Source organism: Caulobacter segnis (genome assembly GCF_031454995.1).
Classification (GTDB): domain Bacteria; phylum Pseudomonadota; class Alphaproteobacteria; order Caulobacterales; family Caulobacteraceae; genus Caulobacter; species Caulobacter segnis_E.
The window spans coordinates 284,098-341,768 of the sequence record NZ_JAVDRV010000002.1; the positions used below are offsets into that span (position 1 = coordinate 284,098).

Genomic DNA, 57,671 nt, shown 5'->3' on the forward strand with positions numbered 1-57,671 from the left:
AGCTGAACGTAGAGACTTCCGAACCCGGAAGACAAGGCGGGCGCCTTCCGGAGCGCGAGTCACGTGCTATGGTCGAGTCGAAGTGAGGCGGCGCAACCGTTCGCGACGCCTGCGAGACAGGTGGTTTGAACCATGTCGGAGGCGCCGCGCGCGCCCGGCGCCCCGTCAGGGCGGCGTCGGCGGTCGCCGGAGGAGTCGTCGTGTTACGCGGCGCTCGATCTTGGCACCAACAACTGCCGCCTTCTGGTGGCCACGCCTTCGCCGCGCGGGTTCCGCGTCGTCGAGGCCTATTCCCGCATTGTTCGATTGGGCGAGGGTCTTTCGCAAAGCGGCCGGCTATCCGATGCGGCGATGGACCGGTCTCTGGCGGCCTTGAAGGTGTGCGCCGAGAAGATCCGACGCCGCAAGGCTGTACGGGTCAAGGCGGTGGCCACCCAGGCTTGCCGGGGCGCGACCAATGGTCCCGACTTCGTCCGTCGCGTCCATGAAGAGACGGGACTCAAGCTGCAGATCATCAGCCCGCGGGAGGAAGCCCAACTCTCCGTCGCCGGCTGCATGAGCCTGTTCGATCGCGAGCAGGACGCGGCCCTGGTTGTCGATGTCGGCGGCGGCTCGACCGAGTTGTCGTGGGTGGATCTGAAGGGCGGCGGTCTCGACGCGAGGCCTCGCCAGTTCGCCGCTTGGAAGCTGCCGATCAAGGCGTGGCTGTCGATCCCTGTCGGCGTGGTCACGCTGGCCGAGCGCTTCCCCGAAGGCGAGGTCGCCACGGAGGCTTGGTTCCGGGCCATGGTCGACGACGTCAAGGCGCGGATCGAGGGCTTCCCCCACGCCGAGCCCATGCGCGGGATCTTCGCGGAAGGGCGGGCGCATCTGATCGGCACCTCTGGAGCGATCACCAGTCTGGCGGGCTTGCACATGGGCCTGCCGCGCTATGATCGCAATGTCGTCGATGGCCTTTGGATGCGGCGCGACGATTGCGACGCGGCGGCCGCGCGCCTTTTGTCGCTGACGTCCAGCGAGCGGGCGCAAGAGCCATGCATCGGCGCCGATCGGGCGGATTTGGTGTTGGCCGGCGCGGCGATCCTGCAGGCGGTGCAGGAGCTTTGGCCATGTTCGCGCGTGCGTGTGGCCGACCGAGGGCTTAGAGAGGGGCTTCTGATGTCCCTGATGTCCGACCAGCAGAAGCGCCCGCGCCGGCGTCGTCGCGGTGGGGCGTCCAAGAAGCCGGTGTCCGCATGAGCGAAGATCCTCCCCGCCGCCGCATGGTGAAGCCCCCCACGGGCGGCTCCGAAGGCGGGCGCGGCAAGCCGGCGCGCCTGAAGACCGCCTATGGCCGCACGCCCAGCCAGCAGGCCTGGCTAGAGCGGCAGATCAACGACCCGTTCTCGGCCAAGGCGCGGGCGCTCGGCTATCGCAGCCGGGCCGCGTTCAAGATCAGCGAGATCGACGACAAGTTTCACTTCTTCCGCAAGGGCGCGAAGGTCATCGACCTGGGCTGCGCGCCAGGCGGCTGGCTTCAGATCGCGGTGGAGCGCGGGGTGACGAACCTCGCCGGGATCGACCTGTTGCCGGTCGACCCGGTGGCGCCGGCGCACATCCTGGAGATGGACTTCACGGCCGACGGCGCGCCCGAGAAGCTGATGGAGATTCTGGGCGGCGAGCCGGATCTCGTCATGTCGGACATGGCGCCCAACACCGTGGGCCATCGCGAGACCGACCACCTGCGGATCGTCGGCTTGATCGAGATCGCCGCCGAGTTCGCCGTGGACGTGCTGAAACCCGGCGGCGCTTTCGTCGCCAAGGCCTTCCAGGGCGGCGAGACCGCCGACGTCATCGCCAAGCTCAAGCGACACTTCACCAAGGTGCAGCACTTCAAGCCCAAGGCCAGCCGACAGGACAGCTCGGAGGTCTTTCTCGTCGCGACGGGGTTCAAGGGACGGTGAGCGACCAGGGGGGCGTCATCGGGGGGTTGGTCGCCAGGCCGTTCAGGAATCTGGCGATCTCGGTCGCGTTCGTGCTGTTGGTCGCCGCGAGCGCGATCGTCGCCTACATGGTGGACGGCTGGTCGTTCGACGACGCGCTCTACATGGTCACCTTGACCATCTTCACGGTGGGCTACGGCGAAGTCCGACCGATCGACACCGACTACTTGCACGGCGTCACCATGGCCACGATGGTGTTCGGGTGCACCGGGGTCATCATCGTCACCGGCTCGCTGGTGCAGGCGCTCACCCAATCTCAACTCGAACAGTTCTTTGGAAAGCGCGTGGAACGCGACATCGACCGGCTGGATAGCCACATCATCATCTGCGGCTTTGGCCGCATCGGGCTCATGCTGGCCGCTGAGCTGGCTTCCGTGGGCGAGACCTTCGTCATCGTCGAGCGCGACGAGGCGCGCTGCCAGGAGGCGAGGGACCTGGGCTATCTCTGCCGCCACGCCGACGCCACCGACGAGGACGTGCTGCGTACCCTGCATGTCGAACGCGCCAAGGTGCTGGCCACCGTGCTGCCCGACGACGCCGCCAACGTCTTCATCACCCTGTCGGCGCGCAGTCTCAACGCCAAGCTCGAGATCATCGCCCGGGGCGAGCGACCGACCACGGAGCGCAAGCTGATGCAGGCCGGCGCCGACCGCGTGGTGATGCCGGCCCACATCGGCGCCGAGCGCATCGCGGAGATGATCCTCTATCCCCGGCTCGCCCACTTCCTGCGTGGGGAGGAGCCCAAGGGCGATGGCACGGACGAGGGTCTGGCCAAGCTTGGTCTTGATTTGCGGGTCATTACCGCGCCCCCGAACCTTGGCGCCCGCAAGGCCACGATAGGGGAGCTCGAGCGGCGAGGCGGCGGCGTGCTGGTCGTTCGGATCGAGCGCGCCGACGGCGCGGTGATCGAAAGCCCATCTCCGAGCGAAGTCATCAGGACGGGCGATGCGCTGGCGGTGGTGTCAAAATCCCGTCACTCGAACCTGACGGGCCTAGCGGACTGACGCCGGGGTTGTCCGCTCTGGGTGACGCATCCTCAAGTCGCTGAATTTTCTTGGAAATTTGTGTTTCTGATTTCTCGTCCCGCGCCGGTGTCCGGCGCGGCCTTGGCGGATTCCATCCGCGCCCACGAGAGACCTGCCATGTCCAAGACCCTCAGTCTCGCTTTCGCGCTCGCCGTCGCCCTGTCGAGCGCCAGCGCCGCCTATGCCGCCGCGCCTTGCCGCGACGCCAAGGGCAAGTTCATCAAGTGTCCGGCCGCCGCGGCGCCCGCTAAGCCGACCAAGTGCAAGGACGCCAAGGGCAAGTTCGCCAAGTGCGGGACCCCGGGCGCCAAGCCAGTCTAGGCGGAGAAGGCGGCGTCGGCCGTCGCGGCCGCCGTCGCTCTTTGACGGCCCAGAAAAATTCATCTCCATTTCGCGCCGACTCCGGGTCGACAACCGTCGGCCTCACGGCTATATCCGCGCCGCAAAATGGAGACTCCGATGGAGATTCGCGAAGGGCTCACCTTCGACGACGTTTTGCTCGAACCCGGCCCGTCCGACGTCATGCCCACCCAGGTGACGACAGAGACCCGGTTCACGCGTGAAATCAGTCTGAACATACCGCTCGTGTCCGCCGCCATGGACACGGTCACCGAAAGCCGCCTCGCCATCGCCATGGCGCAAGCCGGTGGTCTGGGCATCCTGCACCGCAACCTCACCAACGAGGAGCAGGCCGACCAGGTCCGCGAGGTCAAGCGCTACGAAAGCGGCATGGTCATCAATCCGCTGACCATCCATCCCGACACCACCCTGGCCGAAATCCGCGAGATCAAGGCCCGCCGTAAGATCTCGGGTTTCCCGGTGGTCGAGCGCGGCTCGGGCAAGCTGGTCGGCATCCTGACCAACCGCGACATGCGCTTCGAAGGTGATGACAAGGTCCCGGCCTCCGCGCTGATGACCCGCGAGAACCTGATCACGGTGGGCGAGGGGATCGATCACCGCGAGGCGCGCGAGCTGCTTCGCAAGCACAAGATCGAACGCCTGATCGTCGTCGACGAGGCCTATCGCGCCGTCGGCCTGATCACGGTGAAGGACATCGAGAAGGCCCAGGCTCATCCCCTGGCCGCCAAGGACGACAAGGGCCGCCTGCTGGTTGGCGCGGCCTCGACCGTCGGCGACGCCGGCTTCGAGCGCTCCATGGGCCTGGTGGACGCCGGCGTCGACGTCGTCGTCATCGACACCGCCCACGGCCACTCCAGCCAGGTCGCTCAAGCCGTTTCGCGTCTGAAGCGCGAAGCCAACCGCGTCCAGATCGTCGCTGGCAACATCGCCACCTACGATGCCGCCCGCGCGCTAATCGACGCCGGCGCCGACGCGGTGAAGGTCGGCATCGGTCCGGGCTCGATCTGCACCACCCGCATCGTCGCGGGCGTGGGCGTGCCGCAACTGACCGCGATCATGGAAGCCGTGCGCGCGGGCCGCGAGGCCGGCGTGCCGATCATCGCCGACGGCGGCATCAAGTACTCGGGCGACCTGGCCAAGGCCATCGCCGCCGGGGCCTCGACCGCCATGATGGGTTCGATGTTCGCCGGCACCGAAGAGGCGCCGGGCGAGGTGTTCCTGTACCAAGGCCGCTCGTACAAGAGCTATCGCGGCATGGGCTCGGTGGGCGCCATGGCCCGCGGCTCGGCCGACCGCTACTTCCAAAAGGAAGTGACCGACAGCTTCAAGCTGGTGCCGGAAGGCATCGAGGGCCAGACCCCGTTCAAGGGGCCGATCTCGCCGGTGCTGCACCAACTGGTCGGCGGTCTTCGGGCGGCCATGGGCTATGTCGGCGCGCCGACCATTCCCGAGCTGCAGAAGCGCGCCAAGTTCGTCCGGATCACGGGCGCGGGCCTGCGTGAAAGCCACGTCCACGACGTGATGATCACGCGCGAGGCGCCGAACTACCCGAGCGCGGTCTAGCCGATGCGGATGGCGTTCGAACTTCAGATGCTGGGCGTGGCGGTCCTGATCGGCCTCGTCCACCTGCTGGCGGCGGCCCTCGCGGGCGTATCGCAGCGGGGTCTGAAGTGGAGCGCCGGTCCGCGCGACGAGCCTGTTCCGGTCAGCGGCCTGGCCGCGCGGCTGGAGCGGGCCTTCGCCAACTACCGCGAGAGCTTCCCGTTCTTCGCCGCCGCCGTGCTGGTCGCCTATCTGGGCGGCCGGTTCGGGACGCTGACCTTGGTGGGCTCTGGCCTCTATGTCGGCGGCCGCATCGCGTTCCTGCCGCTCTACGCGCTGGGTGTGCCGTGGGTGCGCAGCGTGGCCTGGGTGGTGTCTTTCACGGGGATCATCCTGACCCTCTTGGCCCTGGTCGTCTGATGCGGGACGGAGGACGGGTTTCAGCGGCGATCGAGGTTCTCACCGAGATCGAGACGCGGCATTTTCCGGTGAAGATGGCGCTCAAGCGATGGGGCGAGACGGCCCGCTACGCCGGTTCCAAGGATCGCGCCTTCGTCTCCGGCCTCGTGCTGGACGCCCTGCGTCGTAAGCGGTCGCTGGGCTGGATGATGGGCGACGCCAGCCCGCGCGGCGTCGTGCTGGGCGTACTGGCCTTCACCTGGGCTTGGACGCCCGAGCGGATCGCCGAAGCAGCGGCCGAGGAACATGGCTTCGGCGTCCTGACCGACGCCGAGCGCGAGCGTCTGGCCAGCCCGATCGCGTTGGACAACGCGCCCGCCCCGGTCGTCGGCGACTATCCCGATTGGCTAGAAGAGCGGCTGATCCGCACCTTGGGCGCCGACCAGGCCGTCGAGATGCGGGCGCTGTCCGAGCGCGCGCCGGTAGACCTGCGGGTCAATACGCTGAAGACCGACGCCGAGCGCGCCGCCAAGGCCTTGGCGCCCATCCACGCCGCGCCGGCGGGCATCCTGCCCAACGCCTTCCGTATCCCAGCCCCGGCCGCCGCCGATCGCACGCCGTCGGTCGAGGCCGTGCCGGCCTTCTCCAAGGGCTGGTTCGAGGTCCAGGACCTGGGCTCGCAGATCGCCGCCGCCGTGGCGGGCGAGGTCAAAGGCAAGCAGGTGCTGGACTTTTGCGCCGGCGGCGGCGGCAAGACGCTCGCGCTCGCCGCCGCCATGGGCAACAGCGGCCAGATCTTCGCTCACGACGCCGACGCCCGCCGCCTGGCCGACACGATCCGTCGGGGCCAGAGGGCAGGGGTCCGCAACCTGCAGATCCGCTCGCCGATCGAGGCCACGCCCCTGAAGGGGCTGGAAGGCAAGATCGACGTCGTCTTCGTCGATGCGCCCTGTACCGGCGCGGGCACCTGGCGCCGCCACCCGGACGCCAAGTGGCGCCTGTCGCCCGACCAGCTGGCCAAGCGCCAGATCGAGCAGGACAGCGTGCTGGAGGACGCCGCGACCTTCGTGAAAGCCGGCGGTCGGATGGTCTACGTGACCTGCTCGCTGCTGACCGACGAGAACGAGGACCGCGTCGCCGGCTTCCTTGAGCGCCACCCCGAATTCACCGTCAAGCCGATCGCCCTGGCCGGCGTCGAGCGGCACGTGACCCCCGAAGGCTATCTGCGCCTCACCCCTTACCGCGCCGGGACGGACGGCTTCTTCGCCGCCGTGCTGGAGCGATCCACCTACACGCCCTGATTTGACCTCTAGACCGCTGGAGACCCGCCGATGACCACCGAACCGAACCACCAGCGCGTCCTGATCGTCGACTTCGGCAGCCAGGTGACCCAACTGATCGCCCGCCGCGTGCGCGAGGCCGGCGTCTATTGCGAGATCCATCCGTTCGACAAGGCCGAAGCCGTCGTCGACGAATACAAGCCCAGCGCTATCATCCTGTCGGGCGGCCCGGCCAGCGTGCTCGAGGCCGACAGCCCCCGCATCGGCCGCAAGCTGTTCGACCTGGGCCTGCCGCTGCTGGCCATCTGCTACGGCCAGCAACTGCTGTGCGACGTGCTGGGCGGCAAGGTCGAGGGCGGCCACGCCGGCGAGTTCGGCCGCGCCGAGCTGACCGTCGGCAAGGATAGCCCGATGTTCGAGGGTCTGGCCGGCGTCGGCGGCGTCGAGACGGTCTGGATGAGCCATGGCGACCGCGTCACCGCGATCCCCGAAGGCTTCGAGGTCATCGCCACCTCGACCGGCGCGCCGTTCGCGGCCATCGCCAACGACGCCAAGAAGATCTACGCCCTGCAGTTCCACCCCGAGGTGTACCACACCGTCAACGGGGCCAAGATGTACCGGAACTTCCTGTTCAACATCGCCGGTCTGAAGGGCGACTGGACCATGGCGGCCTTCCGTCAGGAGATGGTCCAGAAGATCCGCGACCAGGTCGGCTCGGGCAAGGTGATCTGCGGCCTGTCGGGCGGCGTCGACAGCTCGGTGGCCGCCGTTCTGATCCACGAGGCGATCGGCGACCAACTGACCTGCGTGTTCGTCGACACCGGCCTGCTGCGCAAGAACGAGGCCGAGCAGGTCGTGACCCTGTTCCGCGACCACTACAACATCCCGCTGGTCCATGTGGACGCGGGCGAGCTGTTCCTGGGCGAGCTGGCCGGCGTGAGCGATCCGGAGACCAAGCGCAAGACGATCGGCCGCCTGTTCATCGACGTGTTCGACAAGGAAGCCGCCAAGATCGACGGCGCGCAGTTCCTGGCCCAGGGCACGCTCTATCCCGACGTGGTCGAAAGCGTCTCGGCCCGCGGCGGCCCCTCGGCGGTGATCAAGAGCCACCACAATGTCGGCGGCCTGCCGGACTACATGAAGCTGAAGCTGGTCGAGCCGCTGCGCGAACTCTTCAAGGACGAGGTCCGCGCCCTGGGCGTCGAGCTGGGCCTGGCCCCGGCCTTTGTCGGCCGTCACCCGTTCCCCGGCCCGGGCCTAGCCATCCGCATCCCCGGCGAGATCACGCCCGAGAAGGTCAAGGTCCTGCAGGAAGCCGACGCCATCTATCTGGAAGAGATCCGCAACGCCGGCCTCTATGACCAGATCTGGCAGGCCTTCGCCGTGCTGCTCCCCGTGAAAACAGTGGGCGTGATGGGCGACGCCCGCACCTACGAGAACGTCTTGGCCCTGCGCGCGGTGACCTCGACCGACGGCATGACCGCCGACTTCTTCGAATTCCCCTGGCCGGTGCTCGGCAAGACCGCCACGCGGATCATCAACGAGGTCCGAGGCGTCAACCGCGTCGTCTACGACGTGACCAGCAAACCGCCCGGCACGATCGAATGGGAGTAGTGGTAATATAACACCGCATCCGCCGGATCTGCATCCGGCGGTTCACGCTCGGCGTAGCGGCTCCGGCGTGTGCCTTCTCGGAGCCCCGTGACCTGTCGGGATTTCCGGTTGCGGCGCTCTGTGTAAAGCCGCTCCTAGCAGCTTCGTACTGTGGCGTGGAAGGTAGTGATTGGCGGGTTCGCCGGCGGCGAGGACCGCTGGAAGATCGAGAGAGCCGTTTTATGCGACGCGCGCCGCAAGTCAGGCCGAGGGTCTGTCGAGGCCACGCGCCCGAGGGCGACACTGAAAGCTCTCGGCGCGGTCGGGCGGTCCGACGCCATCGTAGAGAGCGACCGCGGGATAAGGGCATAACGGGCGGCTGAAACCGCCGCCATCCGCGCCGCCGGCCGGGCGCTGGGCTGTCAGTCTGTCGGGCGGAACATCCTGTTCCACCCACGCCTCGATGCGGGTTTGCAGGTCGATCGGCGAGGGCCCCAAGCCGCCCTGGCAGTGCTCGACGCCCGGCGCGATGAAGAGGCGGTAGAAATCCCGGACGTTATGGCCTCGTCGCGATTGGTCGGTGGCGGCGCGCGTGTAGTAGGCTATCGAGTCTTCGAACGGCACGACGGGATCGGCCGCACCATGCCATTGGATCAGCTTGCCGCCGCGGCGGCGGAAGGCCTCGATGTCGGGATCGACGGCGTCGATCGTCGCGGACAATCGCTTCAGAACTTTGGCGGCCTCGCGATCAAAGTCGAAGTCTCGCCAGTCCCAGGCGTCTCCAAAGCCGGCCCAATACCGCCAGAAGTCGGACCGTGCGGGCTCATGCGGCTTCGCCGGGTCGGCCCAATACAGGTTCCAGCCGCCCATGCCTCCGGCGGAGGCCTCGCTGCCGCGCGGCCAGCCAACGTACAGGCGTTCGCCGGTGCGCGGATTACTCGCCCCAGCGTACATCCGCCGTAGGGCGGTGACCTGGTCTGGCGTCAGGCACGAGGGGCGATCTTCATCGGCGCAGGCCAGCGCCGTCGGATCGAAGTCGCAGCTCAGGGGGGCGTTGAGGTAAGGGTCCGTTGGTAGGCCGCCGACGTCGGGATCTCCGTTGCGGCGGCGACAGGCGGCAAGCGCCGCGTCGCGGACCATCGGCAACTTGCTGGCCGTCAGGATCAGGCGAGGGGCGGCGTCGCGGGTGTGGTTCCGCGCGAACTGCCACAGAAAGCCGATGTTCAGGCGGGTGCGGTTGGCGCCGGGCGCGCCGGCGACCACCCCGTCGAAATCGCCGGGATGGCGCTGTACCTCCATCAGGGCCTGATGCCCGCCGGTCGAACACCCCTGAAAATAGGAATAGGCGGCGGGGCGGCCGTAATAGGCGGCGGTGATCGCCTTGGCGTCGACGATGGCGCGGTGGACAGCGTGCTGGGCCCAGTCGGCGATGGCCTGAGGCCGGTCGCGGGCAAAGTCGGGTCCGTCGCCGGCGTGGCCCGTGTCGGTGGCGGCCACGACATAGCCCGCCGCGACGTACGCCCGCATCTGGCTTCGGGGCAGGGCTGAGGCGTAGCCGCCGTTGCCCAGCATCACGATGCGGCCGTTCCAGGCGGCGCGGGGCGTCCAGACCTCGAAGCCGATGCGCGAGCCTCGTCGGGGCTCTGTCAGGCCGAGGATGCGGCAGGCGACCGGATCATTCGGCTCGGACGCCGTCGCCTGAAGCGTCGTGCGGCTCAGTCGCGGTGGCGTGAACCCCTCGCATGGGGCGGCGGCGGCCGGCGCGGCGGTGAATGCGGCGACCGCCAGACCCCCCACGCCCGCCAGAAGTCCCAAGCCGCGCATCACCTGTTCCTCGCTCGCCGGTGGCGATTGAACCAGTCGGCGGACGGTCGAACCATTCGAAAAAGCTGATGATCCGATAGCCCCGCTGAATAGGTCGCGCGACGATCGCTGTTCCAAGTGGGGCGACGCCTTGCTGGTAGCGTTGTCGATACGGGGATGGCGGCGTTCCTCACTGTATGCCCGCAAATTGTTCTTGACTCGAAGCTTTCTCGAGAGAAGGTTTCTGATAACGTTGTCATTAATTCGCCGTCCATCCGTCAGGATGGCTGGCTTTAAATGTTAGCGTTGTCATTTCGCTTCGTCGAAGTGACCGCCGAGGGCTCGCTAGAAGTCCCGGCGAAGAGGGAGTGAGAAAGTCCAGGAGCTTTCCACGCCAATCGAGACCGCGTCGGACCCCTCTGGGGTCCGCGACAGCGGCCGCGCGCCTCCGTGTCGGCCGAGGGGTGAGAAACATAAGAAAGGGGAGTGGAATGCTGTTCTTCTCAGATCAAGGGAGCGCCATGCGGCGCTTGATCGCGGGCGCTTCCGTGCTGGCGATCGGTTTGGCGATCGCGGGCCGGGCTAACGCCCAGACCGCGCAGGCCAAGGACAACAACGATAGCACCGTGGAAGAAGTGGTCGTCGTCGCCACCGGCACCAACATCGCCGGCGTGAAGGCCGTCGGCAGCGAGACGGTCACCATGACCGCCGACGACATCAAGGCCACCGGCCTGACCGACATCCACCAGGTGCTGAAATTGATCCCGCAGATTCAGAGCACGCCGAACGCGGGGGGCGCGGGCCAGAACTATCGCGAGGGTGGCACCACCGGCTACGGCGGCAACTCCACCCAGGGTACGGCCGTGAACATCCGCGGCATCGGCTACGGCGCCACGCTGACCCTGGTCGACGGGCGTCGGATCGCGCCTAGCGGGGCGTCGGACGCCTATACCGAAGCGATTCAGGTGCCCATCGCGGCGCTGGAGCGGGTCGATGTCATCGCCGACGGCGCCTCGGCCATCTATGGCGCCGACGCGGTCAGCGGCGTGATCAACTATGTGCTGCGCAAGAACTTCGACGGCGCCGAGGCCACCGCCCGCGCCACCACCCACCGGTTCTCGACCGAGGTCGGCGGCTCCTTCACGATCGGCCGCCAGTGGGACAACGGCCTGGGCCACGGCAACGTCATCCTGACCGCCGACGTGATGCACCGCACGCGCGGCAAGCGCTCGGAAAGCCCGTACCTGATGCAGGACCTGCGCCGCTTCGGCGGCGAGGACAATCGCCAGCTGAACGGGGCGATCTCATCGGGCGGCGTCGGCAACCTGGTGGTCAGCCAGAACGGCGCGGGCGGCACGACCTACACCTATTACGGCCTGCCGAGCAACGCGGGCGCGAACCCGACGGCCGCCCAGCTGACCGGCACGACGCTGGTCGATACGGCCTACTACAATGACTACTTGCCGGACGTGAAGCGCCGCCAGTTGGCCCTGTTCTTCAACCAGGACCTCAATGCGTGGCTGTCGATGTACTACGAGGGCTTCTACACTCATCGGAAGACCTCGACCTATCAGTACGACCCCAACACCGGCAGCAGCATCAATGTCTGCGCCGGCACGCCGTACTACGTGTCTGGCGTTCCGGGTACGCCTGGGTCAGCGTCGACGACGTGCCCTGGCGGCGGCCAGACCTTCGATCTCAACTTCTATCGCTATATCGGCCTGACCGAGACGACCAATCCCGACAAGGCCTTCACCCAGACCCTGGGTCTGTCGGCGATCCTGCCGGCCGGCTGGAAGGGCGAGGTCTACTACACCAACGGCGCGGACCGGACCTGCGGCATCTGCAACATCGGCCGCAACGTCAATCTCGACGCCGTCGCCGCGCAGGTGAACGCCGGCACGCTGAACCCCTTCAGCACGGCGGGCCTGAGCGCGTCACGGATCGCCAGCTTCACCGGCTCTAACGTCCAGTACAGCCGCAACGTCATGGACGACGCGGTCATCAAGTTCAACGGTCCGCTGTTCCGCCTACCGGGGGGCGCGGTGCGGGCGGCCGTCGGCGGCGAGTACTCGCGTCAGCACGAGACCCTGACCAACGGGGCCAACCGCGGCGCGACCAACGTCTTCGGCATCGACAACGTCTCGGACGAGCTGCGCAAGGTGAAGTCGCTGTTCGCCGAGATCTATGTGCCGATCGTCGGCTCTGGCAACGCCCTGCCGCTTGTCCAGGCCCTGGCCGTGGACGTGGCCGCCCGCTACGACGACTACTCGGACTTCGGCGACACCACCAACCCCAAGATCGGCCTGACCTGGACCGTCAACGACGCTCTCTCGTTCCGGGGCTCGGCGGGCACGTCGTTCCGCGCGCCGACCCTGACGGACAAGAGCCCGGTGGTGTTCTCGGCCGAGCTGGTGGGCGTGCCGACGGCCAATAACTCCGGCGATAGCAGCATTGGCGTTCTGTTCCCCGGGTTCACCAGCGCCCTGGTCGCGCTGGGCAACAACGCCGACTTGCGGCCCGAGACCGCCGACACCCTGTCGTTGGGCTTCGACTTCACGCCGCCGTCCTTGCGCGGCCTGAAGGTCTCGGCGACCTACTACAAGATCGACTACAAGAACCAGATCTCAAGCCCGAACCGCGATCTATACCTGGCCAGCGCCGCCAATCGCGCCGCGTTCGCCAAGTACATCACGCCGATCCGCAACCCGGCGAACTGCGTGCCGGGCGACACCTCGACCTACGATCCCGTGCTGCGTGACTATCTGGCCGGCCGGATCGCCGACTACGTCGTTCCGATCGTGGGCACCTACTGCCAGGTCAACGTGATCCTCGACGCGCGCAAGACCAACCTGGCCTCCACGGTCCAGGACGGCTTCGACGTGCAAGTCAGCTATCTGTTCGACACCGCCGCCGGCCGGTGGAACCTCGGCGGGTCGCTCACCAAGATCCTGAACAACAAGGTCAAGGCGTCGCCCAACGTGGCCGAGCTGGAGCGTCTGGACGAGCTGTACTACCCGATCAGCCTGCGCGGACGGGCCAACCTGGGCTGGAGCAAGGGCCCGTGGAGCGCCAACCTGTTCGTCAACTACACCGGCGACTACACCAACTCGGTGCCGCTCACCGTGGGCGGCGTGGTGTTGGGCGACAGCAAGGTGCCCAGCTGGACGACCTTCGATCTGGGTCTCAGCTACATGGTCCCCCAGACAGCCGGACAGACTTGGCTGAGGGGCCTGCGCACCTCGCTGAATGTCCAGAACGTGGCCAGCAAGGATCCGCCGGTCGTGCTGACCACGGGCAGCGCGTTCGATGGCAACGTCCACAATGTTCTCGGACGGGTCTGGTCGCTGCAGGTCACGAAGTCGTTCTGATCCCTCGAGCGCCCGCGTGGCCCTCCCGCCATCGGCCCGAAAGGGCCGGTGGCGGCGGCCGGCCGGGGCGTGGACGGATCGGCCTCGACGACGTAACGAGGAGACATGTCTCCTCGGCCGCCGACCATCAAGGACGTGGCGCTCGCCGCCCAGGTCTCGTTCAAGACCGTCGCCCGCGTGCTCAATAACGAGCTCGGCGTTCGGGAAGCCCTGCGCGCCAGGGTCCAGGCGGCCGTCGAGCAGTTGGGCTACACGCCCAACATCTCGGCCCGAGGGCTGAGCGGGGCGGGCTCGCGCATGATCGTGCTGATCAGCATGGCCCCCGACGGCGCCTTCCGACAGAATTTCGACTACATGGCCACCGTCCAGGCGGCCGCCGTTCGCGCCTGCCGATCGCACGGCTACAACCTGGCGATCGAGGCCGCGCGCGACAACGAAAGCCTGATCAAGGCGATCGACGCGGCGCTGGCCCTGGTGCCGGAGGGGCTGCTGGTGCTGCCGCCGCTTTGCGACCATCCCGCCGCGCTGGAAGCCTGCGATGTGCCCGTCGTGCGCATCGCCCCGACGGTGCGCGCCGAGCAGGGCTGGTCGGTGCGCATGGACGACAAGGCGGCCGCCTTCGCCATGACCCGGCACCTGCTGGACCTGGGCCATACCGACATCGCGTTCGTCGAGGGACACCCGGATCACGGGGCCAGCGCGCTTCGCCTCGCGGGCTTTCGGGAGGCGATGGACCAGGCGGGGGCGTCGCCGTCCCCCGCTCGGGTGGAGCAGGGTAACTTCACCTTCGCGTCCGGACGCGCCAGCGGCTTGCGGTTGCTGGCGCGCGCGGAGGACCGCCCGACGGCCATCTTCGCGGCCAACGACCTGTCTGCCCTGGGGGTGATCGCGGCGGCGACCGAGCTGGGCTTGCGGACGCCTCAGGACGTTTCGGTGGCGGGGTTCGACGACAGCAACGCCGCCCGCATGGCCTGGCCGGAGCTGACCACCATCCGGCAACCGCTGGAGGCCTTCGCCCGGGCGGCGGTCGAGCAGGTGATCGCCGGCGAGGCGGGGGAGGTCCGGCGGTCGGTCGCTTTCGAACTGCTGGCGCGGGGATCGACCGCGCCGAGGGTGGCCTGAGCGCGTCTAGGTCGGCGGCGCCACCGTGCCGCGCGACACCAGCTCGAACCCGAAGGTCCGGCCCAGCGGCGCGTGGGCGCTGTTGGGCGGATTGATCAGGAAGCCGATCGTCGCGGCGGCCATCGCCGTCATCGAATAGCGGATGCTGGTCAGCGGCGGAAACGACAAGGCCGCCGCGTCGCTGTCGCCGAACCCGGCCACGGACAGGTCCTCGGGGACCTTGAGGTCCAGGCCGCGCGCCGCGTCGAGCACCGCCAGGGCGATCTCGTCCGTGGCCGCCACCACGGCCGTGGGCCGTTTGGCGCCTTCCAGCAGGGCCTGGGCGCGGCGCCGCGCCGTCTCGAAGTCGTTCGCCGTCGAGTCGATGGCCACGGGCGCCAGGCCCTTGGCGTCCAACGCCGAGTGAAAGCCCTCCAGTCTTAGCGCCGACAGACCGTCCTCGCGTCCCAGGAAGGCGACGCGGCGATGGCCGGCAGCCAGGATGTGCTCGGTGATCGCGCGGGCCGCGCCGATTTCGTCGGCGCCGACGCGCGGGCCCTCGCCCATGCGGGACGGGGAGAATCGCACGAAGGGCGCGCCCAGCTGTTCCAGCATCGCCAGGACTTCCGGCGAGTCGCAAAGCGGCGGGCAGACGATGACGCCGTCGGGGCGCAGGGGCGCCAGCCGCGCGGCGATGGCCCGCAGCCCGGCCTCGTCGCCGTCGATCGGCGCGCTGTCGACCACCATGTGATAGCCCGCCTGACGGCAATGCTGGATCATGCAGCGCTGTAGCTCGGCCGTGGCTGCCGAGGCGGTGTCGTCGATCAGGGTCGCGACCAGGAAGGATCGCGCGCCGGGCAGGGCGCGGGCGAAGACGTTGGGGCGATAGCCCAGCGCGGCGGCGGCGGCTTCGACGCGCTCGCGGGCCTGGGCGCTGGCGTAGCCCGTGCGGCTGAGGACTCGCGACACGGTCATCAGCGACACGCCGGCCCGTGCTGCGACTTCCTTGATCGTGGCTCTGTCGGCTGCCTTGGGGCGCATCAGAACGGTGTGCAGGGGGGCGGCGGAGAGGTCAATCGGTGTTTGCCGCACCGCGCCGTCAGCCCCGGCGTCGTGCGAACTGTATGCATTAAAAACAATTAAGGCAGCCTCGGCCAATTGGAATTGACAACGTTATCACATGGGGTTGCTATGGGCCCGCTCGCGACCGATCAATCTCGGCGCGCGTCCATAATCGATAAAAGCGCCGCGAAACGGCGGGGAGGAGACGATCATGAAATCGCTATGGCTCGCCACGACGTGCGCCGTGTTGATCGGGGCTGGACACGCGGTCGCCGCCACGCCGGCCGAAACGGTCACCTTGGCCGCCGGCAAAATCCAAGGCGTCGCCGCCGACGGGGTCCTGTCGTTCAAGGGTGTCCCGTTCGCCCAGCCGCCGGTGGGCGAGCTGCGCTGGCGCGCGCCGCAGCCGGTCAAGCCCTGGTCCGGGGTGCGCCCGGCCACGGCCTATGGCCATGACTGCATGCAGAAACCGTTTCCGAGCGACGCCGCGCCGCTGGGAACCGAGCCCGCCGAAGATTGCCTGGTGGCCAATGTCTGGCGTCCCGCGCGGCCCTCGGCCAAGCCGCTTCCGGTCATGGTCTGGATCTATGGCGGCGGCTTCGTGAACGGCGGCTCATCGCCGGCCGTCTACGCTGGCGACCAGTTCGCCAAGCAGGGGATCGTCTTCGTCAGCTTCAATTACCGCGTCGGTCGCTTTGGTTTCTTCGGCCATCCGGCCCTGACGGCGGCCAACGCCGACGGCGGGCTGCTGGGCAACTATGGCTACATGGACCAGATCGCCGCCCTCAAGTGGGTGAAGGAGAACGCCAAGGCGTTCGGCGGCGACCCGAACAACATCACGGTCTTTGGCGAGTCGGCCGGCGGCGGGTCGGTGCACATGCTGCTGACCTCGCCCCAGTCCAAGGGCCTGTTCCAGAAGGCCGCGATCATGTCGGGCGGCGGGCGCGGAAGCCTGATGGGGCCGCGCCGGCTCAGCCAGGACCTTCCCGGCGCGCCCTCGGGCGAGACCATCGGCGTCAACTTCGCCAAGTCGGTCGGGATCGAGGGCACGGGGCCCGAGGCGCTGAAAGCGCTGCGCGCGCTCAGCGCCGAGCAGGTGACGGCGGGCCTGAACATGGCCGCGATGTTCAATCCGTCAGGCCCGCAGACCTATGGCGGTCCGATGCTGGACGGTAAGATCGTCGTGGCCGATCCGGAGGTCTCCTACCGCGCTGGAACCCAGGTGAAGGGGCCGGTCATGGTGGGCGCCACCAGCGCCGATATCGGCTTCGGCTTCGCCCAGACCAAGGACCAGGTGTTCGATCCGTTCGGCCCGCTGAAGGCCCAGGCCCAGGCGGCCTATGACCCGAGCGGCGACGGCGACCTCCGCGTGGTCGCCTACAACGTGGCCATGGACAAGATGATGGTCGAACCGGCGCGCTTCGTCGCTCAGGTCATCTCGGCCCAGGGCGTTCCGGCCTACCACTACCGGTTCTCCTACGTGGCGGATTCCATGAAGGGCGAATGGAAGATGGGCGCGCCGCACGCGACGGACATTCCCTATGTCTTCGACACCGTAAAGGCCAAGTACGGCGACGCCCTGACGCCCAAGGACGCGGCCATCGCCAAGGCGGCCAACGCCTATTTCAGCAACTTCGCCAAGACCGGTGATCCGAACGGACCCGGCTTGTCGTCCTGGCCGGCCTACGACGCCAAGGCCGACGTGCTGATGGACTTCGGCGCGGACGGGATGGCCGTCGCCAAGCCCGAGCCCTGGAAGGCCCGCATGGACGTCACGGCCGGGGCGGCCAAGCCCTCGGGCGCCGCCGCTCAATAACAATAAACAGACTTAAGGGGGGCGTTATGCTTCGTAGGACCTTGATGAATGGCGCGATCGCGTTTGCGATCGTCGCCTCGGCCGGTGCGGCCCAGGCGCAGAGCCCGGCGGGCGACCGCCCGTGGATGAACACCAAACTGTCGGCTGGCGAACGAGCCAAGCTGCTGGACCAGGCGCTGACCGAGGAAGAGCGGTACGGCCTGCTGCATGGCATCATGCCGTTGGCCTTCTTCCCCGGCGCGAAAATTCCGGAGGACGCCGTGCCGGGCGCCGGCTACGTGCCTGGCGTGCCACGTTTGGGCGTGCCGCCGCTGCGCGAGACCGACGCCAGCCTGGGGGTCACGAACCCCGGCGACGTGCGCAAGGGCGACACCGCCACGGCCTTGCCCTCGGGCCTGGCCCTGGCCGCCAGCTGGAACGCCGACAACGCCTACGCCGGCGGCGCGGTGGTCGGCGAGGAGGCGGCCAAGAAGGGCTTCAACGTCCTGCTTGGCGGCGGCCTGAACTTGGCCTCGGAGCCGCGCAACGGCCGCAACTTCGAATATCTGGGCGAGGATCCGCTGCTGGCCGGCACGCTGGCCGGGGCCGCGGTGCGCGGCACGCAGGACCAGAAGGTGGTTTCGACGGTCAAGCACTTCGCGCTCAACGACCAGGAGACGGGGCGCAATGTCGTCGACGCCCAGATCGACGAGCAGGGACTGCGCCAGGGCGAGTTGTTGGCCTTCCAGTTCGCGATCGAGAAGGGCAAGCCCGGCTCGGTCATGTGCGCTTACAACAAGGTGAACGGCCACTACGCCTGCGACAACGACTTCCTGCTCAACAAGGTGCTGAAAGGCGACTGGGCTTGGCCGGGCTGGGTGATGTCCGACTGGGGCGCGGTGCCTGGGGTCAGCGCGGCCGTCAACGGCCTCGACCAGCAGTCCGGCGAGCAGCTGGATCGCCAGGTCTGGTTCGACAAGCCGCTGAAGGCCGCGGTGAGCAGCGGCCAGATCCCGCAGGCCCGCATTCACGACATGGCCCAGCGCGTGCTGAGTTCGATGTTCGCGGTCGGTCTATTCGACACGCCCTCGCGTCAAGCGCAGCCGATCGACTACGCGGCCGGCGCCAAGGTTTCGAAGACCACCGCCCAGCAGGGCGTGGTGCTGCTGAAGAATGATCGCGGCGTGCTGCCGATGGCCCGAACGGCCAAGAAGATCGTCGTGGTCGGCGGCTATGCCGATCTTGGCGTGCTGTCGGGCGGCGGCTCGGCCCAGGTGATCACCGGAACCGGCAACGCCGCCTCGATCCCCGTCGGCGGGGAGGGCCCGCTGGCGATGCTGGCGAACCAGGTCTACCACCCCTCGTCGCCGTTGAAGGCGATCAGGGCCAAGCTGGGCAAGGAGACGACCGTTCGCTTCGCCGACGGCCGCTATCCCTCCGAGGCCGCCGCCATGGCCAAGGACGCCGACGTCGTGGTGGTGTTCGCCAACCAGTGGATGATGGAGAGCATCGACGCGGGCGACCTGTCTCTGCCTCAGGGTCAGGACGGGCTGATCGCCGCCGTCGCCGAGGCCAATCCCAACACCGTCGTGGTGCTGCAGACCGGTGGTCCCGTGCTGATGCCCTGGCTGGACAAGGTCGGCGCGGTGGTCGAGGCCTGGTACTCGGGCGTGAAGGGCGGCGAGGCCATCGCCGACGTGCTGTTCGGCGACGTCAATCCGTCGGGCCGACTGCCGATCACCTTCCCCGCCTCGTACGACCAGTTGCCGAACCGCCAGATCCCGGGCTTCGGCTATGTCGGACCCAACTTCACCGACCCGCCGGAAGTCGCCGCCGAGAAGATGAAGAGCTTCGCCGCGCCTCATCCCTACGGCTCGGACATCGGCTATCGGTGGTACGCCCGCAAGGGCTTCAAGCCGCTGTTCCCGTTCGGCCACGGCCTGTCCTACACCAGCTTCAAGTACGGCGACCTGAAGGTCTCGGGCGGGGACACCGTCACCGCCAGCTTCGACGTCACGAATACGGGCGCGAAGGCGGGGGGCGATGTTCCCCAGGTCTATCTGACCGCCCGCTCGGGCGCGCCTGAACTGAGGCTGTTGGGCTGGTCGCGGGTCGAACTGGCGCCCGGCGAGACCAAGCGCGTCACCGTCACCGCCGACCGTCGTCTGCTGGCCGACTTCGACGTCAAGGCCCGCAAGTGGCGCATCGACGCCGGGACCTACGACATCGCGGTCGGCGCCTCGGCGACGGCGCTGGACGCCAAGGCCTCGGCCAAGGTCAAGGCCGGCGCCGTCAAGCCCTAGGGGGGAGGGCTTGACCCCTCGGCCACGCGACTTTTCCCTGCCGCGCGGCCGAGGGTCTCTTTCATGAAATCATCGGACGGGAGGCCGACCATGACCAACAAACCCAGCCTTGTCGGGTTGGCGTTCGCCGCCACGCTGCTGTCGGCTTTCGGCGCCTACGCCCAGGCCCCAGCTCAAGGCGCCGCGGCCAGCTGTCTGCCTCGCGGCTTCTTTTCGGGGCCGGCCGCCTACAAGTCGGTGGAGCAACTGCCGGACGGCCGGGTGACCTTCCGTCTATGCGCGCCCGACGCCCAGGCCGCCCTGGTGACCAGCACCGACAACGCCGACGTCATTCCGATGGGCTTCGGCGGTGGACCGCGCGGCCTGGTCATGACCAAGGACGCGACGGGCCTGTGGAGCGTCACCACCGACAAGCCGGTCGCCGCCGACACCTACCGCTTCAATTTCAACGTCGACGGCGCGCGCGTGCCCGACCCGCAGGGGACGCGGTTCTCGGAGGAACGGGTCGGCGTCAACAGCACGTTCGAGGTGATCGGCCCGGCCGGCGCCTTCCAGACCTTCGACAAGGCCGCGCCGCACGGCGCGGTGTCCACGATCGAATACTGGTCGAAATCGTTGGATATCCGCCGCCGCGCCCACGTCTACACTCCGCCAGGCTACGAGAAGGGCAAGGGCGTCTATCCGGTGCTCTATCTCGTGCACGGGGCCGGCGACAGCGACGACAGCTGGACCTCGGTCGGCCACGCCCACTACATCCTCGACAACCTGATCGCGGCCGGGAAGGCCAAACCGATGATCATCGTCATGCCGGCGGGCCATACGCCCGATCGCCCCGGCGCGGACATGCTGGCCAACACCGATTTCGGCGACGATTTCCTGAAGGACCTGATCCCGTACGTCGACAGCCACTACCGTACGATCGCCAAGGCGGACGCGCGCGCCATGGCCGGCCTGTCGATGGGCGGAGCCCACACCATCCAGAACGGCCTGACCCATCCCGAGCTGTTCCACTACATCGGCGTCTTCAGCATGGGTCTTCAGTCGCCGGAGCAGGCGAGCGCCTATGCGGCCCGCAACGACGCGGCGCTCAAGCAGGGCGCCAAGGCGTTCAAGCTGGTCTACTACGCGATGGGGAAGGACGATTTCCTGTATGCGACGGTCGCGCCGACCCGGGCGACGCTCGACAAGTACGACATATCCCACGTCTATAACGAGAGCGATGGCGGGCACACTTGGATCAACTGGCGTCGCTATCTGGCGGACTTCGCGCCGCGTCTCTTCAGATAGAGGCCAGGGCCAGAAAGGCCTCCAGGCGGCGCCGCCGGATCGCTTGCGGAGCCTGGGCCTCGGCGGCTTAGATCCGGAGCGCCAGGGGAGGGCGCTGAACGTCATGCACATCACGCTGGGCCAGATCCGCGCCTTCGTCACGGTGGCCTCGACCCGCAGCTTCACGCGCGCGGCCGAGGTGCTGGCGCTCTCCCAACCGGCCCTCACCAACCGTGTCCGCCAGTTCGAGGAGGCTCTCGGCTTGCGTTTGTTCGACCGCAGCACCCGCTCGGTCGAACTGACCCACATTGGGCGTGAGCTGCTGCCGATCTTCCTGCGCCTGGTCACCGAGTTCGAGGGGGCGGTCGTCAACGCCCGCGACTTCGTGTCGAAGGCCAAGGGCGTCGTGCGCCTGGCCTGCCTGCCGTCGTGCGCGGCGACCCTGCTACCGGACGTGATCGCCCGCTTTCAGCTCGACCACCCCGACGTTACCTTCGAGGTCGAGGACGCCCTCAACAGCAGCATCACCACCCTGGTGCGCGAGGACCGCGTCGATTTTGGCATCGGCATGGCCGACGAGAACGACGGCGACATCGAGCAGATCAAGCTGTTCGACGACGCCATGATGGTGGTCCATCCCGAGGGCCATCCGGTCGCGGCGGCGCCGACGATCTCGGTCGAAACCCTGGCGGCCTATCCTCTGATCCTGATGAACAGGGGCAGCAGCGTACGCGACCTAGTGGACGGAGCCTTCATCGCGGCCGGGCGGACGGCGACGCCGGCCTGCCAGGTCCGCTACATGACCACGGCGGTGGCGCTGGTGCGGGCGGGGCTGGGCCTGGCGATCCTGCCCTCGACCGCCGTCGAGATCCGCAGCCAGGCCAATGTCCACGCGCGTCCCATCCGAGACCCGGCCTTCACCCGCACGATCGTGCTGATGCGGCGACGCCACTCGCCCGTCCGGCCCGTGGTGCAAACGTTTATCGATAGTGTGTGCTCGGCTCGCGCATCCAATTCGTGCGGATTTATCGAGCAAGGCTATTAATCGATCCAAACTTCCGTTTTGCGCGGGGGCTCCGGTGATCGGCATATACGCCTGACAAGCTGAACGCAGCGTCCCGGAAGAAACGCCCCTCATGCTCGCTCTCATCGGCGTCGTGGCGATCCTCGCCTTGACCGCGGCGATCCTGTCCAACCGCGCCTCGCCTGTCGCGGCGCTGATCCTGATACCGCTCGTCGCGGCGATCGCGATCGGCCAAGGCGCGCAGGCGCCGGCCCTGATGGTCGCGGGCATCGGCAAGATCGCGCCGGTGGCGGCGATGTTCGTCTTCGCGATCCTGTTCTTTGGCGTGATGACCGACGCGGGCCTGCTGGACCCGATTGTCCGCCGCATCCTGAAGGCCGTGGGCCGACGACCCAGCCGGATCACCGTGGGCACCGCGTTGCTGGCCCTGATCATCCACCTCGACGGCTCCGGCGCGGTCTGTTTCCTGGTCGCTATCCCGGCCATGCGCCCGCTGTACGACACCCTGGGCATGGACCGCCGGATCCTGGCCTGCGTGGCCTCGATGGCGGCGGGCGTGAACTTCCTGCCCTGGACCGGCCCCACGGTGCGCGCGGCCTCGGCCCTGCACATTCCGGTTCTGGACATCTTCACGCCGATGATCGGCGTGCAGTTGGCGGGCCTGGCCTTCGTCTTCCTCGTCAGCTGGTGGCTGGGCAAGCGCGAGGAAAAGCGCCTGGGTCCGATCTGGCTCGCGGCCGACGACGCGCCGGCGCCGGCGCCGGACATCGCGCATCCGGACGCCGAGCCGGGCCTGGCGCGGCCGCGGCTGTTCTGGCTGAACCTCGCCTTGACCCTCTGCGCCATGGGCGTGCTGGTCGCGGGCGTCGCGCCGCCGGCCGTGGTGTTCATGGTCGCCTTCGCCGCGGCCCTGCTGATCAACTATCCCAAGGTCGCGGACCAGCGGGCCCGGATCGACGCCCACGCCCGCTCGGCGCTCTTGATGGCGTCGGTGCTGATCGCCGCCGGGGCCTTCACCGGTGTCATGGGCGGCGCGGGCTTCCTGAAGGCCATGGCCGACGCGGCGGTGGCCAATGTTCATCCCGATAGCGGGCGGCACATCCCATTCGTCCTGTCGCTGGTGGCCATGCCGCTCAGCATGGTCTTCGATCCGGACTCCTTCTACTTCGGCGTGCTGCCGGTGATCGCCGAGACCCACGCCCGCCTGGGCGGCGCGCCGGTCCAGGTGGCCCAGGCCGCCTTGGTCGGACAGATGACGGCCGGCTTCCCCGTCAGTCCCCTGACCCCGGCGACCTTCCTGGTGGCGGGCCTGGCGGGGGTCGAACTGTCGGCCCACCAGAAGTTCACCTTCCCGTTCCTCTATGGCGCGTCGCTGGTCATGGCGGTCGCTTGCCTGCTGCTGGGGCTGTTTCCGCTTTGACGTCCTCTTCCACACATCGCGTCGTCCGCATTGGCGCCGGCGCCGGCTTCGCCGGAGACCGTATCGAGCCCGCCGTCGAACTGGTCCGCGAAGGGCGCCTCGACTACCTGGTCTTCGAGTGCCTGGCCGAGCGCACGATCGCCCTGGCCCAGCGCGCGCGCCTGGGCGACCCGGGCGGCGGCTACGACCCGCTGCTGGAGGCGCGGATGCGCGCCGTCCTGCCTTTGTGTGTCGAGAAGGGGGCGCGGATCATCTCCAACATGGGCGCGGCCAATCCGATCGCCGCCGCCGCCCGCATCGCTGAACTGGCGGCCGACCTGCGGTTGCCGGGCCTGAAGATCGCCGCGGTGGTCGGCGACGACGTGCTGGGCCTGATGGCCGGCTCGACCCTGCCGCTGCTCGAGGTTGGCGGCGACGTCGCCAGCCTGGGTGACAGTCTGATCTCGGCCAACGCCTATCTGGGCTGCGAGCCGATCGTCGAGGCGCTGGCCGGCGGCGCTCAGGTGATCGTGACGGGCCGCGTCGCCGACCCGTCGCTGTTCCTGGCCCCGCTGGTCCATGAGTTCGGCTGGTCGCTGGACGATTGGGAGCGGCTGGGACGCGGCACCGTCGTCGGCCACCTGCTGGAGTGCGCCGGCCAGGTCACCGGCGGCTATTTCGCCGATCCCGACGTCAAGCGCGTGCCGGATCTGGCGCGCCTGGGCTTTCCCCTGGCCGAGGTCTCGTCCGACGGCTCGGCGGTGATCACCAAGGTGGAGGGGTCTGGGGGTCTCGTCGACGTGGCCACATGCACCGAACAACTGCTCTACGAGTTGCACGATCCCTCGCGGTACCTGACGCCCGACGTCACGGCCGACTTCTCCACCGTGCGGTTCGAGGCAGCCGGCCCAAATCGCGTCGCCGTAAGCGGTGGCGGCGGCCGGCCGCGCCCCGCCCAGCTGAAGGTGTCGCTGGGCCGCAAGGAGGGCTTCATCGGCGAGGGCGCCATCTCGTACGCGGGCTCCAGCGCCGTGGCCCGCGGCCGTCTGGCCCTGGACATCATCGCCGAGCGTTTCCGGCTGACCGGCCTGTCGCCGGAGGAGACCCGGTTCGAGCTGATCGGCGTCGACGCCGTGGCGTCCGAGAGCCTGGCCACGATCTTCGCGCCGATGGAGGTCCGCGCCCGGATCGTGGCTCGCACGCGCACCCAGGCCGAGGCCGAGCGCGTCGGTCGCGAGGTCGAGGCGCTCTACACCAACGGCCCGGCGGGCGGCGGCGGCGCGACGCGGCTGGTGACGCCGGTCATCGGCGTGGTCTCGACCCTGGTCGAGCGCGAGCTGGTCCAGCCCAGCGTGATCTTCGAGGTGGCGCTATGAAGCTGCGCGAACTGGCCCACGCCCGCAGCGGCGACAAGGGCGATGTCTCGAATATCTCGGTCATCGCCTACGACCTGGCAGCCTATGAGCGGGTGCGCCGTGTCCTGACGCCTGAGCGGGTCAAGGCGCATCTGCGCGGCATCGTGCGCGGCGAGGTGAGCCGCTACGAGTTGCCTGGCCTGATGGCCCTGAACTTCGTGCTGAACGGGGCCCTGGGCGGCGGCGTGACGCGATCGCTGGCGTTGGACGCCCATGGCAAGTGCCTCAGTGGTCTCTTGCTGGAGCTGGACCTCGAGGAGACGCCATGATGACCTTCCGGCTCGACCCGGCGTCGGGCTGTGGACGCCTGTTCGAACCCTCGATCGACGCCGCCACCGGCCAGCCCTATCCGGACAACGCGCGCGAAAAGCGTGGAGCGAGCGAAACTACAGCGCGCGGGAGGGGCGTGAGCGGACGCTCGGGCAACGGCCCCGCACGTCGCGTTTCTGTAGGTGCGTCAACGGCAACTCATGGGGACTTCGCGAGGGGCGTATTGAACCGTGCCGGTCGACAGTGGGACCGATCACCGGACCGTTGATAACCACGTTCTCGACCTATTGGCGGCTTCGGCGCGCTCCAGCGTGGTCGTGCTAGGCGTTGAGGAGCCACCTTGCCGCGCCATGGCGCAAATTCCCATCGAATGGAGGTTTAGGTGGTGAAAATCCTTTACGCGCGACGGGCGCCGCGAAAGTCTACGGACAAGACGTGGAGACTTGGGAGGGAATAACATGGCCGATGGTGGGCTCGATCGTATCGATCGGCGCATACTGGAGATCGTCCAGGAGGACGCCTCCCTGACCGTCAACGAACTGGCCGAGGCCGTGGCCCTGTCGCAGAACGCCTGCTGGCGACGCCTCAAGCGGCTTGAGGACGAGGGCTATATCCTCAAGCGCGTCGCCCTGGTCGATCCGGTCAAGCTCGGCTCGGCCATGGTGGTCTTCGTCACCGTCCGCGCCGCCGAGCACAGCGACGAATGGTTGGCCGCCTTCGCGGGGGCTGTGCGCACCATCCCCGAGGTCGTCGAATTCTACCGAATGAGCGGCGACGTCGATTACCTGCTGAAGCTGCGCGTCAAGGACATCGCCGCCTATGACGGGGTTTATCGCCGGCTGATCAAGGCTGTGCGCCTGCTCGACATCAGCTCCGCCTTCGCCATGGAGGAGATGAAGTTCACCACAGCCGTGCCGATCGCCCTCTGAACGGGCAAACGCGCGCCCGCCGCGCAATCGAAAAAAAATGGGGTCGCCCCGCTGAGTTTTTCGGTGGGGCGATCGCCGCGACCGCCGTCTAAGAGCACCGGCGCCGGGGCGCGCTTGGCAGAAGGAGCGGGTAGGACGATGGTCGAGATCAATCAAGGCCGGGCAGGGCGGATCGCGGGAACGGCTTCGGCCCTGGCCCTGTTGGGGATGGGCGCGAGCCTGATCGCCCTGGCTCCGGCCCAAGCGCGAACCCCCGCGCCCGCGCCCGCCGCCCGCCCGCTCGCCATTGTTGGAGCCACCGTCTTCGACGCCACCGGCGCGCCGCCGCGCCCAGCCACCGTGGTTATCGAGAATGGTCGCATCACCGCCGTCGGCCCCAAGGTCAAGATCCCGCGCGGGGCCCAGGTGATCGACGCCAAGGGCGAGGCCCTGCTGCCGGGCTTCTTTGATCTCCACACCCACTGGACCGCGGGCGGGGTTCCAGCCGCCACGCCGCAGATCGCCAGCGCCTACGTCGCCGCCGGGGTCACCACGGTCAACGACTTCCACGCCGCGCCGGAGTCCTTCGCCCCGCGCCGCCAGTGGCTCTCGACCCTGGTCGCGCCCCACGTCAATTTCGCCGCCCGTGTCAGCACCCCCGGCGGCCACGGCGCCGACTGGGCCGACACCGCCACCACCAAGTGGGTCAACACCCCCGAGGCCGCCCGCGCCGCCATCCAGGCCTTGGCCCCCTACAAGCCCGACCTGATCAAGGCCTTCACCGACGGCTGGCGCTACGGATCCTCGCCCGACAACACCAGCATGGACGGCTGGACGCTTTCGGCCCTGGTCGACGAGGCCCACAAGCAAAACCTCAAGGTCTTCACCCACACCGTCACCGTCGAGCGCGGCGCGGTCGCCGGTAAGGCCGGCGTCGACGTGATCACCCACAGCCTGCAGGACCGCCTGCTCGACGACGAGGCCTTGGCTATCATCAAGGCGGGCGGCACGGCCGACACCCCGACCCTGGCCGTCTACGAGCCGGTCAAGCCCGGGGAGCCGGCTCGCGATCCGGCCGACCCCAAGAACCGCCAGAGCTTTCGCAAGTTCGACTTCGCCCTGGCCAACGCCAAGCGCCTGCACGCGGCCGGCGTCCCCTTGGGCCTGGGCACCGACGCGGGCATGCCCGGAACCCCGCACGGCGTCTCGACCCTTCATGAGATGGAGCTCCTGGTCCGCGCCGGCCTGACGCCCAGCCAGGCCCTGATCGCCGGCACGGCCGACAGCGCCAAGTTGATGAACCTTTCGGCCGATCGTGGGACCATCGCGCCGGGCCAGCGCGCCGACCTCGTGCTGATCAAGGGCGAGCCCTGGAAGACCATCTCCGACGTGCGCAACACCGACCGGGTGCTGATCGACGGTCAGCTGGTCTACGGCCCCGGCGCCCCGCCGATGCGCGCCAACCAGGCCACCAGCCCGCCGGCCGTCCTCGCCAAGGCCCTGATCGACGATTTCGAGCGGAGCGACCGCCGCTCCAGCCTCGACACCCTGCGCACCGACGATCCGGACGGCGGCATGGATCGTACCGTCGAGATCAGCCAGGTCATCGCCCGAGGGCCGCAAGGCCGGGCCCTGTCGCTGTCGGCCCGCATGGCGGTCAAGGCCAAGCCCAGCGCCGGCGTGATCATTCCGCTCAGCCGCGGCTCGATCCAGCCGGTCGACGCCAGCGCCTTTTCCGGCGTGCGCTTCGAGGCGCGCGGCGATGGGGCCTATGCCTTGGGCGTCACCACCACGGCCGGCCGTTGGTCGGCCCCGTTCACGGCCGGGGCCGACTGGCGCGTGATCGAGATCCCGTTCTCGGCGCTCAAGAGCGTGCGCGGCAAGGGCGACTGGACCGCCAAGAACCTCACCGAGGTCGAACTGATGGGCGGCCGCGCGGCTGGCGAGACCCTTTGGCTCGAGATCGACAACGTCAGCTTCTACTAGCGCCAGCCAAGCGCGCGGCGGGACACGGCTCCCGCCGCGCGGCTTAGTTTCCCTGGCGCCCCCGCGCCAAAAACTGCCGCGCCTTTCAAACTCTATCGGATTAGTGGGGTTTCGATAGCGGGCGGCGCCCGCTTCGTGGGCGATCGGCGCCCAGCCGTCAGGCAACGACAAAAACGGCGATTTTCTGGCCGGACGCAGGTGGGGCAACGCCCCGCGCGTACGTCTCAGAAGTTGTCGATCGAGAACGGCGAAAGCCCGCCGGCGGCGCACGCTAGACCAGAGGGGGTCATGATGAACCAGCACTTTCAACGCGCAACCCGAGCGCTTCTGTTGGCCAGCAGCGCCAGCCTGTTGACCGCCGGCCTGGCCCACGCCCAGAGCCAGGCGCCAGCGAACGCGTCGCCCCAGGATGCCGCCACCGTCGAGGAGGTGATCGTTGTCGGCACTCAGATCGCCGGCTCCAAGGTCACCGCGGCCGTGCCGGTCACCGTCGTCGACGCGGCGCAGATCGCCACCACCGGCGCGGTCTCGGGCGATGATCTGCTGCGCTCGGTGCCGCAGATGGGCAACGTCACCTTCAACAGCACCAATGGCGCCACCAGCAGCAATTTCGCCCGCGGCGACGTGGGCTCGATCAACCTGCGCGACCTGGGCGTGGGCAACACCCTGGTGCTGCTCAACGGCCGCCGCGTCGTCACCTGGCCCGGCACCCAGGCCGACGCCAATCTCGCCCCGGTCCTGACCACGAACTCCAACACCCTGCCGGTCTCGGGCATCCAGCGGCTGGAAGTCCTGCGCGACGGCGCGGCGGCCCTCTATGGCGCCGACGCCGTGGCCGGCGTGCTCAACACCGTGCTGCGCGATGACCTCGACGGCGGCACGGTCACGGTCCGGTACGGCGGCGCCGAGGGCACGTCGATGCGCGACTTCAATCTCAATTTCGCCGTCGGCCAAAATTTCAAGGAAGGCCGCGGCAACATCACCCTGTCGGCCGACTACGCCTATCGCAGCGCCCTGAAGTCGACCGACCTCGACTACACCGCCAGCGGCGACAAGCGCCCCCTGTTCGCCAACACCAGCTTCGCTGGCTCCAACACGCTGGATCGCCGCAGCACGCTCAGCCCCTGGGCCGACTTCACCATGATCGGTCAGACCGGCGCGGTGCGCCAGGGCGCGACCAATCTGACGACCGCCGCCGGCGTCTTCCACATCCAGCCGACCGCCGACGGCTCGTGCGGCTCGGTCCTGACCGGCGGGATCTGCATCGGCACGGGTACGCGCGCCACCTCCGGCGCGGCCCGCGACACCCGCTCGGACGCCCAATCGGCCTATGGCCTGTCGGTCATGCCCAAGATGCGCCGCACCAACCTCTTCAGCACTTGGCGCTATGACCTGACCGACGACGTCACCGCCTATGGTGAACTCGGCTACTACATCTCCGACACCCACAGCGTGCAGGACTCGGTGTTCACGATCGGCTCGACCAAGATCGCCATCCCCGCGTCCAACTACTGGAACCCGTTCGGCCCGGTGACCTTCGCCGACGGCACGGTCAATCCCAACCGCTTGGCCAACCTCAATATTCCTGCTTCGGGCCGCGCCGTCAGCCTGACCAATTACCGGTTCGGGGACCTTGGCCCGACCAATGTCGACGTCAAGGGCAAGCAGGCGCGCGTGCTCGGCGGGCTGAAGGGCAACGCCTACGGCTTCCGATGGGACAGCGCGCTGCTCTACACCGAGGCTGGCGTCACCGACGTCCAGGACGGCGTCAGCTCCACGGCCCTGCAAAGGCAGCTCGCCCTGTCGACCCCCGACGCCTACAACCCGTTCAACGGCGGCAGCGTCGGCAACCCGACCGGGATCGACGGCACGCCAAGCTCCAAGGCCGCCCTCGACGCCATCCGCGTCAAGACCTACCTGAAGGGTCGCTCGACCCTGGCCCAATGGGACTTCAAGGTCTCCAGGGCAGACCTGCTGGCCCTGCCGGCCGGGGACCTGGGCCTGGCCGCCGGCGTCGAACTGCGCCGCGAGACGATCAGCGACAACCGCGACGCCCGCGTCGACGGCACCATCAAGTTCACCGACGCGGTGACCGGCGAGGTCCAGAGCTCGGATCTCTTCGGCGTCAGCCCGACCCCCGACTCCAAGGGCTCGCGCAAGGTCGCCTCGGCCTATGCCGAACTGGCCGTGCCGGTGGTCTCGCCCGACATGGGCGTGCCGCTGGTGCGCAATGTCGAGCTGCAGCTGGCCGGCCGCTACGAGCACTACAGCGACTTTGGCGATGTCGCCAAACCCAAGGTCGCTCTGGCCTGGGACCTCTTCGACGGCGTGCGGGTGCGTGGCTCGTTCTCCAAGGGCTTCCGCGCCCCCAACCTGCTGCAGGTCAATTCCGCGATCGTGACGCGCGGCAATACCCGCACCGACTACATCTTCTGCGAGGCCGACCTGCGGGCCGGCCGCATCAAAAGCTTCAGCGCTTGCTCGGCCTCGATCGTCGCCACCGCCCAGCGGGCCGGCAATCCCGACCTCAAGGCCGAGACCTCGCAAAGCCAGTCGCTCGGCCTCGTCCTGCAGCCGAAGTTCATTCCCTCCGAGCTCGGCCGCTTCACCCTGACCGTCGATGTCTGGGACACCAAGCAGAACGGCATCATCGGGGTGTTCGGCGAGGGCAACGCTCTGATCCTCGACTACCTGCTGCGCGTCCAGGGCTCGAGCAATCCCAACGTCATCCGCCTGGCTCCAACCGCCGACGACATCGCTCGCACCGACGGCACGGGTCTGGCCGCCGTCGGCCAGGTGACCTACGTCAAGGACCAGTACCAGAACCTCAATCCCCAGGACGTCCGCGGCCTCGACGTCAGCCTCAACTGGCGTCTGCGGGGCACGCGGTTTGGCGATTTCGACGCCGACATCAATGTCGCGCACTTCAACAAGTTCTATCGCCAGCCGTCGGCCGAGATCGCCCAGCTGCTCGCCGCGCGCCAGGCCGGCAAGATCAACGCCGGCACCTCGATCACCGGCGGCGGCGATCTTCTGCGCCAGAACGGCACGCCCAAGACCAAGGTCTCGGCCTCGCTGACCTGGCGCTACGAGCAACTGACCGTGGGCGCCTTCACCAAGTACATCTCCTCGATGGACGACACCTCGCTCCTGGCCGCGGACGGCACGCCCTGGCAGGTCGAAAGCCAGGTGACCGGCAACCTCTATGGCCAGTGGGCCGTGGCCAAGGGACGTCTGGAAGGCTCCAAGATCCGCCTGGGCGTCAACAACATCACCGACGAAAACCCGCCTCTGAGCTCGGGGACCTACGGCTACCTGGGGGCCGTCTACCAGCCCTACGCCCGCTACTGGTACCTGAGCCTCAGCAAGGCCTTCTAGCCACGCCGCGAGGAGTCCGGACGAACCTCCCCAGGGGCGTCCGGATGCTTCGCCGCGGCCCGCCGGACGCCCTCTGCCCAGGGCGGCCGGCGGGCGCCCACCGTTCCGCTTCTCTGTTGATCAAGGACCGCCCGCGTTCGGCGGCGTCAGGAGATCCCGTGTCACACCCGTCGAGACTGGCCAGCGCCGCCGCGCCGCGCCGCCGCGTCCCCTGGCTGGCGCTCAGCGCCGCGCTGCTACTGGCCGCTTGCGCCGCCGCCCCCGCGCCCAAACCCAAGCCCCAGGCCGAAGCCGCCCCGCGCCCGGCCGCCCCGCCGCCCAAGGGCCTGGTTCCGACGCGCGATCCCTATCCGAGCACCTACGCGGCCGCCGCCTCGGGCCTGACGGCCATCGTCAACGCCAACATCTATACCGGCACGGGCGCGAAGATCCTTGGCGGCATGGTGGTGTTCGACGCCGGCAAGATCGTCTCGGTCGGTCCGGCCGCCGCGCCGCCCGCCGGCGCCAAGGTCATCGACGCGAAAGGCCGCTGGGTCACCCCCGGCCTGATCGACGCCCACTCGCATCTCGGAGTCTTTCCCGCTCCGGCCGTGACCGGCCAGGTCGACGTCAACGAGAACATCGACCCCAACACCGGCTATGTCTGGGCCGAACACGGCGTCTGGCCCCAGGACGCCGGCTTCGAGCGCGCCCGGGCCGGCGGCGTCACCAGCCTGCTGATCCTGCCCGGCTCGGCCAACCTCTTTGGCGGCCGCACCGTGGCCCTGAAGAACGTGCCGGCCGTCACCGTCCAGGCCATGAAGTTCCCGGGCGCGCCCTACGGCCTGAAGATGGCCTGCGGCGAAAACCCCAAGGGACGCTACGGTTCCCGCGGCCGCACGCCCGCCACCCGCATGGGTAACGTCGCCGGCTATCGCCGCGGCTGGATCGAGGCGGCCGACTACGGCAAGCGCTGGGCCGCCTATGACAAGAAGGCCGCCAAGGGGGAGGGGGGCGAGCCGCCCAAGCGCGACCTGACCCTCGACACCCTTTCGGGCGCCCTGAACGGCGAGCTCCTGGTGCAGAACCACTGCTACCGGGCCGACGAGATGGCCAACCTGATCGATGTCTCCCGCGAGTTCGGCTACCACATCACCGCCTTCCACCACGCGGTCGAGGCCTACAAGATCGCTCCGCTGCTGGCCCGCGAGAACATCTGCGCGGCCGTCTGGTCGGGCCGCTGGGGCTTCAAGATGGAGGCCTATGACGGCATCGAGGAAAACGCCGCCCTGCTGACCAAGGCCGGTGTCTGCGTCTCGCTGCACTCGGACGATCCCAACATCATCCAGCGCCTCAATCGCGAGGCCGCCGTCGCCCAGGCCGCCGGTCGCCGGGCCGGCATCGACATCCCCGACGCCGTCGCCATCCAGTGGATCACCCTCAACTCCGCCAAGGTCATGGGCGTGGCCGACCGCACCGGCTCCCTGGAGCCTGGCAAGATGGCCGACATCGTCCTGTGGAGCGCCGATCCCCTGAGCATCTACGCGCTCGCCGACCTGGTGTTCATCGACGGCGCCGTCGAATTCGATCGCAAGGCGCCGCGCCGCCCCTCCGACTTCGAGCTCGGCCAAAACCGCGGAGACCTCGCCCAATGAAGCCGATCCTTTCCGCCCTGGCCGGCCTCCTAGCCGCCTCCGCCCTGACCGCGCCGGCCCTGGCCGCGCCCGCCGCCGCCCCGGTCGCGATCATTCATGCGCGCCTGCTGACCATGGGCCCGGCCGGCGAGATCGCCGACGGGACCCTGATCGTTCGCGACGGCAAGATCCTCGCCGTCGGCAAGGGCCTGGCCGTTCCGGCCGGGGTCCAGGTGATCGACGCCAAGGGCGCGATCGTCACCCCCGGGCTCTTCGCCCCCAACACCGTGCTGGGCGTGCGCGAGGTCAATTCGGTCAAGGGGACCGACGACGCCAAGAGCGCCTCGGCCGATCTCGGCGCGGCCTTCGATCCGCAATATGGCCTCAACCCAGACTCCACCCTGGTGCCGGTCGCGCGCCTCGGCGGCGTCACCCGCGCCATCGTCGTGCCGGCCCCCGGCGGCGACGGCGAGGGCGGCGGCGATGACGGCGACGGGTCGCTGTTCGACGGCCAGGTTCTGGCCATCCGCCTGGCCGGCGATCTGCTGGTCAAGCCGCGCCTGGCCGTGGCCATGCGCTTTGGCGAGAACGGCGCGGGCGGTTCGCGCGGGGCCGAGATCGGCCTCCTGCGCGCTCGCCTCGACGAGGTCCGCCTCTACAAGCAAAACCGCGCGGCCTACGATCGTGGCGAGACCCGCGATCTGAAACTCTCGCGCGCCGATCTCGAGGCTCTGATCCCCGTGGTCGAGGGGCGCGAGCCGCTGCTGGTCACCGTCCACCGCGCCGCCGACATCCGCCAGGTGCTGGCCTTCGCCCGCGAGCAGCGCCTGCGGGTGATCCTCAACGGCGCCGAGGAAGGCTGGCGCGTCGCCGACGAGATCGCCGCGGCCAAGGTGCCGGTGATCCTCAACGCCACCGCCGACCTGCCGCGCAGCTTCGAGATCGTCGGGGCCAGTCTGCGCAACGCCGCCCGCCTGCGCGCCGCCGGCGTCGAGATCGCCATCGTCAGCCCCGACCCGGCCCACCGGGTCCGCGAACTCCGCTACGAAGCCGGCTCGGCCGTCGCCCAGGGCCTGTCCTACGCCGCGGCCCTGGAAGCGATCACCATCGCCCCGGCCCGGATCTTTGGCCTGGCCGACCAGCTGGGCTCGCTGCAGCCGGGCCGTGCCGCCGACCTCGTGATCTGGGACGGCGATCCGCTGGAGCCGCGCAGCCTGCCGACAGCCATCTATGTCGACGGCGCGCCGCAGCCATTGCGTTCGCGGGCGCTCGACCTGCGCGATCGCTACGAGAGCGGCGATGGCGCGTCGCGCTAAGGGGCTGGCGGCGGCGCTCGCTGCTGGCCTTCTCGTCGGCCCGCTGGCGGGCTGCGGTGATCCGGGCAGCGCCGTCGACGGTCCGCCGCCCAAGGCGGTCGGGGTCGAGGGCGCGCCGGTGGCGCTGGGCGCGGCCGGGGCCGGGCAGGGGCGCACCCTGGCCGCCGTCCGGGCCCGCGGCTATCTGGTCTGCGGCGTCCAGCAGGGACTGATCGGCTTTGCCTATGCCGACAACACCGGCCGCTGGCGTGGCTTCGACACCGACTTCTGCCGCGCCACCGCCGCTGCGATCTTCGGCCGCGCCGACGCCGCCCGTTTCACGCCGACCTCATCGACCGAGCGCCTGACCGTGCTGCAGGCCGGCGAGGTCGACGTTCTGTGGCGCAACACTTCGGCGACCTTCTCGCGCGACGCCAAGTTCGATTTCGCGGGGGTAAACTATTACGACGGCCAGGCCTTCCTGGTCCGGAAGGCCTTGGGCGTCACCCAGGCGGCCCAGCTGAACGGAGCGCGGATCTGCATCCAGACCGGTTCGACCAGCGAGATGAACCTCACCGACTATTTTAGGGCCCACAAGCTGTCCTACGAACCGGTGGTGTTTGACACCGAGGACAAGGCCCGCGCCGCTTATGGCCGCGAGCAGTGCGACGTCTATACCGCCGACCTCTCTAACCTCGCCGCCGCCCGCGCCACCCTGGCACGGCCCGGCGACCACCTGATCCTGCCCGAGGTGATCTCCAAGGAACCCCTGGGGCCGGTGGTGCGCCAGGGCGACGACGCCTGGGGGAATGTCGTGCGCTGGACGCTGAACGCCATGATCCTGGCCGAGGAGCTGGGCGTGACCTCGGCCAACGCCGAGGCCCTGCGCGCCCAGAGCGACAATCCCGAAATCCGCCGCCTGCTCGGGGCCGAGCCCGGCTATGGCGCGATGATCGGCCTGTCCGACGACTTCGCGTTCCAGATCATCAAGCAGGTCGGCAATTACGGCGAGGTCTTCGCGCGCAACCTGGGGCCCTCGACGCCGCTGAAGATCGAGCGCGGCCTCAACGCCCTTTGGAACGCCAGCCCGCCAGGGCTCCTCTACGCCCCGCCGATGCGATGAGCCGCCCGCCCGCCGTCCCGATGACCCGCCAGCGCCTGGCCAGCCTCGCCTGGCAGGGGCTGGCCCTGGCCGCCGTGGTCGCTCTCCTGGCGATGCTGGCCCGCAACGGCGCGGCCAATCTGCGCGCCAGCGGCCTGGCCTCGGGCTTTGACTTCCTGGGACGCGCCGCCGGCTTCGACATCGCCGAGACGCCGATCGCCTATTCGCCGCGCGACAGCAACGCCAAGGTTCTTTTGGTGGGGGCGCTCAACACCCTGAAGGTCACCGGCCTGGGCGCGGCCCTCGCCAGCCTGCTGGGCCTGGCCTTCGGCGTGGCCCTGCGCGCCAGGTCCGCGCCGGTCCGGATCCTGGCCCGCGGCTATGTCGAGCTCTTTCGCAACGTCCCGCTGCCGGTCCTGCTGCTCGTGCTCTACAGCCTGCTGGCCATGGCCCCGCCGCCGCGCGAGGCCATCGACCTGGCCGGCCTGGGCTTTGTCAGCAACCGGGGTCTCTACCTGCCGCGCCTCGACTGGCGCTGGGGGCAGGGCGGGGCGTTGGCCGGGGCGGGCCTTGCCCTGGCGGCCCTGGTCGCCATCTGGCGCCTGGCCCCCACGCGTCGCGCGGCTCAGGTGCTGAGCTTTGGCTGGCTCGGCTTTTGTGGCCTGGGCCTCATTCTATCGGTCTCGGGTCTGGAGGTCCCCCGCGCCCAGGGCTTTGGCTTCGTCGGCGGCCAGGTCGTCTCGCCGCCGCTCCTGGCCCTGGTCGCAGCCCTGGCTCTCTACACCGGCGGCTACATCGCCGAGGTCGTGCGCGGCGCCCTGGCGGCGATCGCTCCCGGTCAGGCCGAGGCCGCCCAGGCGCTGGGCCTCTCGCCCGTCCAGACCCTTGGGCTGATCACCTTGCCGCAGGCCCTGCGGGTGGCCGCCCCGCCGCTGGCCAGCCAGTATCTGAACCTGGCCAAGAACGCCTCGCTGGCCATCGTCGTCGGCTATCCCGATCTCGTCGCTCTGCTGGGCGGCACGGTGCTGAACCAGACCGGCCAGGCGATCGAGACCCTGGGCCTGATCCTGGTTTTCTACCTGGCCCTGAGCCTGTCGATCAGTGGACTGATCAACCTCTGGGCCGCGCGCCAGGCGCGCTGGGCGGTGCGATGAGCCCCGCCTTTCGCAAACCTGCCTGGAGCCGGTGGGCGGCGCTGGCGCTGGCCGCCGCGGTCGCGCTTGTCCTGGCCGGGCCGGCGGCGCGCTGGCTGATCCTTGACGCGACCTGGACCGGCGACAGCCGCGCCGCCTGCGATCCGGCCGGGGCCTGCTGGGCGATGATCACCGCCCGCGCCCAGCAGATCCTGATCGGCTTCTATCCCTCTGGCCACGGCGTCCGCGTCTTGCTGGCCGTCCTGGCGCTGGCGGCCGGGCTCTCGCCGCTCGCCATCCGGCGCCACGCCGGCCTTGTCCTGGCCACCGCCCCGCTCGGGGCCGTGGTCTGCCTGGCCCTGATGGGCGGGGCGCGCCTGCTGCCCAGCGTGCCCAGCGCCTATTGGGGCGGCCTGGCCCTCAACCTGATCGTCGGCGCGGTGTGCGCCATCTTCGCCCTGCCGCTCGGCGTGCTCCTGGGTCTTGCCCGCCAAAGCCCCTTGCCGGTCATCCGGCTGTTGGCCGGCGCCTATGTCGAGACCGCGCGGGCCGCGCCGCTGATCGTGGTGCTGTTCGCCGCGGCGGTGCTCGCCCCGCTGCTGCTGCCGCCGGCCCTGCCGCTCGACAAGCTCGGCCGAGCCATGGTCGCCATCACCCTGTTCGAGGCCGCCTACATGGCCGAGGCCGTGCGCGGCGGCCTGATGGCCGTGCCGCGAGGCCAGCGCGAGGCGGCGCGGGCGCTGGGGCTTGGTCCTTCGCGCACCCTGGTCGATGTCGTCCTGCCCCAGGGCGCTGCGCACGGCGACCCCGGCCCTGGTCAACAGCTTCATCGGCCTTCTGAAGGACACCAGCCTTCTCTATGTGATCGGCGTCCTGGACATCACCGGCGTGCTGCGCAACGCCGTCGCCGACTTCGCCTGGCAGGGGCTGGAGCCAGAGGCCTACATCTTCGTGGGCCTGTCGTTCTGGCTGCTGTGTTTTGGCCTGTCACGCGCCGCCGCCGCCCTGGAGCGCCGCCTTCAGATCGCCCCCCGGAGTCCCGCATGAGCCAGGCGATGATCGAGATCGACAATCTTCAGAAGTGGTACGGCGACCAGCCGGTGCTGCGTGGCCTGGATCTCAAGGTCGCCGCCGGCGAGAAGGTCGTGGTCCTGGGGCCCTCCGGCTCGGGCAAGTCCACCTTGATCCGCGCGATCAATGGCCTGGAGCCGCATCAGGCCGGGACCATCCGCGTCGATGGCCAGGACCTGGCCGCCCGCGGCCGGCAAGGCGCGGCCGCCCGCCGCGCCAGCGGCATGGTGTTCCAGGCCTTCAACCTCTTTCCCCACCTGACCGTGCTCGACAACTGCGCGCTGGCCCCGATGCGGGTCCTGGGCCTGTCGCGGGCCGAGGCCAAGGATCGGGCCATGGCCCTGCTGGAGCGGGTGCGCATCGCCAGCCACGCCGACAAGTATCCCGTCCAGCTCTCGGGCGGCCAGCAGCAGCGGGCCGCCATCGCCCGCGCCCTGGCCATGGCCCCCAAGGTCATGCTGTTCGATGAGCCGACCTCGGCCCTGGATCCGGAGATGGTCGGCGAGGTGCTGGAGGTCATGCGGGGCCTGGCCGCCTCGGGCATGACCATGATCGTCGTCACCCACGAGATGGGGTTCGCCCGCGACGTCGCCGATCGGGTGATCTTCATGGACGAGGGCAAGATCCTCGAGGCCGGGCCGCCGGCCAGCTTCTTCGCCGAGCCGCGCGAGGCCCGCGCCCGCGCCTTCCTGGGCCGGCTTAGGGCCTGACGGCTGAGGGCCGCGGCTAGCTCAGGCGCGGGGCCGACGCGATCGCCAGTCGGCGCTGGCGCGCGCCGGCGCCCCAGTCCTCGCCGAACGCTTCGTCCACGTCATGGAGCTGGGCCGAGAGCGCGTTGAGGCCGCGGGTGATGTGCTTTTCGACGGCGCTGGTCGAGATCCCGTGACGAGCGGCCACGGCCTTGAGGCTCTGGCCCTCGACCCGCACGGCCAGCAGGATCTCGCGGGTTCGGGCCGGCAACTGGGCGAGCGCGTCGCGGGCAGCCGCCATCTCCTGGCGCGCCTGCAGGATGCGGATCGGCGAGAGCTCGTCGCGCGGATGGGTGTCGGGCGACAGCTCGCAATGATGCTGGACGCAGCGCGAGCGATTGCGGCGGTAGAGATCCACCAGGGTCGAGCGGACCACCTGGTAGAAATAGCGCTTTGGAAACCGGATGTCCCAGGTGGCGTCGCGGGTGTGCAGCTTCAACATCACGTCCTGGATGACGTCGTCGATCTCGCTGCTGTCGAGCCGCCGCGACAGATAGCTACGCAGTTCCGGCGCGAAGCGCCAGAAGTAATCGGCCGGGCTTGTGGTTAGAAGGCTGTCGAGCACGGCGGCATTGGCCATGTACTCGTGAGCCGGTGCTGCGGTCCGCGACAATTTCAAACGCCCCCAATACAGTCGTGAATCGTGTAACTAATCTCAAAGTTGTCGTTTTTTGTCTGATGTGCGCCGGTCTCCGTGCAGCGGTCGTCTCACGGGGCTGGCCTGGCGTCATCGTCATGAAACTGTTCCATAGGCCCGGCTGTGGTGTCTTCCCAAACTGGCCCGCGCCCACGCCCCTCTGGTGGAGAAAATTTGGCGATTGGCGCTCGGCGTGGGTTTTTGTGCGAAGGCGCGTGTCTGACTCGAGAATCCGAGCGGCGAGCATGGATCGATCAAATGCAGCGTCATCGAGGCTGATCGACACTTACTGATCTAGGATGTGAGATTGTTGTGGGAAAAAACCACCGTCAAAACGCCAAACAGTGGTGGAATTGGGAAGACTTTTGATGGCTCGATCGGCAGGGTTTACGGCCTTGGCGCGGACGGCGCGGGAGGCGCGCTCGCGTCGACACGCCGCCGCGCCCTGGTCATGCACACAGCAGGGTTCTTGTCATGCTCGCGGGTTCGATCGGCCTGGCCGCCTCCCACCGTTTCGCCACTCCGCCGCGGGCCCCGCTGGGGCGCGGCTGCGACCAGGCCCTGGCCGCGCTCGGGGCGATGGCGGGTCTGGTGGGCCGCACGCCGCTCCTGGCGATCGACCTGACCTGGCAAGGCCGGCCGGCCACGGTCTACGCCAAGGCCGAGCTCTATAACCTGACCGGCAGCATCAAGGACCGCATGGCCTGCAGCATCATCGGCGCGGCCTACGAGCGGCGCGAGCTGGCGCCGGGTCAGGAGATCGTCGAGGCCACCAGCGGCAACGCCGGCATCGCCCTGGCCGCGCTCGGCCGGGCCCTGGGCCATCCGGTGACCATCTTCATGCCCGACTGGATGAGCTTGGAGCGCCGCGCCCTGCTGACCAGTCATGGGGCGACCATTCGGCTGGTCTCGAAGGCCGAGGGCGGCTTCGTCGGCTCGGTGAAGATGGCCGAGGACTATGCCAGCGCGAAGGGCGCCTTTCTCTCGCGCCAGTTCTCCAACGACGACAACTGGCGGGCCCACTATCACGGCACCGCCGAGGAGCTGCTGACCCAGATGGCGGCCCATCGCCTGGCCCCCGACGCCTTCGTCGCCGGGGTCGGCACCGGCGGCACGGTGATGGGCTTTGGCCGGCTGTTCCGCGACCGGGGGCTGCCCGCCGCCGTCCATCCGGTCGAGCCGGCCGAGTCGCCGACCCTGTCTACCGGCCACAAGGTCGGCCACCACCGCATTCAGGGCGTCTCGGACGAGTTCATCCCCGACATCGTCAAGCTGAACGAGCTGGCGCCGGTGATCGCCGTCCACGACGGCGACGCCATCCTGATGGCCCAGAAGGTCGCCCAGCAGCTGGGCCTGGGGGTTGGTATCTCCAGCGGCGCCAACCTCTTGGCCGCCATCAAGGTGCTGGAACATCGGCCCGACGCGCGGGTCGCCACGGTGCTGTGCGACAACCACGCCCGTTATCTCTCCACCGCCCTGGCCCAGGAGGAGCCGGTGCGACCGGGCTACCTGACCCCCGAGGTCGAGCTGCTAGGTTGGCGCGCCCTTTAGCGCCTCGACGGGGTGTCGAGATCGATCACGCCTAAGGGGCGCGGGTCGCCCCGTTCCGCCGCGAGGCTTGACATCGCGAATTTCCTAGAAATATCGTGATATCATGCCAACGCTCACCGAAGATGACGCCGCCGCCGGATTGTCGGCTCTGGGAAGTCCCGTGCGCCTGCGCGTCTTTCGGCTTCTGGTGCGGGCCGGCGACGCGGGGGCCAATGTAACCGACCTTGTCCGTCTCGCCGAAATCCCCGCCTCGACCCTGGCGCATCACCTGGCGGCGCTATCGCGCGCGGGGCTCGTGCGCCAGGAACGCCGCGGCCGCGAGCTGATCTGCACGGCCGACTACGGCCGGGTAGGGGCCCTGGCCCGCTATCTGACCGAGAACTGCTGCGCGGGGCTGGAGTCCGGCCTCGCGTGCGAGGGCGTCGCCTGAGGTTTCCGGCGCGATGCTTCGTGTTTTTCGTGGAATCCCGATGGAAGGACCTGCCGCTTGACCGACTTTCCCGCCCGGAGCTCGGCCTTCGCCGACCGGCCGAGCCTGGCCAAGCTTGAACCGGCCAAGGTCTCGACCCATCCGCCGCGGATCCTGCTGCTCTACGGCTCGCTGCGCGAGCGCTCGTTCAGCAAGCTCCTTGTGCTCGAGGCCCAGCGCCTGCTCGAGGCGATGGGCGCGGAGACCAGGGTCTTCGATCCGGACGGCCTGCCGCTGCCCGACGCCACCCCCGCCGACCATCCCAAGGTCCAGGAGCTGCGGGCGTTGTCGCAATGGTCCGAGGGTCAGGTCTGGTGCAGCCCCGAGCGCCACGGCGCGATCACCGGCATCATGAAGGCGCAGATCGACTGGATCCCGCTGGAGATCGGCAGCGTTCGCCCGACCCAGGGCAAGACCCTGGCGGTGATGCAGGTCAGCGGCGGTTCGCAGTCGTTCAACGCCGTGAACGGCCTGCGACTGCTGGGCCGCTGGATGCGGATGATCACCATCCCGAACCAGTCCTCGGTGGCCATGGCCTACAAGGAGTTCGACGAGAACGATCGCATGAAGCCCTCCAGCTATTATGACCGCGTCGTCGATGTGATGGAGGAGCTTTACAAGTTCACCCTGCTGACCCGCGATCGCGCCGACTACCTGGTCGACCGCTATAGCGAGCGCAAGGCGGCGGGCCGGGAGACCCACGAACACTGGCTGGGCGCCAAGGCCATGGAGCACGAGGCGGCCGGGGCTGTCGCATGAGCGAGTTCAGCACGCGCGCGGCGACCTTGGCCGACGCCCCGGCCATGGCCAGGATTTACAACCAAGGCATCGAGGACCGCATCGCCACCTTCGAGACCAATCCGCGCGGCGTCGAGGCGGTCGAGGCTTGGCTGGCTAGCGGCCTTCCGGTCGTGGTGGTCGTCGACGCGGACGGAAGCGTCGTCGGTTACGCGGCGACCTTCGCCTATTCCGACCGCTGCTGCTACGCCAGCATCGCCGAGTTCTCGGTCTATGTCGAACGCGGCCATCGCGGCGCGGGCGTGGGCAAGCACGCCATGGCCGCGCTGATCGAAGCGGCCCGAGGCCAAGGCCTGCACAAGCTGCTTTCGCGGGTCTTCGTCGAGAACAGCGCCAGCCTTGGTCTCCTGCGCGGCCAGGGCTTTCGCGAGGTCGGGGTCCATCGGCGGCATGGCCAACTCGACGGCGTCTGGCGCGACGTGGTCGCCGTCGAGCGTCTGATCGAGGCGTGACGCCCAGGCCCTGAGCTACGCCCAAGGCGCCTATCGCCCAGCGATGCTGGCCGCGCCCGTGCGTCAGGGGTCCGGGGTGGGCGACGCCAAGCTGAGCGCTCACCAACAAAACAGTGGCGCCCTTGAAGTCTCCCATTATTCGAGTATATTGGAACTATGGAATCGAAGGCCGCCGTCACCGCGCTCAGCGCCCTGGCCCACGAAGGGCGCCTGGCGATTTTCCGCCTGCTGGTCAGGACCGGGCAGGGCGGCATGGCCGCCGGCGAGATCGCCCGCGCCACCGGCATCATCCCCAACACCCTATCGTCGGGCCTCAATATCCTTAGCCAGGCCGACCTGATCGACTCCCGCCGCGAGGGCCGCTCGATCATTTACACGGCCCGCTACGGGAAGATGACCGAGCTCCTGGCCTTCCTGATGGACGATTGTTGCGGCGGCGCCCCGGAGGTCTGCGCCCCGCTCAGCGATATCCTGGCCCGCGCCGCCGAGTGCGACGGGACCTGCCTTGCGCCCCTGGAGACGACGCCATGACCGCCCAGACCCGTCCCTACAATGTGCTCTTCCTCTGCACCCACAATTCGGCCCGATCGATCATGGCCGAGAGCATCATGAACCGGGTCGGGGCCGGGCGCTTCGTCGCCTATTCCGCGGGTTCGATGGCCAGCGGCGCGGTCAATCCTCACGCCATCAGCCTGCTTCAGCGGCTCAACTACAAGACCGATCACCTACGCTCCAAGAGCTGGGACGAGTTCTCGCTGGAGAGCAATCCCAACGCCCCCGAGCTCGATTTCGTGTTCACCGTCTGCGACAACGCTGCGGGCGAGGTCTGCCCGATCTGGCCGGGCCAGCCGATGAGCGCCCACTGGGGGATCCCCAACCCGGGCGACGCCGTCGGTTCCGAGGCCGAGATCGCCCTGGCCTTCGCCGAGGCCTACCGCCAGCTCAATAGCCGCATCACGCTCTTCTGCGCCCTGCCGATGGCCTCGCTTGACCGGCTGTCGCTGCAAAAACGCCTCGACGAGATCGGCAAGTCGATCGCGCCGGACGAGAGCGCCGCCTAATCCTCCGCCGCCCGACCAGGATCCTGGATGTCCATCTTTGAACGTTACCTCACCGTTTGGGTGGGGCTGTGCATCGTCGCCGGCGTCGCGCTTGGCCATGTGTTCGCGCCGGCCTTCCACCTGATCGCCGCGGCCGAGATCGCCAAGGTCAACCTGCCGATGGCGGCCCTGATCTGGCTGATGATCATCCCGATGCTGATCAAAGTCGATTTCGCGGCCCTTGGGCAGGTCGCGCGCCATTGGCGCGGGATCTCGGTGACCCTGCTGATCAACTGGCTAGTCAAGCCGTTCGGGATGGCGCTGCTGGGCTGGATCTTCATCAGCCAGCTCTTTCGGCCCTACCTGCCGGCCGACCAGATCGACAGCTACATCGCCGGCCTGATCCTGCTGGCCGCCGCGCCCTGCACGGCCATGGTCTTTGTCTGGAGCAACCTGACCAAGGGCGAGCCGAACTTCACCCTGAGCCAGGTGGCGCTGAACGACACCATCATGATCGTGGCCTTCGCGCCGATCGTCGGCCTGCTGCTGGGCCTTTCGGCCATCACCGTGCCCTGGTCGACCCTGACCCTGTCGGTCGGGCTCTATATCGTCGCGCCGGTCCTGGCGGCCCAGCTGATCCGCAAGGCGCTGCTGGCCAAGGGCGAGGCGGCCTTGAGCCGCTTCCTGTCGGTGTTGCAGCCGCTGTCGATCGTGGCGCTGCTGGCGACCCTGGTCATGCTGTTTGGCTTCCAGGGCGAGCAGATCCTCAAGCAGCCTCTGGTCATCGCCTTGCTGGCCGTCCCGATCCTGATCCAAGTCTATGTCAATTCGGGCCTGGCCTATCTGCTAAACCGGGTTAGCGGCGAGGCCCATTGCGTGGCCGGGCCCTCGGCCCTGATCGGGGCCAGCAACTTCTTCGAACTGGCGGTCGCCGCCGCCATCAGCCTCTTTGGCTTCCAGTCGGGCGCGGCCCTGGCCACGGTGGTTGGCGTGCTGATCGAGGTGCCGGTGATGCTCTCGATCGTGGCGATCGTGAACGCCTCCAAGCCCTGGTACGAGCGCGGCCGGGCCGTGCGCAAGGTCGCGGCCGCGCGCGGCGACACAGCTTTCAAAGCGTAGGACGGTGACCCATGAGCGACTCTGAATTCCCGGTGGTGATCTACCACAACCCCAACTGCGGCACGTCCCGCAATGTCCTCGCCATGGTCCGGGCCGCCGGTTACGAGCCCACGGTCATCGAATACCTGCGGACCGGCTGGACCCCCGAACAGCTGCGCGACCTGGCCAGCGAGGCCGGCCTGACCTTCCGTCAATTGATGCGCACGCGCGGCACGCCGGCCGAAGAGCTGGGCTTGACCGCCGATGACGTCAGCGAGGCGCGGATCCTGGAGGCCATGGTCGCCCATCCGATCCTGGTCAATCGGCCGCTGGTCGTCACGCCGCGCGGCGTGAAGCTCTGCCGGCCGTCGGAGGTGGTGTTCGATCTCCTCGATCGTCGCCCCGCCAGTTTCACCAAGGAGGACGGCGAGGTCGTCGACCTGTCGGCTCGGCCCTAGAGGGCGACGCGGGCGCGGGGAGGGCGCGGCTTTGCGCTCGATCATGGACGTCGTTCGGCGCGGGGCTAGTCTCCGCGCGAAACAGGAGGACGCTCATGCTTGAGTATCGCGTTACGGCCCGTCGCGTGGACCAGCACGAGTCCGTGGCCCAGGCCAAGGCCGCCGAGGTGGTGCTGGACACCGACCTCGCCGGCCGCTCGGACGCGTTCAATCCCGCCGAGCTCTTTCTCGCCGCGATCGCCGCCTGCATGATCAAGGGCATCGAGCGCGTCACCCCGATGCTCGATTTTGATCTTCGCGGGGTCGAGGTGCGACTGCACGCGGTTCGCCAGGACGCGCCGCCCCTGATCACCTCGGTCGACTACGTTCTCATAGTGGACACCGATGAGAGCGATCAGCGGTTGGAGCTGCTGCACAAGAACGTTCGCAAGTACGGCACGATCTCAAACACGGTCGCGCTCGCCACGAAGTTGGAAGGGGTTATCCAGGCCCGACGGTGAGGCGTCGGCCCCGGTGAATACCGCGCGCCATTTCAGGGGAGTGGCGGGCGCGGCCCTAGCGCCTTGCAAGGGGCCTGGTCCCGCTGGGGTGGACCTTCAGGATCAGCGCGGCGACCTGTTCGGCTATCTTTTCGGAAAGCCAATTGACGGGGTTATCGCCGGGCCTGTCGCGGCTCGAAATCCATACGGCGACGCATGTGACGGCGAACAAGCAGGCCGGTCCGCCGACCGTGACCGCCGCCGGCAAGTGGGTCGCAGCGGTCATGGCTTGGCCAAGGATCATCGACGTTTCAAACATGAAGAGCAGCAGGCCGCCAACCACCATCGCGGAACCCGATCCGGCTCGTTTGGCGCTGAGTCCAAAAGGCACGGCCAGAAGGGGAAGCAAGGGTAGGATAAGGGCTCGAGACGAGCGGGAAAACAGCTCGGCGAGGATTTCCTGGCGCGGCAGAGACGGCGATGTGGCGCCAAAGCCCTGTTGGGCGAGCTCCAACAATGTCAGTTCACTGACTTCATCCCCGCGTAGACGCAACAGTTTGGCCTGAGCCACGGGCAGCTCGAACTCAAAGCGCGCGAAATCGGCGACGTAGACTTCGCGCTGGCGGGTCGTGCTGACTTGCCGGCCATTGGTCAGCACGAGCGTCGCCTTCCGATCGGCTGGCGCCTTCAAGACGAGGGCCGAAGCCGCCGTCAAGACGTCCTCGCGGCCGTCGGGCCCCACTTTGCGAATGAAGACGCGCTGGAGACGTCGCCCGCTGGCGTCGGCGTCGTCGGCGGTGAGAAGGAGGTCCTTTCCCGCCGATAGAATGGCCTTGGGTCGCACGTCCCCGTTCCAGCCGGCGTTCGCGACCGCGTGAAGCACCGCGTGATAGGCATAGCGGCTATAGGGTTGCGCGAAGCCGAAAAGCGCGATGCTAAGCAGCATGAGCGCCGCCCCAAGAGCGACGAAGGGCGCGGCGAAACGGCTTAGAGAGACGCCGCTGGCCAGGATCGCGTCAATCTCCGAGGTCTTGTTCAAACCGTTGACGACGACGAACAGGCCAATGAAGAAGCCGCCCGGCAGGGTGAGGCCGACATAGTGCGGCACGAGCGTCACCAGGAGTTCGGTGAGAAACTTGAAGCCCTGGGTCGTCCGAGACAGCACCGGGAACGACCGCATCAGCCGCTCCATCAGAAACATGACCATTGTGCTGAGCAAGACAGCGGACATGGGAGCCACCGTCCGTCGGAGCACATAACGGTCTAGTGTTTTCGGAAACATGCCGGGGGCCTCAAGGAACGGTAAGGCCGTTCGGCTCGGGCTCCACGTGTCCGCTCCTGCTCGGCGGCGTGGAGTGGGGCGCGCGCCGCCAAGCGGCGACCGGACGAGCGTGTCGATCCAGGGCTTCGGCATAAACCTCGGCGACGTCCTCAAGGATCTTGCTCCAGCGATAGTCGGCGCTGCGTCGGAGGGCTTCGGCCGCCATGCGTCGCCGCTCGTGTTCGTCGGCGATCAAGCCAGCGATCGCCGAGGCGTAGGAAGAAGGTTGATCGGGGGCGCAGAGCAGGGCGTCATGCCCATGGCGCAGCAAGGCGCGCGTGTTGGGCGCGTCGGCGCAGACCATCGCCAAGCCGCAGGCCATCGCCTCGAGATTGACGTTTCCGAAGGTCTCGGTGTTGCTTGGGTTCAGGAAAATGTCGCCACTGGCCAAGGCCCTGGCCAGCGGCTCGCCGGTTAGAAGGCCCGTGAAAACCGCGCCTGGAAGCTGCGCCTCGAACCAGGCTCGAGCGGGGCCGTCGCCTATCACCAAGACTTGGGGCTCGTGGCCCATCGCCTTGAGCTGGGCGATCGCGCCGGCGAACGCCTTCAGGCCCTTCTCCATCACGATCCGACCCAGAAAGACGATCACGGGTCGATCTTGGTCGAAACCCGCGACAACTCGCCAACTTGGGTCGCGTCTCTCGGGACGAAAGAGCTCGTGGTCGACCCCTCTCCCCCAGACGCGGGCCTGGGTCGAAGGGGCGTGCGCGCGCAACTCCTCGGCGATCGCCGCGGTGGGGGGCATGACGTAGTCGCACGCGCCGTAGAATTTCCAGAGCTGACGGCGGGCTAGGGGGCGCAGCCAGGCCAATCCATAATAGTCAAGATAACTGTCGAACAGCGTGTGTAGACTGGCGACGACCGGCACATTCAGCTGGCGACCCAGCTTGAGCGCCGACCAACCCAGAGCGTCCGGCGCCGAGAGGTGGACGATGTCGGGCGCGAACGCCTCGATATCCCGCCGCGTGGACTCGGGAAGGCCGAACGAAACGCGGTAGTCGCTTCGGAACGGAATTCTCACCGACGGTACGGAAATCAGGTCGCCGACCGGTTCAAATGCTGGGGTCCGCGAAGTCGGAGAATAGATCCGCACTCGGGCGTCCAGTGTGCTTTGCAGGTGGCCAACAAGTCGGTTGAGGGACTTGTTGGCTCCATCCAGGGTGTAATTATAGTTCCCGGAAAACAAAGCGATGCGCGGAGGTCTTATGAATCGGGCGGCCGCCATTCTATTCACTTCCATGTCTATCCCGCGCCGCAGCCTTGGTTTTCAGTTCAGACGACACGCGCGGCGGGCCACCACACGGATTTCGAAAATCTTTTGAGGTCCCCGCCGGCGCGCGCCGTCTTTGTGTGAAAGCGCCCCGCGAGCATCCGTCGCGCTGACGTTTAAGCGGTGCGGTACGGCGTGTTTCTGAGGTTCGAAGCCCGATGCGGATAGTGGATGTCGCCGAATTCTATTCGCCGACTGGCGGGGGCGTGCGGACCTATATCGACCGTAAACTGGAGGCGGCCGCGCAGCTTGGCCACGAACTGTTCGTGATCGCGCCGGGCCCGCGGGATGGCTTCGAAAAGCGCAAGGCTGGCGGGGTGATCCACGTCCGGTCCCCGAAACTGCCGTTCGACGCCAACTATCACATGTTCTGGGATGCGGGACCGGTGCACCGTTGTCTGGATCGACTGGCGCCGGACCTGGTCGAGGCATCCTCGCCCTGGCGCGGCGCGTGGATCGTCGCCCGCTGGGGCGCTCCCGTCCCGCGCGCCATGTTCATGCATGCCGACCCCGTGGCGTCCTATCCGCAGCGTTGGCTTGCTCCCTTTGTCAGCCCCCAACGCATCGACGAGCTGTTCGCCTGGTTCTGGCGCTATCTCCGCCAGTTGAGCGGGCGTTTCGCGTCCGTTGTCACGGGCGGCCCTTGGCTAGCCGAGCGGCTGGCGGGGCAGGGGATCGACGCGGTGGCCAGCGTTTCCCTGGGCGTTGATCGTGGGGCGTTTTCGCCCGACATGCGTGACGCGGGCCTTAGGTCTCGTCTGCTGGCGGCCTGCGAACGCCCGGCCGACGCCAGACTGGTGCTCGGCGTCGGCCGTTTCCATCCCGAGAAGCGCTGGCCCATGGTTATCGAAGCGGTGAGGCGCGCCCGATGCGCCGCGCCGCTCGGCTTGGTTCTGATCGGTGACGGCATCGACCGCGCCCGCGTCGCCCGCGCCGCCGCCGGCGATCCCTATGTTCACGTTCTGCCGCCTATTCGCGATCGGCGGCTATTGGCCACGCACCTGGCGAGCGCCGACGCGCTCGTCCACGGCTGCGAGTCCGAGACCTTCGGTTTGATCCCCGCCGAGGCGATGGCCAGCGGTCTTCCCGTCGTCGGCCCCGATCGCGGAGGCTTCGCGCATCTGGCTCGACCGGAGACCTGCGAAATCTACCGCGCTGGAGACACCGCCGCCGCCACGACCGCCATCGAACGTCTCTTCGCGCGAGACGGTCTGGCCTTGAAGAACGCCGCGAACAAGGCGTCGGTCGGCGTACGGCGCGACATCGACCATTTCGCCGAGCTTTTTGAACACTACGGCGCCGTCGCGGCCGGAGTTCGGGCGTGACCGGGAGCACGGGGGCGGATGTGGTCGATCAGGCCGCGTCCGGGCCGGCCAGCGGCCGGCCGCCACGGCGGTGGGTCTGGCTTGGCGGCCTTCTGTCGGTCGGCATGGTCGCGACCATCATCCTGCAGTTGGGGGGCGCGACCACGGAGGTTCTGGCCGCGATCAGCCGCTTGCCACCCCTGGTCTGGCCAGCGCTCCTGCTGCTCTACCTCATCCAGCCCCTCTCCGACTTCGCGATCTTTCGGCGGCTCTGGAGCATGCCGCTGGCGGGCTTCGAGACGTTGCTGCGCAAGAACGTCATCAACGAGGTCGTGCTGGGCTACAGCGGCGAGGCCTACCTCTATGTCTGGGCGCGACGGGCGGCGAGCGTCATCGCCGAACCTCTCGCCGCCATCAAGGACGCGAACATCGTCTCGGCCTTGCTCGGCAACCTGCTGACCTTGGTCCTGGCGGCCGTCAGCGCGACCCAGCTGCGCGATATGGATTTCGCCCGGCGAATGGGGCCTGCCCTGTGGTCGGGGATCATCCCACTGGCGATCTCGCTGGGCGTCCTGCTCTGGGGGCGGCGCGTGTTTTCGCTGCGCCTGTCTCAACTGGCGTATGTTAGCCTGGTCTGCTGCCTGCGCCTCGGGATCTGGACCGCGCTGACCATCTTGGTCTGGCGTCTGGCGATGCCGGAAGTGCGGTCCGGCGTCTGGGTCGTCCTGTTGGCGATCCGCTATCTGATTTCGCGGATACCGCTTATCTCGAACAAGGAGTTGGTGTTCGGCAACTTGATGTTGCTGCTGTTGGGCGCGCACTCGAACGTGGCCGTGCTGCTGGCGGCGCTGGCCCTGGTCACTCTGGTGCTGCATCTGTCCGTCATCGTCGGTCTGGGCGTGCTCGACCTCGCGCGGAGCCTGCGCCGCGCGAGCGGGGCGTCCGTGGTCAATGCCGGGGGTGTCCATGACTACTGATTGGCGGGCCCGAATTCCTGGACGGGACATCTGGCGCGTGGGACTGGTCCAGGCGCCGATCGCCCAGATCGCTCGGCTAGGTTTCCCCTCCGCGCCGCGGGTCCACTGGCTGGCCGAGGAGGGGAGGCTAAAGTTCCTGGCCGACCCCTTCGGTCTCTGGCGCGACGGGCGCCTGCACCTGTTCGTCGAAGCCTACGACTACCGAACACGCCACGGCGTCATCGAGGTGATCGAGCTTGGCGCGGACTTCTCGCCCCTCCGACGGTCGGTGGTCCTGCGCGAGCCCTGGCACCTTTCCTATCCCCAGGTCTTCGAGAGCGACGGGCAAGTTTGGATGCTACCCGAGGCCCACCGATCGGGCCGGCTCACGCTTTATCGCGCCGCCGCGTTTCCCGATGTCTGGGAGCCCGTGGCGCGTTTCGAGCTGGACACTCCGGCGATCGACGCTACCCCGTTCCGTCACGACGGATTGTGGTGGCTGGCCTATTCTCCAACCGGCCCCCAGCGCTGGAAGCAGGGACGTCTGCACCTGGCCTTCGCCGAGCGTCCGACGGGGCCCTGGCGGCCCCACGCCGGCAATCCCGTCCGGCGCGACCTGGCGTCCTCCCGTCCCGGCGGCACGGTCTGGACCGAGGCGGGCGCGCCGGTGCTGCCGGTGCAAGACTGCTCGCGCACCTACGGCGGCGGGGTTCGGCAACTGAGGATGTCCAAGCTGCATCCTGAACGCTTCGACGCAGAGGCCAGCGCGCCGCTCGCGCCGCCGCCCGACGTGGGGGCCTATTCGATGGGACTTCACACCCTGTCGGCCTGTGGTCCGGTCACCCTGTTCGACGTCAAGCGCATCGACCGATCGCTTTGGGCGTCACGGCGCGAGGCCGCATCTTGCGCGTCCTGACCTTCCTGCACAGTTTCGAGCCTGGCGGAGTCGAGCGCATCGCCCTGCGGATGGTGCGCCATTGGCGCGAGCGGGGCGTCGATGCGCCGCTTTTCCTGGGGCGTCTACAAGGGGACATGCGCGACGACATCGGCGCGCGCCTTGATCCCATCTCTCCGCCTGGCGCCCGCCCAGGCGTGGCCAAGATGGAAACGCCATGGATGATCTGGACGCTTCCGAAGGTCGTGCGGCGGTTGCGCCCCGACGTGCTGTTTTGCGCGGGCAACACCTATGCCGTGGTGGCGGTCGCGCTGAAAGTCCTGCTAGGTCGCGACTGTCCGCCCATCGTGGTCAAGATTAGCAACAATCTCGACCGTCGCGAGCAGCCGCGTTGGTTCCGCTTTCTCTATCGCCTGTGGCTCGGAATCCAGGGGCGATGTCTGGACCATTTCATTGGCATGGAAGCGTCGATGGCCGAGGAGATCCGTGACTGTCTCGGCGTATCGGCCGATCGCGTCACAATCATTCCCGATCCCGCCCTGTCCGAACCGTTGATCGACAGCTTGCGGTCAAGCCGTCAGCCCCCGCGAGCCGATGGCGCCGGCCGCCGTTTCGTCTGCGTCGCCAGGCTCATGCCGCAGAAGAACATCGCTCTGATGTTGCGCGCCTTCGCGCGCGGAGCCCGCCACGCCGATACGCTGACGATAATTGGCGATGGGCCAGAACGCGGAAAGCTAGAGCGTCTCGCGAGGGATCTCGGATTGGAAGCCCGCGTGCTATTCCGGGGGTACCTCGCGGATCCGGCGAAGCTGCTGCCGTCGTTCGACATCCTGCTGCTGTCGTCGGACTACGAGGGCGTGCCCGCGGTCGTGCTCGAAGGGCTGGCCGCGGGGCTTCCGATCGTGGCCACCGACTGCGGTCGCAGCATGAAGACCTTGCTGGGCCATGGCGACTTGGGGCGGCTCGTCGACGTTGGTGATGAGCAAGGCCTGGCCGAGGCGATCGCGACGGTCAGGCCAGGATCCCAAGACGCCCAGAAGAGCTTGGCCTTGGCTCGGCGCTTTACGATAGAATCCGCCTGCGAAACCTATTTGTCCACCATGTCCCGACTTTGTCTAGCTCACGTGAAGAACGATGCTCGATAACGGTTCGAAGACTGAGCTGGATGACGAAACCGATGAGCCCGCGCGGGTCTCCTTGCGGCGCGTGCTGTCGCTATTCGATCCCTATCGACGCCGCATCGCCGCGATAGCCGCGCTCATCACCCTGGGGGCGGCGGTGGGTCTGACCACTCCGTTCCTGCTGCGCGCTATCATCGATAAGGCGCTGCCCAACGGCGATATGGGGCTGCTCAGCCTCCTCGTCGCGGCCCTGATCGGCGCCGGGGCGATATCCGCGGTGATCAACGCGACCCACGCCATCCTGTCCTCGCGGATCGGCCAGGCGATCATGCATGACCTGCGCGTGCGGGTTTACGGGCACCTCCAGTCACTCTCGCTCGGCTTCTTCACCCACGCCCGCGCGGGTGAAATCCAGTCCCGGATCGCCAACGACATCGGCGGGCTGCAATCCCTCGTCACCAACACCGCGCACGAGCTGGCCCGCAATCTCAGCCTCGTGATCATGACGGCCGTCGCGATGGTGTTGCTCGACTGGCGGCTGGCGCTGTTCTCCATGACGGTCATTCCGATCGTCGTGCGCCTGAGCGACCATGTCGGCCAGAAGCGCGAAGCCTATACCCATAGGCAGCAGGAGCGAATGGCCGACCTGTCGTCCACGGTGCAGGAGACGCTCTCGATCTCGGGCATCATTCTGGCCCGCACCATGGGACGAAACGATTTTCTCGTCCGCCGCTTCACCCGGACCTCGGCCGACGTCGGCGCGCTCGAGGTGCGTTCCAGCACGGCGGGTGAGTGGCAGTGGCAGCTCATCTATTTGCTGCTTCAGGCCCTGCCGGCCCTGACCCTTCTCCTGGGCGGGTGGCTGATCAGTCGGGACGTGACGATCACCATCGGCACGCTGGTGGCGATGATCGCCCTTCAGGAACAACTGCTCTGGCCCCTTGAGGAGCTTTTGCGCACGGGGCTGGAAATGCGCACCACCCGAGCCCTGTTCGCGCGGGTGTTCGATTATCTCGACAGGCCCGTGGAGATCGTCGAGCGCCCCGGCGCGATCGAACTGCCGGCTGGTCGCATGCGCGGCGCCGTCGCGATCGAGAACGTGAGCTTCGCTTACGACAAGGGCGGCGAGCCCACGCTGCGCGACGTGTCCATTGATATTCCCGCCGGATCGCACGTCGCCATCGTCGGCGCGACGGGATCGGGAAAGACGACACTCGGCTACCTTCTGGCGCGGCTATACGACGTCGACCAAGGTGCTATCCGGTTCGACGGCGTCGACATCCGGGACCTCAAGCTCGTCTCGCTTACCCAAATGCTCGGCGTCGTTACGCAGGAACCGTATCTTTTGAACGCCAGCATCGCCGACAACTTGCGCTTCGCCAGGCCCGACGCCACCGATGCCGATTTGGCCGCCGCCGCCCGCGCCGCGCAGATCGCCCCGCAAATCGAGGCGTTGCCGGACGGTTATGACACCGTCGTCGGCGAGCGCGGCTATCGCTTTTCCGGCGGCGAGAAACAGCGTCTCGCGCTTGCCCGCACCATCCTGCGCGACCCACCGATCCTGCTGCTCGACGAGGCGACCAGCGCGCTCGATACTCAGACCGAGCAGGCGATGAGCGCGGCGCTGGCGGCGCTGTCGGAGGGGCGGACCACCATCACGATCGCCCACCGGCTTTCCACGGTTCGCTCGGCTGACATGATCGTCGTTATGCAACACGGCCGGGTCGTTGAACGTGGGACGCATGACGCGCTCATGGCGCTGGGCGGCGCGTATGCGGCCCTGCTACGGCCCGAACAAGACTAGGGCCATCCAAGCCGGAGCGCCGTGAACTCTTCGTGGCTGGGGGGCAACCGCCAATCAATACGAGACTGGTCGCTCAGCGCTTCGTGACCCCGCCGATCGCCCGGCGGCGCCGGCTTGACCGCTCGATCCAGCTTTCGCCCAAGCCGGTGAGGCATTTGTCCTTGGCTTCATGGCTGGGCGGGAGGCTCGCCTCCCAGGGCCATGTAGAGCGCCATTTGGGCGTTGAGCTGATCAAAGCGGTTCTGAATGACCGCGTTCTGCGCGACCCGCCGCCGCTCCTGGGCGTCCAAGACGGTTCTTAGAGGGATCGCGCCCGCCTTATACTGTTGGGCGTATAGGCTCTCGGCCTGGCGAGCGGCGGACAGATCGCGAACCAGATGCTCTCCCTGCGTCAGGGTCACGGCTATGTTGGAAAGCGCGTTCTCGGTATCGCGCAGCGCATCGTAGAAGGTTTGCCGGAACTGTTCGGCCGCGAGCTCATGGTCGACCTTGGCTACGCCGGCGGACAACCGAGCGCGACGGGCGTCAAGAAACGGAAAGGTCACCCCTCCGGTCAAGCCCAGGCTCGGCGCGCGAAGAACGTCACTCAGCGCGCCGCTTACGCCGCCCGCTGAGCCGGTAAGCGTGAGGCGGGGATAGCTATCGGCCAGCGCCGCGTCCCGCGCGGCGAGCGCGCGGCGGAGCCGAGCTTGCGCCGCGGCCAGATCCGGGCGCCGAACCAGCAGGTCCGAGGGCAATCCCGCTGGGATTTCGGGCAGGGTGGTGGTCGGGAGCGCCTTCGGCTCGGGCCCGTCATAGACATGTTCCCCCAGCAGCGCCGCGAGGGCGTTTCGCGCTTCCTCGCGGGCTTGCCGGAGTCGTGTGCGTTGGGCTTCCTGCGATGCGATGCTTTGCTCGGCGTCCTTCATCTCGACGGCCGAAGCCGCTCCAGCCTCATACCGTCGGGCGACGAGGTCGAAGGTGCGCTGGGCGTTCATCAGGCTTTGGTCGCCGAGCGCCATGCGCTCGTTCGCCAGCGCCAGTTGCCACCAAGCGCTTGCCGCCGAACCGACAAGAGCAAGGCGCGTCGCCGCCAAGTCGTGCTCGCTGGCTTGAGCCTCCCAATGCTCCATGTCTCGCTGGGCCGCCAGGCGGCCAAAGAGGTCCAGTTCCCAACTTGTCGTGACCGCGGCGCTCGAGGACGACGACGAAGGCCGTCTCCGGGTCATGGGCTTGCTGAGGCCATGCGAGACCTCCGCGGCGACGGCCGGCTTCAGGCGCTGACTTGCCAAATCCAGCGATAGGCGCGCCCGCTGAAGGCGAAGGCCAGCGACGCCGAGTCCCGGATTTTGGGCTACCACCTGGTCGATCAGGACACCCATGCGAAGGTCGCCCAGCGTTTTCCACCACGTCTCCGGCCGAGTCCCGGTTTGGGCGAGCGCGGCCGTCCGCCATGTCGGCGCGGTGACCGTCGACGGAGGAGTGTAGGCGGTATGGGGAGCAAGCGCGCACCCTGCCAGGAGGGCCGTGATCGGCAGGAGGGCCGCTGAATGGCGAAGACTGGAAAGCGTCATGGCTAGACTCTGCCGAGCGCGTCGATTGGCTCGAGGCGCGCGGCGCTACGGGCGGGGAGGTAGCCGAAGGCCACGCCGATGACGGTGGAGCAGGCGAAGGCCGCGACGATCGAGAGCGGCGAGAACCGCATGACCAGTTCAGATCCGACGCTCGCGAGAAGCCCCCCGATCCCGAGCGCCAAGGCCACGCCGATCGCGCCCCCGAACACGCAGATCAGCACCGCCTCGATCAGAAACTGTCGCAGGATATCCGAGCGGCGCGCGCCGACCGCCATGCGAAGTCCGATCTCCGCGGTGCGTTCGGTGACGGACACGAGCATGATGTTCATCACCCCGATGCCGCCGACCACCAAGGATATGACGGCGATCGAGCTGATGAGCAGCGTCATCGTCCTGGCTGTCTTCTCGACCATCTTGCGAATTTGGTCGTTGTTGCTGATGAAGAAGTCCTTCTTGCCGTGGCGCATGGTGATCAACCGCGTGACGGCGCCTTGCGCCGCGTCGATCGGCGCCTTGTCGGACACGCGCACCGTCACGCTGCCGAGATGCGATACGCCCAGCATCCGGGTCATCACGGTGGTGTAGGGCGCGTAGATGGCGAGGCTGGAGTCGCGTCCGCCGGACGGCTTTCGCTCGATGACGCCGACAACCCTGGCCGGGGTTTGCCCCAGCATTATCGTTTCGCCGACGGCTGTCGCGCCATGGGGAAACAGTGTCTTGCGCGAGGTGTTGTCGAGGACGACGTCCTGTCGAATGCCCGCGACCGCCTCCGCGTCGAAGCCGCGGCCTTCGGCGAACTTCAAGCCCCTGACCCGGAAGAAGTCGGCGCCGACGCCCGAGACGTCGGCATTGGCCGTCACGCCGCGGTGGCGCGCGGCGACCGTCGTGAACACGCCCGGTGTCACGCTGTCGACGTACGGTTGCTTCCTGAGCGCCTCGACGTCGGAAGGCGTCAATGTCTCGACCTTGTTCGCCTCGAGGTCGCCAAAGTCCTTGCCCGGATAGAGATCGAGGGTGTTGGTCCCCAAGTCCGAGATCTGCCGCATGATCTGGCCGCGCGATCCGTTGCCGATCGCCACCACCGACACCACCGAGGCGATGCCGATGATGACGCCAAGCATCGTCAAGACCGTGCGAAGCTTGTGCGCGGACATCGCCACGAGGGCCAGCCGCGCGCTCTCCGCCAGCTGGTGAGCGGGGGGCGGCCTGGGCGCGCGCGCTGGGAGCGGCGCGAGGGAGGCGCTCGGCGCGTCGGCGCGGCTCTTTCGGTCCGCCACGATGACGCCGTCGCTAATCTCAATGATGCGAGGCGCGTGTCGCGCCACCGCCATGTCGTGGGTCACCAGGATGATGGTGTGGCCTTCGGCGTGCAGGTCCCGCAGGATCTCCATCACCTTTTCGCCGCTGGCGCTGTCGAGCGCGCCGGTGGGCTCGTCGGCCAGTATGATCTCGCCGCCATTGATCAGGGCCCTGGCGATCGACACACGTTGCTGTTGCCCGCCCGAGAGTTGGTTCGGCCGATGGGAGAGGCGCTCACCAAGGCCTAGGCGAACCAGCAAGTCGCGCGCGCGCGAACGCCGCGCGGCGCGTGGGACGCCCGCATAGATCGCGGGGGTCTCGACATTGCCCGCCGCGCTCAGCGCGGCCAGAAGATGGTAGCGCTGAAAGATGAAGCCGAACCGCTCGCGACGAAGCGCCGCCAAATCGTCCGGTCCCAGCTTCGCCGTATCGCGACCGGCGATCTGGTAGGTTCCCGCCGTGGGCTGGTCCAGGCAACCGAGGATATTCATCAAGGTCGACTTGCCCGATCCCGAGGCGCCGACGATGGCGACCATTTCGCCGGCGCGGATCTCAAGGTCGACCCCCGCGAGGGCCGCGAACACGCCGTCCCCGGTGGGATAGTCGCGCCGCGCGCCCACCAGCCGCAGAAGAGGCGGAGCGTCCATCAGAACCCGCCCATGAAAGCCGCGGCGGGATCGACGCCATCGCCGGGCATGGTTTCTCCGACCACCACCTTGTCGCCCTCGGTCAGTCCCTCGACGACCTCCACCGAGACCTTGTTGTTGAGGCCGGCGCGAATGTGGCGTGTGATGATCTCGCCCTTGGCGAGTTCAACCCGCACGGGGTAGCGCCCATCGGAAAGGCGCGCTCCCAGCGCGGTGGCTGGAATCTTGAGTACGCCGTGTTTGGCCGCCAGAATGATGGAGACTTGCGTGGTCATCATCGCGCGCAGCCGCCCA

At 68.2% G+C, this 57,671-nt stretch carries 47 protein-coding genes (1 of these 47 running past the window's edge); 39 read left to right on the forward strand and 8 right to left on the reverse strand.

Annotated elements, in window-relative coordinates; all coding sequences use genetic code 11:
• Positions 1–132: 132 nt before the first annotated feature.
• The 8 genes from J2728_RS07575 to guaA all read left to right on the forward strand — a co-directional run bounded on the left by J2728_RS07575 (position 133) and on the right by guaA (position 8,202).
• Positions 133–1,239: a Ppx/GppA phosphatase family protein gene (locus J2728_RS07575; RefSeq protein ID WP_309997985.1), complete on the forward strand. Its 1,107-nt coding sequence runs from the start codon at positions 133–135 to the stop codon at positions 1,237–1,239.
• A complete protein-coding gene (locus J2728_RS07580; RefSeq protein WP_309997987.1) occupies positions 1,236–1,943 on the forward strand; it encodes an RlmE family RNA methyltransferase in 708 nt (235 codons plus the stop codon). The genes J2728_RS07575 and J2728_RS07580 overlap by 4 nt, the downstream gene beginning before the upstream one ends.
• Positions 1,940–2,986: a potassium channel family protein gene (locus J2728_RS07585; protein ID WP_309997989.1), complete on the forward strand. Its 1,047-nt coding sequence runs from the start codon at positions 1,940–1,942 to the stop codon at positions 2,984–2,986. Before J2728_RS07580 ends, J2728_RS07585 begins: the two co-directional genes overlap by 4 nt.
• Before the next feature lie 138 nt (positions 2,987–3,124).
• On the forward strand, positions 3,125–3,328 hold the full coding sequence (locus J2728_RS07590; protein ID WP_304277745.1) for a hypothetical protein: 204 nt from the start codon (positions 3,125–3,127) through the stop codon (positions 3,326–3,328).
• 138 nt (positions 3,329–3,466) lie between these two features.
• On the forward strand, positions 3,467–4,930 hold the full coding sequence (gene guaB, locus J2728_RS07595) for an IMP dehydrogenase (protein ID WP_309997991.1): 1,464 nt from the start codon (positions 3,467–3,469) through the stop codon (positions 4,928–4,930).
• 9 nt (positions 4,931–4,939) lie between these two features.
• Positions 4,940–5,329, forward strand: a complete 390-nt coding sequence (locus tag J2728_RS07600; protein ID WP_309997992.1) for an MAPEG family protein — start codon at positions 4,940–4,942, stop codon at positions 5,327–5,329.
• Positions 5,329–6,609: an RsmB/NOP family class I SAM-dependent RNA methyltransferase gene (locus J2728_RS07605; protein WP_309997993.1), complete on the forward strand. Its 1,281-nt coding sequence runs from the start codon at positions 5,329–5,331 to the stop codon at positions 6,607–6,609. Before J2728_RS07600 ends, J2728_RS07605 begins: the two co-directional genes overlap by 1 nt.
• Before the next feature lie 30 nt (positions 6,610–6,639).
• Entirely contained in the window at positions 6,640–8,202 is a 1,563-nt protein-coding gene (gene guaA, locus J2728_RS07610) for a glutamine-hydrolyzing GMP synthase (RefSeq protein ID WP_309997995.1), read from the forward strand.
• A gap of 240 nt (positions 8,203–8,442) precedes the next feature.
• Here the strand turns inward: guaA and J2728_RS07615 are convergent, their stop codons facing one another.
• The gene (locus tag J2728_RS07615; protein ID WP_309997996.1) at positions 8,443–10,005 is read right to left on the reverse strand and encodes a tannase/feruloyl esterase family alpha/beta hydrolase; all 1,563 of its coding nucleotides are present in this window, start codon (positions 10,003–10,005) and stop codon (positions 8,443–8,445) included.
• A gap of 500 nt (positions 10,006–10,505) precedes the next feature.
• On the opposite strand from J2728_RS07615, the gene J2728_RS07620 reads away from it, so the two are divergent.
• Positions 10,506–13,355 (forward strand): TonB-dependent receptor domain-containing protein, encoded by a 2,850-nt coding sequence (locus tag J2728_RS07620; RefSeq protein ID WP_309997997.1) that lies wholly within the window; start codon positions 10,506–10,508, stop codon positions 13,353–13,355.
• A gap of 105 nt (positions 13,356–13,460) precedes the next feature.
• Positions 13,461–14,477: a LacI family DNA-binding transcriptional regulator gene (locus tag J2728_RS07625; protein ID WP_309997999.1), complete on the forward strand. Its 1,017-nt coding sequence runs from the start codon at positions 13,461–13,463 to the stop codon at positions 14,475–14,477.
• Positions 14,478–14,483: 6 nt separating this feature from the next.
• On the opposite strand, the gene J2728_RS07630 is transcribed toward J2728_RS07625, so the two are convergent.
• Positions 14,484–15,497: a LacI family DNA-binding transcriptional regulator gene (locus J2728_RS07630; RefSeq protein WP_309999422.1), complete on the reverse strand. Its 1,014-nt coding sequence runs from the start codon at positions 15,495–15,497 to the stop codon at positions 14,484–14,486.
• Positions 15,498–15,729: 232 nt separating this feature from the next.
• Here J2728_RS07630 and J2728_RS07635 point away from each other — a divergent pair, with 232 nt between their 5' ends.
• The 15 genes from J2728_RS07635 (at position 15,730) to J2728_RS22395 (ending at position 38,186) form a co-directional block, all read left to right on the forward strand.
• Positions 15,730–17,334 carry a carboxylesterase/lipase family protein gene (locus J2728_RS07635; protein WP_309998002.1) on the forward strand — a complete coding sequence of 535 codons (1,605 nt, stop codon included), beginning with the start codon at positions 15,730–15,732 and terminating at the stop codon, positions 17,332–17,334.
• Between the two features lie 26 nt (positions 17,335–17,360).
• Positions 17,361–19,616, forward strand: coding sequence for a beta-glucosidase (locus J2728_RS07640; RefSeq protein WP_309998003.1), 2,256 nt, complete (start codon positions 17,361–17,363; stop codon positions 19,614–19,616).
• A gap of 90 nt (positions 19,617–19,706) precedes the next feature.
• Complete coding sequence (locus tag J2728_RS07645; RefSeq protein ID WP_309998005.1) at positions 19,707–20,903, forward strand: alpha/beta hydrolase-fold protein; 1,197 nt, start codon at positions 19,707–19,709, stop codon at positions 20,901–20,903.
• A 103-nt stretch (positions 20,904–21,006) separates the two neighbouring features.
• Positions 21,007–21,927 (forward strand): LysR family transcriptional regulator, encoded by a 921-nt coding sequence (locus tag J2728_RS07650; protein ID WP_309998006.1) that lies wholly within the window; start codon positions 21,007–21,009, stop codon positions 21,925–21,927.
• Between the two features lie 91 nt (positions 21,928–22,018).
• Positions 22,019–23,326: a CitMHS family transporter gene (locus tag J2728_RS07655; protein WP_309998007.1), complete on the forward strand. Its 1,308-nt coding sequence runs from the start codon at positions 22,019–22,021 to the stop codon at positions 23,324–23,326.
• On the forward strand, positions 23,323–24,681 hold the full coding sequence (locus J2728_RS07660; protein WP_309998009.1) for an acyclic terpene utilization AtuA family protein: 1,359 nt from the start codon (positions 23,323–23,325) through the stop codon (positions 24,679–24,681). Before J2728_RS07655 ends, J2728_RS07660 begins: the two co-directional genes overlap by 4 nt.
• On the forward strand, positions 24,678–24,989 hold the full coding sequence (locus J2728_RS07665; protein ID WP_309998011.1) for an AtuA-related protein: 312 nt from the start codon (positions 24,678–24,680) through the stop codon (positions 24,987–24,989). The genes J2728_RS07660 and J2728_RS07665 overlap by 4 nt, the downstream gene beginning before the upstream one ends.
• 459 nt (positions 24,990–25,448) lie before the next feature.
• On the forward strand, positions 25,449–25,919 hold the full coding sequence (locus tag J2728_RS07670) for an Lrp/AsnC family transcriptional regulator (protein ID WP_309998013.1): 471 nt from the start codon (positions 25,449–25,451) through the stop codon (positions 25,917–25,919).
• Between the two features lie 138 nt (positions 25,920–26,057).
• On the forward strand, positions 26,058–27,884 hold the full coding sequence (locus J2728_RS07675; protein ID WP_309998017.1) for an amidohydrolase family protein: 1,827 nt from the start codon (positions 26,058–26,060) through the stop codon (positions 27,882–27,884).
• A 288-nt stretch (positions 27,885–28,172) separates the two neighbouring features.
• Entirely contained in the window at positions 28,173–31,262 is a 3,090-nt protein-coding gene (locus J2728_RS07680; protein ID WP_309998018.1) for a TonB-dependent receptor domain-containing protein, read from the forward strand.
• Positions 31,263–31,420: 158 nt separating this feature from the next.
• Complete coding sequence (locus tag J2728_RS07685) at positions 31,421–32,896, forward strand: amidohydrolase (protein WP_309998020.1); 1,476 nt, start codon at positions 31,421–31,423, stop codon at positions 32,894–32,896.
• Positions 32,893–34,191 (forward strand): amidohydrolase family protein, encoded by a 1,299-nt coding sequence (locus J2728_RS07690; protein WP_309998022.1) that lies wholly within the window; start codon positions 32,893–32,895, stop codon positions 34,189–34,191. Before J2728_RS07685 ends, J2728_RS07690 begins: the two co-directional genes overlap by 4 nt.
• The gene (locus J2728_RS07695; protein WP_309998024.1) at positions 34,175–35,293 is read left to right on the forward strand and encodes an amino acid ABC transporter substrate-binding protein; all 1,119 of its coding nucleotides are present in this window, start codon (positions 34,175–34,177) and stop codon (positions 35,291–35,293) included. The genes J2728_RS07690 and J2728_RS07695 overlap by 17 nt, the downstream gene beginning before the upstream one ends.
• Positions 35,290–36,426 (forward strand): ABC transporter permease subunit, encoded by a 1,137-nt coding sequence (locus J2728_RS07700; RefSeq protein WP_309998026.1) that lies wholly within the window; start codon positions 35,290–35,292, stop codon positions 36,424–36,426. The genes J2728_RS07695 and J2728_RS07700 overlap by 4 nt, the downstream gene beginning before the upstream one ends.
• A complete protein-coding gene (locus tag J2728_RS22395; protein ID WP_473701033.1) occupies positions 36,423–38,186 on the forward strand; it encodes an ABC transporter permease subunit in 1,764 nt (587 codons plus the stop codon). The genes J2728_RS07700 and J2728_RS22395 overlap by 4 nt, the downstream gene beginning before the upstream one ends.
• 16 nt (positions 38,187–38,202) lie before the next feature.
• Here the strand turns inward: J2728_RS22395 and J2728_RS07715 are convergent, their stop codons facing one another.
• The gene (locus tag J2728_RS07715) at positions 38,203–38,805 is read right to left on the reverse strand and encodes an RNA polymerase sigma factor (RefSeq protein WP_309998028.1); all 603 of its coding nucleotides are present in this window, start codon (positions 38,803–38,805) and stop codon (positions 38,203–38,205) included.
• Between the two features lie 531 nt (positions 38,806–39,336).
• Here J2728_RS07715 and J2728_RS07720 point away from each other — a divergent pair.
• The 9 genes from J2728_RS07720 to J2728_RS07760 all read left to right on the forward strand — a co-directional run bounded on the left by J2728_RS07720 (position 39,337) and on the right by J2728_RS07760 (position 45,228).
• The gene (locus tag J2728_RS07720) at positions 39,337–40,413 is read left to right on the forward strand and encodes a PLP-dependent cysteine synthase family protein (RefSeq protein ID WP_309998030.1); all 1,077 of its coding nucleotides are present in this window, start codon (positions 39,337–39,339) and stop codon (positions 40,411–40,413) included.
• Positions 40,414–40,516: 103 nt separating this feature from the next.
• Positions 40,517–40,843 (forward strand): ArsR/SmtB family transcription factor, encoded by a 327-nt coding sequence (locus J2728_RS07725; protein WP_309998032.1) that lies wholly within the window; start codon positions 40,517–40,519, stop codon positions 40,841–40,843.
• A 57-nt stretch (positions 40,844–40,900) separates the two neighbouring features.
• Positions 40,901–41,641, forward strand: a complete 741-nt coding sequence (arsH, locus tag J2728_RS07730) for an arsenical resistance protein ArsH (protein ID WP_309998034.1) — start codon at positions 40,901–40,903, stop codon at positions 41,639–41,641.
• The gene (locus J2728_RS07735) at positions 41,638–42,132 is read left to right on the forward strand and encodes an arsinothricin resistance N-acetyltransferase ArsN1 family A (protein WP_309998035.1); all 495 of its coding nucleotides are present in this window, start codon (positions 41,638–41,640) and stop codon (positions 42,130–42,132) included. The genes arsH and J2728_RS07735 overlap by 4 nt, the downstream gene beginning before the upstream one ends.
• Positions 42,133–42,288: 156 nt before the next feature.
• Positions 42,289–42,663 (forward strand): ArsR/SmtB family transcription factor, encoded by a 375-nt coding sequence (locus J2728_RS07740; protein WP_309998036.1) that lies wholly within the window; start codon positions 42,289–42,291, stop codon positions 42,661–42,663.
• Positions 42,660–43,193 (forward strand): arsenate reductase ArsC, encoded by a 534-nt coding sequence (locus J2728_RS07745; protein WP_309998038.1) that lies wholly within the window; start codon positions 42,660–42,662, stop codon positions 43,191–43,193. Before J2728_RS07740 ends, J2728_RS07745 begins: the two co-directional genes overlap by 4 nt.
• A 27-nt stretch (positions 43,194–43,220) precedes the next feature.
• Entirely contained in the window at positions 43,221–44,291 is a 1,071-nt protein-coding gene (arsB, locus tag J2728_RS07750) for an ACR3 family arsenite efflux transporter (protein WP_309998040.1), read from the forward strand.
• Positions 44,292–44,302: 11 nt separating this feature from the next.
• A complete protein-coding gene (arsC, locus tag J2728_RS07755) occupies positions 44,303–44,728 on the forward strand; it encodes an arsenate reductase (glutaredoxin) (RefSeq protein WP_309998042.1) in 426 nt (141 codons plus the stop codon).
• Between the two features lie 95 nt (positions 44,729–44,823).
• Entirely contained in the window at positions 44,824–45,228 is a 405-nt protein-coding gene (locus J2728_RS07760; protein WP_309998045.1) for an OsmC family protein, read from the forward strand.
• A 55-nt stretch (positions 45,229–45,283) separates the two neighbouring features.
• Here the strand turns inward: J2728_RS07760 and J2728_RS07765 are convergent, their stop codons facing one another.
• On the reverse strand, positions 45,284–46,489 hold the full coding sequence (locus J2728_RS07765; RefSeq protein ID WP_309998048.1) for an LptF/LptG family permease: 1,206 nt from the start codon (positions 46,487–46,489) through the stop codon (positions 45,284–45,286).
• Positions 46,490–46,499: 10 nt separating this feature from the next.
• Entirely contained in the window at positions 46,500–47,768 is a 1,269-nt protein-coding gene (locus J2728_RS07770) for a glycosyltransferase family 4 protein (RefSeq protein WP_309998049.1), read from the reverse strand.
• A gap of 188 nt (positions 47,769–47,956) precedes the next feature.
• On the opposite strand from J2728_RS07770, the gene J2728_RS07775 reads away from it, so the two are divergent.
• The 5 genes from J2728_RS07775 to J2728_RS07795 are packed head-to-tail and all read left to right on the forward strand — an operon-like array spanning position 47,957 to position 53,878.
• Positions 47,957–49,123, forward strand: a complete 1,167-nt coding sequence (locus J2728_RS07775; RefSeq protein ID WP_309998051.1) for a glycosyltransferase — start codon at positions 47,957–47,959, stop codon at positions 49,121–49,123.
• Positions 49,120–50,079, forward strand: a complete 960-nt coding sequence (locus J2728_RS07780; protein WP_309998054.1) for a hypothetical protein — start codon at positions 49,120–49,122, stop codon at positions 50,077–50,079. The genes J2728_RS07775 and J2728_RS07780 overlap by 4 nt, the downstream gene beginning before the upstream one ends.
• Positions 50,069–50,974, forward strand: a complete 906-nt coding sequence (locus J2728_RS07785) for a glucosamine inositolphosphorylceramide transferase family protein (RefSeq protein WP_309998055.1) — start codon at positions 50,069–50,071, stop codon at positions 50,972–50,974. Before J2728_RS07780 ends, J2728_RS07785 begins: the two co-directional genes overlap by 11 nt.
• Positions 50,962–52,098 (forward strand): glycosyltransferase, encoded by a 1,137-nt coding sequence (locus J2728_RS07790; RefSeq protein ID WP_309998057.1) that lies wholly within the window; start codon positions 50,962–50,964, stop codon positions 52,096–52,098. The genes J2728_RS07785 and J2728_RS07790 overlap by 13 nt, the downstream gene beginning before the upstream one ends.
• The gene (locus J2728_RS07795) at positions 52,088–53,878 is read left to right on the forward strand and encodes an ABC transporter ATP-binding protein (RefSeq protein ID WP_309998059.1); all 1,791 of its coding nucleotides are present in this window, start codon (positions 52,088–52,090) and stop codon (positions 53,876–53,878) included. Before J2728_RS07790 ends, J2728_RS07795 begins: the two co-directional genes overlap by 11 nt.
• 167 nt (positions 53,879–54,045) lie before the next feature.
• On the opposite strand, the gene J2728_RS07800 is transcribed toward J2728_RS07795, so the two are convergent.
• The 3 genes in view from J2728_RS07800 to J2728_RS07810 are tightly spaced (at most 2 nt apart) and all read right to left on the reverse strand, a layout consistent with a single transcriptional unit that may run on beyond the window.
• On the reverse strand, positions 54,046–55,431 hold the full coding sequence (locus J2728_RS07800) for an efflux transporter outer membrane subunit (protein ID WP_309998060.1): 1,386 nt from the start codon (positions 55,429–55,431) through the stop codon (positions 54,046–54,048).
• Positions 55,432–55,433: 2 nt separating this feature from the next.
• Positions 55,434–57,377 (reverse strand): MacB family efflux pump subunit, encoded by a 1,944-nt coding sequence (locus J2728_RS07805; RefSeq protein ID WP_309998061.1) that lies wholly within the window; start codon positions 57,375–57,377, stop codon positions 55,434–55,436.
• A protein-coding gene (locus J2728_RS07810) for an efflux RND transporter periplasmic adaptor subunit (protein WP_309998063.1) crosses the window boundary here: on the reverse strand, positions 57,377–57,671 show its 3' portion. Its footprint extends 896 nt past the window's final position; the window shows 295 of its 1,191 coding nt (coding positions 897–1,191); the start codon falls outside the window, past its right edge; its stop codon occupies positions 57,377–57,379. Before J2728_RS07810 ends, J2728_RS07805 begins: the two co-directional genes overlap by 1 nt.

Coding starts and splice junctions, on each gene's coding strand:
- J2728_RS07580 (WP_309997987.1), top strand. CDS start 1,236: ATGAGCGAAGATCCTCCCCGCCGCCGCATGGTGAAGCCCCCCACGGGC.
- J2728_RS07620 (WP_309997997.1), top strand. CDS start 10,506: ATGCGGCGCTTGATCGCGGGCGCTTCCGTGCTGGCGATCGGTTTGGCG.
- J2728_RS07785 (WP_309998055.1), top strand. CDS start 50,069: ATGACTACTGATTGGCGGGCCCGAATTCCTGGACGGGACATCTGGCGC.
- J2728_RS07645 (WP_309998005.1), top strand. CDS start 19,707: ATGACCAACAAACCCAGCCTTGTCGGGTTGGCGTTCGCCGCCACGCTG.
- J2728_RS07665 (WP_309998011.1), top strand. CDS start 24,678: ATGAAGCTGCGCGAACTGGCCCACGCCCGCAGCGGCGACAAGGGCGAT.
- J2728_RS07600 (WP_309997992.1), top strand. CDS start 4,940: ATGGCGTTCGAACTTCAGATGCTGGGCGTGGCGGTCCTGATCGGCCTC.
- J2728_RS07655 (WP_309998007.1), top strand. CDS start 22,019: ATGCTCGCTCTCATCGGCGTCGTGGCGATCCTCGCCTTGACCGCGGCG.
- J2728_RS07670 (WP_309998013.1), top strand. CDS start 25,449: ATGGCCGATGGTGGGCTCGATCGTATCGATCGGCGCATACTGGAGATC.
- J2728_RS22395 (WP_473701033.1), top strand. CDS start 36,423: ATGAGCCCCGCCTTTCGCAAACCTGCCTGGAGCCGGTGGGCGGCGCTG.
- J2728_RS07740 (WP_309998036.1), top strand. CDS start 42,289: ATGGAATCGAAGGCCGCCGTCACCGCGCTCAGCGCCCTGGCCCACGAA.
- J2728_RS07715 (WP_309998028.1), bottom strand. CDS start 38,805: ATGGCCAATGCCGCCGTGCTCGACAGCCTTCTAACCACAAGCCCGGCC.
- J2728_RS07770 (WP_309998049.1), bottom strand. CDS start 47,768: ATGGAAGTGAATAGAATGGCGGCCGCCCGATTCATAAGACCTCCGCGC.
- arsB (WP_309998040.1), top strand. CDS start 43,221: ATGTCCATCTTTGAACGTTACCTCACCGTTTGGGTGGGGCTGTGCATC.
- guaA (WP_309997995.1), top strand. CDS start 6,640: ATGACCACCGAACCGAACCACCAGCGCGTCCTGATCGTCGACTTCGGC.
- J2728_RS07800 (WP_309998060.1), bottom strand. CDS start 55,431: ATGACGCTTTCCAGTCTTCGCCATTCAGCGGCCCTCCTGCCGATCACG.
- J2728_RS07635 (WP_309998002.1), top strand. CDS start 15,730: ATGAAATCGCTATGGCTCGCCACGACGTGCGCCGTGTTGATCGGGGCT.
- J2728_RS07675 (WP_309998017.1), top strand. CDS start 26,058: ATGGTCGAGATCAATCAAGGCCGGGCAGGGCGGATCGCGGGAACGGCT.
- J2728_RS07720 (WP_309998030.1), top strand. CDS start 39,337: ATGCTCGCGGGTTCGATCGGCCTGGCCGCCTCCCACCGTTTCGCCACT.
- J2728_RS07745 (WP_309998038.1), top strand. CDS start 42,660: ATGACCGCCCAGACCCGTCCCTACAATGTGCTCTTCCTCTGCACCCAC.
- J2728_RS07690 (WP_309998022.1), top strand. CDS start 32,893: ATGAAGCCGATCCTTTCCGCCCTGGCCGGCCTCCTAGCCGCCTCCGCC.
- J2728_RS07765 (WP_309998048.1), bottom strand. CDS start 46,489: ATGTTTCCGAAAACACTAGACCGTTATGTGCTCCGACGGACGGTGGCT.
- J2728_RS07775 (WP_309998051.1), top strand. CDS start 47,957: ATGCGGATAGTGGATGTCGCCGAATTCTATTCGCCGACTGGCGGGGGC.
- J2728_RS07630 (WP_309999422.1), bottom strand. CDS start 15,497: ATGCGCCCCAAGGCAGCCGACAGAGCCACGATCAAGGAAGTCGCAGCA.
- J2728_RS07575 (WP_309997985.1), top strand. CDS start 133: ATGTCGGAGGCGCCGCGCGCGCCCGGCGCCCCGTCAGGGCGGCGTCGG.
- arsC (WP_309998042.1), top strand. CDS start 44,303: ATGAGCGACTCTGAATTCCCGGTGGTGATCTACCACAACCCCAACTGC.
- J2728_RS07625 (WP_309997999.1), top strand. CDS start 13,461: ATGTCTCCTCGGCCGCCGACCATCAAGGACGTGGCGCTCGCCGCCCAG.
- J2728_RS07795 (WP_309998059.1), top strand. CDS start 52,088: ATGCTCGATAACGGTTCGAAGACTGAGCTGGATGACGAAACCGATGAG.
- J2728_RS07760 (WP_309998045.1), top strand. CDS start 44,824: ATGCTTGAGTATCGCGTTACGGCCCGTCGCGTGGACCAGCACGAGTCC.
- J2728_RS07695 (WP_309998024.1), top strand. CDS start 34,175: ATGGCGCGTCGCGCTAAGGGGCTGGCGGCGGCGCTCGCTGCTGGCCTT.
- J2728_RS07735 (WP_309998035.1), top strand. CDS start 41,638: ATGAGCGAGTTCAGCACGCGCGCGGCGACCTTGGCCGACGCCCCGGCC.
- J2728_RS07650 (WP_309998006.1), top strand. CDS start 21,007: ATGCACATCACGCTGGGCCAGATCCGCGCCTTCGTCACGGTGGCCTCG.
- J2728_RS07615 (WP_309997996.1), bottom strand. CDS start 10,005: ATGCGCGGCTTGGGACTTCTGGCGGGCGTGGGGGGTCTGGCGGTCGCC.
- J2728_RS07725 (WP_309998032.1), top strand. CDS start 40,517: ATGCCAACGCTCACCGAAGATGACGCCGCCGCCGGATTGTCGGCTCTG.
- J2728_RS07805 (WP_309998061.1), bottom strand. CDS start 57,377: ATGGACGCTCCGCCTCTTCTGCGGCTGGTGGGCGCGCGGCGCGACTAT.
- J2728_RS07605 (WP_309997993.1), top strand. CDS start 5,329: ATGCGGGACGGAGGACGGGTTTCAGCGGCGATCGAGGTTCTCACCGAG.
- J2728_RS07640 (WP_309998003.1), top strand. CDS start 17,361: ATGCTTCGTAGGACCTTGATGAATGGCGCGATCGCGTTTGCGATCGTC.
- guaB (WP_309997991.1), top strand. CDS start 3,467: ATGGAGATTCGCGAAGGGCTCACCTTCGACGACGTTTTGCTCGAACCC.
- J2728_RS07590 (WP_304277745.1), top strand. CDS start 3,125: ATGTCCAAGACCCTCAGTCTCGCTTTCGCGCTCGCCGTCGCCCTGTCG.
- J2728_RS07680 (WP_309998018.1), top strand. CDS start 28,173: ATGATGAACCAGCACTTTCAACGCGCAACCCGAGCGCTTCTGTTGGCC.
- J2728_RS07700 (WP_309998026.1), top strand. CDS start 35,290: ATGAGCCGCCCGCCCGCCGTCCCGATGACCCGCCAGCGCCTGGCCAGC.